Annotated in this window: 52 protein-coding genes and 1 riboswitch (1 of these 53 running past the window's edge); of the genes, 26 read left to right on the forward strand and 26 right to left on the reverse strand. The window is 70.0% G+C overall.

Annotation, left to right across the window (positions count from 1 at the left end):
- The first annotated feature begins 438 nt into the window (after positions 1–438).
- Together rfbB and GY24_RS05375 are read left to right on the forward strand one after the other, a co-directional pair.
- Positions 439–1,437 (forward strand): dTDP-glucose 4,6-dehydratase, encoded by a 999-nt coding sequence (gene rfbB / locus GY24_RS05370; protein ID WP_104474716.1) that lies wholly within the window; start codon positions 439–441, stop codon positions 1,435–1,437.
- A gap of 19 nt (positions 1,438–1,456) precedes the next feature.
- Positions 1,457–2,593 (forward strand): glycosyltransferase family 4 protein, encoded by a 1,137-nt coding sequence (locus GY24_RS05375; protein ID WP_104474717.1) that lies wholly within the window; start codon positions 1,457–1,459, stop codon positions 2,591–2,593.
- Positions 2,594–2,599: 6 nt separating this feature from the next.
- Here the strand turns inward: GY24_RS05375 and GY24_RS05380 are convergent, their stop codons facing one another.
- From GY24_RS05380 to GY24_RS05390, 3 genes are all read right to left on the reverse strand, one after another.
- On the reverse strand, positions 2,600–3,994 hold the full coding sequence (locus tag GY24_RS05380) for an LCP family protein (protein ID WP_233279210.1): 1,395 nt from the start codon (positions 3,992–3,994) through the stop codon (positions 2,600–2,602).
- Positions 3,991–4,458 carry a 5-(carboxyamino)imidazole ribonucleotide mutase gene (gene purE / locus GY24_RS05385; protein WP_104474763.1) on the reverse strand — a complete coding sequence of 156 codons (468 nt, stop codon included), beginning with the start codon at positions 4,456–4,458 and terminating at the stop codon, positions 3,991–3,993. Before purE ends, GY24_RS05380 begins: the two co-directional genes overlap by 4 nt.
- Positions 4,459–4,543: 85 nt before the next feature.
- On the reverse strand, positions 4,544–5,674 hold the full coding sequence (locus GY24_RS05390) for a 5-(carboxyamino)imidazole ribonucleotide synthase (RefSeq protein ID WP_193953504.1): 1,131 nt from the start codon (positions 5,672–5,674) through the stop codon (positions 4,544–4,546).
- Between the two features lie 186 nt (positions 5,675–5,860).
- Between GY24_RS05390 and GY24_RS05395 the strand changes: the two genes are divergently transcribed.
- Positions 5,861–6,337 (forward strand): GtrA family protein, encoded by a 477-nt coding sequence (locus GY24_RS05395; protein ID WP_104474719.1) that lies wholly within the window; start codon positions 5,861–5,863, stop codon positions 6,335–6,337.
- Here the strand turns inward: GY24_RS05395 and GY24_RS05400 are convergent, their stop codons facing one another.
- Together GY24_RS05400 and GY24_RS05405 are read right to left on the reverse strand one after the other, a co-directional pair.
- On the reverse strand, positions 6,338–6,934 hold the full coding sequence (locus GY24_RS05400; RefSeq protein WP_233279211.1) for a PH domain-containing protein: 597 nt from the start codon (positions 6,932–6,934) through the stop codon (positions 6,338–6,340).
- 7 nt (positions 6,935–6,941) lie between these two features.
- Positions 6,942–7,850 (reverse strand): biotin--[acetyl-CoA-carboxylase] ligase, encoded by a 909-nt coding sequence (locus GY24_RS05405; protein WP_104474720.1) that lies wholly within the window; start codon positions 7,848–7,850, stop codon positions 6,942–6,944.
- 181 nt (positions 7,851–8,031) lie between these two features.
- Here GY24_RS05405 and GY24_RS05410 point away from each other — a divergent pair, with 181 nt between their 5' ends.
- Positions 8,032–9,603 (forward strand): acyl-CoA carboxylase subunit beta, encoded by a 1,572-nt coding sequence (locus tag GY24_RS05410; RefSeq protein WP_231919413.1) that lies wholly within the window; start codon positions 8,032–8,034, stop codon positions 9,601–9,603.
- Positions 9,600–9,836: an acyl-CoA carboxylase epsilon subunit gene (locus GY24_RS05415; RefSeq protein WP_104474721.1), complete on the forward strand. Its 237-nt coding sequence runs from the start codon at positions 9,600–9,602 to the stop codon at positions 9,834–9,836. The genes GY24_RS05410 and GY24_RS05415 overlap by 4 nt, the downstream gene beginning before the upstream one ends.
- 418 nt (positions 9,837–10,254) lie before the next feature.
- Here GY24_RS05415 and GY24_RS05420 read toward each other — a convergent pair whose 3' ends face one another.
- The 4 genes from GY24_RS05420 to GY24_RS05435 are packed head-to-tail and all read right to left on the reverse strand — an operon-like array spanning position 10,255 to position 14,623.
- On the reverse strand, positions 10,255–11,274 hold the full coding sequence (locus GY24_RS05420) for a hypothetical protein (RefSeq protein ID WP_104474722.1): 1,020 nt from the start codon (positions 11,272–11,274) through the stop codon (positions 10,255–10,257).
- On the reverse strand, positions 11,271–12,530 hold the full coding sequence (locus GY24_RS05425; protein ID WP_104474723.1) for a sensor histidine kinase: 1,260 nt from the start codon (positions 12,528–12,530) through the stop codon (positions 11,271–11,273). Before GY24_RS05425 ends, GY24_RS05420 begins: the two co-directional genes overlap by 4 nt.
- Complete coding sequence (locus tag GY24_RS05430) at positions 12,517–13,197, reverse strand: response regulator transcription factor (protein ID WP_104474724.1); 681 nt, start codon at positions 13,195–13,197, stop codon at positions 12,517–12,519. The genes GY24_RS05425 and GY24_RS05430 overlap by 14 nt, the downstream gene beginning before the upstream one ends.
- Positions 13,198–13,210: 13 nt before the next feature.
- Positions 13,211–14,623, reverse strand: a complete 1,413-nt coding sequence (locus GY24_RS05435; RefSeq protein ID WP_112287890.1) for a class I SAM-dependent RNA methyltransferase — start codon at positions 14,621–14,623, stop codon at positions 13,211–13,213.
- A gap of 41 nt (positions 14,624–14,664) precedes the next feature.
- Here GY24_RS05435 and GY24_RS05440 point away from each other — a divergent pair, with 41 nt between their 5' ends.
- Together GY24_RS05440 and GY24_RS05445 are read left to right on the forward strand one after the other, a co-directional pair.
- Complete coding sequence (locus tag GY24_RS05440; protein WP_104474725.1) at positions 14,665–15,303, forward strand: Maf family protein; 639 nt, start codon at positions 14,665–14,667, stop codon at positions 15,301–15,303.
- Positions 15,304–15,399: 96 nt separating this feature from the next.
- Positions 15,400–17,160, forward strand: coding sequence for an acetyl/propionyl/methylcrotonyl-CoA carboxylase subunit alpha (locus GY24_RS05445; protein WP_104474726.1), 1,761 nt, complete (start codon positions 15,400–15,402; stop codon positions 17,158–17,160).
- Here the strand turns inward: GY24_RS05445 and GY24_RS05450 are convergent.
- Positions 17,157–18,476 (reverse strand): dihydrolipoyl dehydrogenase family protein, encoded by a 1,320-nt coding sequence (locus GY24_RS05450; protein ID WP_104474727.1) that lies wholly within the window; start codon positions 18,474–18,476, stop codon positions 17,157–17,159. The two genes, GY24_RS05445 and GY24_RS05450, sit on opposite strands and share 4 nt — an antisense overlap.
- A 117-nt stretch (positions 18,477–18,593) precedes the next feature.
- Here GY24_RS05450 and GY24_RS05455 point away from each other — a divergent pair, with 117 nt between their 5' ends.
- Positions 18,594–19,799, forward strand: coding sequence for an acyl-CoA dehydrogenase family protein (locus GY24_RS05455; protein WP_233279212.1), 1,206 nt, complete (start codon positions 18,594–18,596; stop codon positions 19,797–19,799).
- A gap of 24 nt (positions 19,800–19,823) precedes the next feature.
- Here GY24_RS05455 and GY24_RS05460 read toward each other — a convergent pair whose 3' ends face one another.
- Entirely contained in the window at positions 19,824–21,263 is a 1,440-nt protein-coding gene (locus tag GY24_RS05460) for an NAD(P)H-quinone dehydrogenase (RefSeq protein WP_104474729.1), read from the reverse strand.
- A gap of 93 nt (positions 21,264–21,356) precedes the next feature.
- On the opposite strand from GY24_RS05460, the gene GY24_RS05465 reads away from it, so the two are divergent.
- Together GY24_RS05465 and GY24_RS05470 are read left to right on the forward strand one after the other, a co-directional pair.
- Positions 21,357–22,184, forward strand: a complete 828-nt coding sequence (locus GY24_RS05465; RefSeq protein WP_104474730.1) for a purine-nucleoside phosphorylase — start codon at positions 21,357–21,359, stop codon at positions 22,182–22,184.
- Positions 22,184–23,893, forward strand: a complete 1,710-nt coding sequence (locus GY24_RS05470; RefSeq protein ID WP_104474731.1) for a phospho-sugar mutase — start codon at positions 22,184–22,186, stop codon at positions 23,891–23,893. The genes GY24_RS05465 and GY24_RS05470 overlap by 1 nt, the downstream gene beginning before the upstream one ends.
- A gap of 111 nt (positions 23,894–24,004) precedes the next feature.
- On the opposite strand, the gene GY24_RS05475 is transcribed toward GY24_RS05470, so the two are convergent.
- From GY24_RS05475 to GY24_RS05485, 3 genes are all read right to left on the reverse strand, one after another.
- A complete protein-coding gene (locus tag GY24_RS05475) occupies positions 24,005–24,277 on the reverse strand; it encodes a PTS sugar transporter subunit IIB (RefSeq protein WP_083363200.1) in 273 nt (90 codons plus the stop codon).
- Positions 24,274–24,720 carry a PTS sugar transporter subunit IIA gene (locus tag GY24_RS05480; RefSeq protein WP_083363199.1) on the reverse strand — a complete coding sequence of 149 codons (447 nt, stop codon included), beginning with the start codon at positions 24,718–24,720 and terminating at the stop codon, positions 24,274–24,276. Before GY24_RS05480 ends, GY24_RS05475 begins: the two co-directional genes overlap by 4 nt.
- Before the next feature lie 62 nt (positions 24,721–24,782).
- Positions 24,783–25,904: an adenosine deaminase gene (locus tag GY24_RS05485; RefSeq protein ID WP_233279213.1), complete on the reverse strand. Its 1,122-nt coding sequence runs from the start codon at positions 25,902–25,904 to the stop codon at positions 24,783–24,785.
- Between the two features lie 244 nt (positions 25,905–26,148).
- Here GY24_RS05485 and GY24_RS05490 point away from each other — a divergent pair, with 244 nt between their 5' ends.
- A complete protein-coding gene (locus GY24_RS05490; RefSeq protein WP_104474733.1) occupies positions 26,149–27,057 on the forward strand; it encodes a hypothetical protein in 909 nt (302 codons plus the stop codon).
- Positions 27,058–27,179: 122 nt separating this feature from the next.
- On the opposite strand, the gene GY24_RS05495 is transcribed toward GY24_RS05490, so the two are convergent.
- The 8 genes from GY24_RS05495 to GY24_RS05530 form a co-directional block, all read right to left on the reverse strand.
- Complete coding sequence (locus GY24_RS05495) at positions 27,180–28,481, reverse strand: thymidine phosphorylase (protein ID WP_083363196.1); 1,302 nt, start codon at positions 28,479–28,481, stop codon at positions 27,180–27,182.
- A complete protein-coding gene (locus tag GY24_RS05500; RefSeq protein ID WP_104474734.1) occupies positions 28,478–28,903 on the reverse strand; it encodes a cytidine deaminase in 426 nt (141 codons plus the stop codon). Before GY24_RS05500 ends, GY24_RS05495 begins: the two co-directional genes overlap by 4 nt.
- Before the next feature lie 25 nt (positions 28,904–28,928).
- Complete coding sequence (locus GY24_RS05505; protein WP_104474765.1) at positions 28,929–30,191, reverse strand: ABC transporter permease; 1,263 nt, start codon at positions 30,189–30,191, stop codon at positions 28,929–28,931.
- A gap of 20 nt (positions 30,192–30,211) precedes the next feature.
- The gene (locus GY24_RS05510; protein ID WP_104474735.1) at positions 30,212–31,480 is read right to left on the reverse strand and encodes an ABC transporter permease; all 1,269 of its coding nucleotides are present in this window, start codon (positions 31,478–31,480) and stop codon (positions 30,212–30,214) included.
- Positions 31,477–32,997, reverse strand: coding sequence for an ABC transporter ATP-binding protein (locus tag GY24_RS05515; protein ID WP_104474736.1), 1,521 nt, complete (start codon positions 32,995–32,997; stop codon positions 31,477–31,479). Before GY24_RS05515 ends, GY24_RS05510 begins: the two co-directional genes overlap by 4 nt.
- 192 nt (positions 32,998–33,189) lie before the next feature.
- On the reverse strand, positions 33,190–34,296 hold the full coding sequence (locus GY24_RS05520) for a BMP family lipoprotein (protein WP_083363192.1): 1,107 nt from the start codon (positions 34,294–34,296) through the stop codon (positions 33,190–33,192).
- A gap of 166 nt (positions 34,297–34,462) precedes the next feature.
- Positions 34,463–35,542 carry a BMP family lipoprotein gene (locus GY24_RS05525; protein WP_233279214.1) on the reverse strand — a complete coding sequence of 360 codons (1,080 nt, stop codon included), beginning with the start codon at positions 35,540–35,542 and terminating at the stop codon, positions 34,463–34,465.
- Positions 35,543–35,583: 41 nt separating this feature from the next.
- Positions 35,584–36,705, reverse strand: coding sequence for a mannose-1-phosphate guanylyltransferase (locus GY24_RS05530; protein ID WP_104474737.1), 1,122 nt, complete (start codon positions 36,703–36,705; stop codon positions 35,584–35,586).
- Positions 36,706–36,868: 163 nt separating this feature from the next.
- Here GY24_RS05530 and sdhC point away from each other — a divergent pair, with 163 nt between their 5' ends.
- The 9 genes from sdhC to GY24_RS05575 all read left to right on the forward strand — a co-directional run bounded on the left by sdhC (position 36,869) and on the right by GY24_RS05575 (position 45,291).
- Positions 36,869–37,294 (forward strand): succinate dehydrogenase, cytochrome b556 subunit, encoded by a 426-nt coding sequence (sdhC, locus tag GY24_RS05535; protein WP_083363189.1) that lies wholly within the window; start codon positions 36,869–36,871, stop codon positions 37,292–37,294.
- Positions 37,295–37,310: 16 nt separating this feature from the next.
- Complete coding sequence (locus tag GY24_RS05540) at positions 37,311–37,763, forward strand: succinate dehydrogenase hydrophobic membrane anchor subunit (RefSeq protein WP_083363188.1); 453 nt, start codon at positions 37,311–37,313, stop codon at positions 37,761–37,763.
- Between the two features lie 31 nt (positions 37,764–37,794).
- Positions 37,795–39,609, forward strand: a complete 1,815-nt coding sequence (gene sdhA, locus GY24_RS05545) for a succinate dehydrogenase flavoprotein subunit (RefSeq protein ID WP_104474738.1) — start codon at positions 37,795–37,797, stop codon at positions 39,607–39,609.
- A gap of 2 nt (positions 39,610–39,611) precedes the next feature.
- Positions 39,612–40,379, forward strand: a complete 768-nt coding sequence (locus tag GY24_RS05550; protein ID WP_055834340.1) for a succinate dehydrogenase iron-sulfur subunit — start codon at positions 39,612–39,614, stop codon at positions 40,377–40,379.
- Positions 40,380–40,456: 77 nt separating this feature from the next.
- The gene (locus GY24_RS05555; RefSeq protein ID WP_233279215.1) at positions 40,457–41,701 is read left to right on the forward strand and encodes a YihY/virulence factor BrkB family protein; all 1,245 of its coding nucleotides are present in this window, start codon (positions 40,457–40,459) and stop codon (positions 41,699–41,701) included.
- 327 nt (positions 41,702–42,028) lie between these two features.
- Positions 42,029–42,889 (forward strand): exodeoxyribonuclease III, encoded by an 861-nt coding sequence (locus GY24_RS05560; RefSeq protein ID WP_104474739.1) that lies wholly within the window; start codon positions 42,029–42,031, stop codon positions 42,887–42,889.
- Positions 42,890–42,944: 55 nt separating this feature from the next.
- The gene (gene trpS, locus GY24_RS05565) at positions 42,945–43,955 is read left to right on the forward strand and encodes a tryptophan--tRNA ligase (RefSeq protein WP_104474740.1); all 1,011 of its coding nucleotides are present in this window, start codon (positions 42,945–42,947) and stop codon (positions 43,953–43,955) included.
- An 8-nt stretch (positions 43,956–43,963) separates the two neighbouring features.
- Entirely contained in the window at positions 43,964–44,536 is a 573-nt protein-coding gene (locus tag GY24_RS05570; RefSeq protein WP_104474741.1) for a GNAT family N-acetyltransferase, read from the forward strand.
- Entirely contained in the window at positions 44,533–45,291 is a 759-nt protein-coding gene (locus GY24_RS05575; protein WP_104474742.1) for an HAD family hydrolase, read from the forward strand. The genes GY24_RS05570 and GY24_RS05575 overlap by 4 nt, the downstream gene beginning before the upstream one ends.
- Before the next feature lie 69 nt (positions 45,292–45,360).
- On the opposite strand, the gene glpK is transcribed toward GY24_RS05575, so the two are convergent.
- The 3 genes from glpK to GY24_RS05590 all read right to left on the reverse strand — a co-directional run bounded on the left by glpK (position 45,361) and on the right by GY24_RS05590 (position 49,625).
- Positions 45,361–46,875: a glycerol kinase GlpK gene (gene glpK, locus GY24_RS05580; protein ID WP_104474743.1), complete on the reverse strand. Its 1,515-nt coding sequence runs from the start codon at positions 46,873–46,875 to the stop codon at positions 45,361–45,363.
- A gap of 53 nt (positions 46,876–46,928) precedes the next feature.
- On the reverse strand, positions 46,929–47,654 hold the full coding sequence (locus GY24_RS05585; protein WP_233279217.1) for an MIP/aquaporin family protein: 726 nt from the start codon (positions 47,652–47,654) through the stop codon (positions 46,929–46,931).
- Between the two features lie 234 nt (positions 47,655–47,888).
- Positions 47,889–49,625, reverse strand: a complete 1,737-nt coding sequence (locus GY24_RS05590) for a glycerol-3-phosphate dehydrogenase/oxidase (RefSeq protein ID WP_104474768.1) — start codon at positions 49,623–49,625, stop codon at positions 47,889–47,891.
- Positions 49,626–49,800: 175 nt separating this feature from the next.
- Between GY24_RS05590 and GY24_RS05595 the strand changes: the two genes are divergently transcribed.
- The 5 genes from GY24_RS05595 (at position 49,801) to ribH (ending at position 54,877) form a co-directional block, all read left to right on the forward strand.
- Positions 49,801–50,769: a sugar-binding transcriptional regulator gene (locus GY24_RS05595; RefSeq protein WP_104474745.1), complete on the forward strand. Its 969-nt coding sequence runs from the start codon at positions 49,801–49,803 to the stop codon at positions 50,767–50,769.
- A gap of 444 nt (positions 50,770–51,213) precedes the next feature.
- Positions 51,214–51,347: riboswitch (FMN riboswitch) on the forward strand.
- Positions 51,348–51,446: 99 nt separating this feature from the next.
- Complete coding sequence (gene ribD, locus GY24_RS05600) at positions 51,447–52,472, forward strand: bifunctional diaminohydroxyphosphoribosylaminopyrimidine deaminase/5-amino-6-(5-phosphoribosylamino)uracil reductase RibD (protein ID WP_104474746.1); 1,026 nt, start codon at positions 51,447–51,449, stop codon at positions 52,470–52,472.
- Position 52,473: 1 nt separating this feature from the next.
- Positions 52,474–53,109, forward strand: a complete 636-nt coding sequence (locus tag GY24_RS05605) for a riboflavin synthase (RefSeq protein ID WP_104474747.1) — start codon at positions 52,474–52,476, stop codon at positions 53,107–53,109.
- Positions 53,106–54,398: a GTP cyclohydrolase II gene (gene ribA, locus GY24_RS05610; RefSeq protein WP_104474748.1), complete on the forward strand. Its 1,293-nt coding sequence runs from the start codon at positions 53,106–53,108 to the stop codon at positions 54,396–54,398. The genes GY24_RS05605 and ribA overlap by 4 nt, the downstream gene beginning before the upstream one ends.
- Positions 54,395–54,877, forward strand: coding sequence for a 6,7-dimethyl-8-ribityllumazine synthase (gene ribH / locus GY24_RS05615; protein WP_104474749.1), 483 nt, complete (start codon positions 54,395–54,397; stop codon positions 54,875–54,877). The genes ribA and ribH overlap by 4 nt, the downstream gene beginning before the upstream one ends.
- 83 nt (positions 54,878–54,960) lie before the next feature.
- Here the strand turns inward: ribH and GY24_RS05620 are convergent, their stop codons facing one another.
- Positions 54,961–55,416 carry a DUF2269 family protein gene (locus GY24_RS05620; protein ID WP_104474750.1) on the reverse strand — a complete coding sequence of 152 codons (456 nt, stop codon included), beginning with the start codon at positions 55,414–55,416 and terminating at the stop codon, positions 54,961–54,963.
- 232 nt (positions 55,417–55,648) lie between these two features.
- On the opposite strand from GY24_RS05620, the gene GY24_RS05625 reads away from it, so the two are divergent.
- A protein-coding gene (locus GY24_RS05625; RefSeq protein ID WP_104474751.1) for an MFS transporter crosses the window boundary here: on the forward strand, positions 55,649–56,768 show its 5' portion. The gene runs 239 nt beyond the window's last position; the window shows 1,120 of its 1,359 coding nt (coding positions 1–1,120); its start codon is at positions 55,649–55,651; the stop codon falls past the right edge of the window.

Here is a 56,768-nt window from a genome sequence, read left to right on the forward strand (position 1 = left end):
AGCCGTGTCAGGTTGTGGCTCCGGGGCTTCGCTCGTTCCTCGCTCAGCCGACGTGGGAAGAGGCGTCCAGCCGAAGTGGGAAGAGGCGTCCAGCCGACGTGGGAAGAGGCGTCCAGCCGACGTGGGGAGGGGCGCTCGGCCGACGTGGGGAGAGGCGCTCGGCCGACGTGGGGAGGGGCGCTCGGCCGAGGACGGACGAGCGCGAGGGCGGGTTGGCGAGGTCGGGTCGCCGGGTCTCGATACGGCGCTGGCGCGCCTACTCGACCAACGGAATGGTGCGGGCGGTGTTCCGCACGGCCGCCGGCCCGTGCTTGAGCATGCTCGATCGTGCGCTGCCTCGGGCCCGCGGGGGCGGGAAATCGGCGGCCGCGGCATCCGCGGCCACGCCCGGGGGCCGCTCACGGGAACCGCTCGGGCGGCTCTGGCTACAATGACGGGGTGTCTAGACTTCTTGTGACCGGCGGCGCCGGCTTTATTGGTTCGAACTTTGTGCACTACGTGTTGGACAACACCGAGCACAGCGTGACGGTGCTCGACAAGCTCACCTACGCCGGCAACCTCGCCTCGCTGGAGGGCCTCCCCGCCGACCGCTTCACCTTCGTCGAGGGTGACATCAGCGACGCAGCGCTCGTTGACAGCCTGTTCGCGGATGTCGACGCCGTCGTGCACTACGCGGCCGAGAGCCACAACGACAACTCCCTGGACGACCCGCGCCCGTTCCTGGACACCAACATCATCGGCACCTTCACGCTGCTCGAGGCCGCGCGCAAGCACAACGTGCGCTTCCACCACATCTCCACCGACGAGGTCTACGGCGACCTCGAGCTGGACGACCCGAACCGCTTCACCGAGACGACGCCGTACAACCCGTCGAGCCCGTACTCGTCGACCAAGGCCGGCAGCGACCTGCTGGTGCGCGCCTGGGTGCGCTCCTTCGGCGTTCAGGCCACGATCTCGAACTGCTCGAACAACTACGGCGCCTACCAGCACGTGGAGAAGTTCATCCCGCGCCAGATCACCAACGTGCTGCGCGGCGAGCGTCCCAAGCTCTACGGCAGCGGCGAGAACGTGCGCGACTGGATCCACGCCAACGACCACTCCTCCGCCGTGCTGACCATCCTCGACAAGGGTGTCATCGGCGAGACGTACCTGATCGGTGCCGACGGCGAGAAGAACAACAAGGAGGTCGTCGAGATGATCCTCGTCGGCCTCGGCCAGCCCGCCGACGCGTACGACCACGTCGTTGACCGCCCCGGCCACGACCTCCGCTACGCCATCGACTCGACGCGCCTGCGCACCGAGCTCGGCTGGGAGCCGCAGTTCTCCGACTTCGAGGCCGGCCTCGCCGACACCATCGCCTGGTACCGCGACAACGAGTCCTGGTGGGCGCCGCAGAAGGACGCCACCGAGGCCCGGTACAAAGCCCAGGGCCAGTAGGGCTCAGGCCGAGAACACCATGACAACCCTGCGCGTCGTCGTCGATCAGATCATCGCCCCGGCCCCCGGGCCGATTGGGCAGTACAGCGAGGAGATCACTCGCGCCCTGATCCAGTCGGCGCCGCGCGGCTGCGATGTCGAGGGAATCGTCTCCGCCGCGCAGCGGGAGAAGTACGAGCGACTCGAGGCGGCCCTTCCCGGGCTCCGCGGGCTCTACACGACGACGCTTCCGCGTCGGGAGCTCGCGGCAGCCTGGCAGCTGGGCATCACCGCCAGCAGCGGCAACGGCATGATCCACGCGCCAGGGCTGTTCGCTCCGCTCCGGCGCCACGACCGGGTGAACGACGGCGTGCAGGTCGCCGTCACCGTGCACGACCTGCTCGCCTGGACCCACCCCGAGTCGCTCTCCACCGCCACCGTCGCCTGGCACAAGGCCATGATGCGCCGCGCCCGCAAGCACGCCGACGCCATCGTCGTGCCCTCGCACGCCCTCGCCGCCCAGCTGATGGAGCGTTTCGAGCTTGGCGACCGCGTGCGGGTCATCCCCGGCGCCGCCCGTAGCGGCCTCGTGCTGCCGGCCGATGCCGAGCAGCGCGCCGCGGCGCTCGGCCTGCCGAAGCGCTTCATCCTGACCTCCGGCTCGCTCGAGCCGCGCAAGGGCGTTACCGCACTGATCGAGGGCCTCGGCCGCTCCGGCGGCCCCGCGCTCCCTCTGGTGGTGCTCGGTGCGCCCAGCTGGGGCGACGTCGAGCTGGATGCCGTCGCCGACGACGCCGGGCTGGCAGAGGGCCGCGTGCTCGCGCTCGACAAGCTCTCCCCCAGCGACCTGGCCGTCGTGCTCTCCCGGGCCGCCGTGTTCGTGGCGCCGAGCCGGGCCGAGGGCTTCTCCGCCTCGATCATCGAGGCATTCCAGTTCGGCGTGCCCGTCGTGCACTCAGACGCTGCCGCGCTCGTCGAGGTGGCCGGCGACGCCGGTGTCTCCGTCGAGTTGGCGGATGCCGCCGGCTACCCGGAGCGGCTGGCCGACGCCGTCGCGCTGGTGCTCGGCGACGACGCACTCGCCGAGCGGATGAGCGTCTCCGGGCGCGACCGCTCGCGGGCGTTCAGCTGGCGTGATGCCGCAGAGCGCGTCTGGCAGCTGCACGCCGACCTGTAGGCCGCGCTACTCCGCCGGCGCCGGCTCCTCGGTTGCCACCGGCGGGTAGACCGCCTCGTTGACGAGCTCTCGGATGTAGTCGAAGTCCGGGTCCAGCGGGTCGACGCCGTTGTCCGGCACCAGCTCCACGTTCACCATCGGCAGTTCCTTGGTCTTCATCGCGAGCTGGGTGAAGTAGCCGAGCATGCTCTGCGGGATGTCGGTGTTCACGACCTTGGTGCCGGCCTTCGCGATGTCCTCGAACTTGGAGAGCACATTCGCTGGGTTGAACTGCTTGAGCACGGCGTCCTGCAGCTGGCGCTGTCTGGCCATGCGGTCGTAGTCGGTGGTGTCGTGCCGGGAGCGCGCGTACCAGAGCGCAAGGTTGCCGTCCAGGTGCTGCTCCCCCGAGTAGATCCAATGAGCGACATCGGTGAACGTCTCGTCGGTGTAGATCGGGACGTCGCTCGGCACATCGATGGTGACCCCGCCGAGCGCGTCGATCAGGTCGGAGAAGCCCTGCATGTCCACCAGCGCGTAGTACTGGATGGTGAGGCCGGTGATGCCCTCGGCGGCGGAGCGCATGCCCTCGACGCCCGGCTCGCTGCCGTGCTTGGTCGCGTCCGGGTACATCTCGGGGCTCTTGAGGTCGACCTCGCTGTAGACCCAGTTCAGCTGGCATCCCTCCGGCTCGCCGACCTCGCAGCCGTCGATCGCGCCGTACCCCTCCGGGTACACGGCGGCCAGCGGCGATCCCTCCGGGAACGGGAAGTACTTCATGTCACGCGGCAGGCCGATCGTCACGGCCTGGCCGGTCTCGGCGTCGATGCTGACCACCGAGATGCTGTCCGGGCGGGTGCCCTCGCGGTCGGCGCCGGTGTCCGCGCCGAGCAGCAGGATGTTGTAGCGGCCGTCGACCGGGTCCTCGCTCGGGCCGGCGATGAAGACGGAGGAGAGGAAGCTGCTCGTGGTCGTCGCGATGTAGGCGCCGTAGGCGGCCGTGCCGGACAGCGCGAACATCAGCACCGTGGTCAGGCCGGCGATCCAGCCCCTGGCCGACGCCTTGGTGCGCACGAGCCGCACGAGCCGCAGCGTGTCGAGCGAGAGGATCAGCCAGACGACGGCGTAGAAGACGAGGAACGCGGCGGCCACCCAGAGGGTGATCGAGTTCGCGGCGACGCTGAGCAGCACGTTCGGGACGATCAGCCAGACGGCGAGGGCGAGCACGGCCAGCGTCCAGAGGGCGAGCGTGCAGCCCAGCCCGAAGCGGCCGAGCTTGCGGTTGCCCGCCAGCACCTGCGGGGCGCCGGGCACGAGGAAGTTGAGGGCGACGAGCCACCAGGCTCGCCGGGTCATGACGCTCGTCGACCCGGCATCCGGGAACCGAATCGGGCTCTGTGCGCTGTGCGTGTAGGTGCTCATAGGCGGGCCCGCAGCGCCTCGTTCTTCTGCTCAACGATCTCGGCGAGGTTCTCCGCGTAGCGCGCGAGGGCGTCGCTCAGGCTGTCGTCGGCTGTCGCCAGCACCTTCACCGCGATGAGTCCGGCGTTCTTGGCGCCGCCGATCGAGACCGTGGCGACCGGAACGCCGGCCGGCATCTGCACGATCGACAGCAGCGAGTCCATGCCGTCCAGCAGGCCAAGCGGCACGGGCACGCCCACGACGGGCAGGGTGGTGACGGATGCCAGCATGCCGGGCAGGTGCGCGGCGCCACCGGCGCCCGCGATGATGACCTTGAGACCGCGCTCGCGCGCCGACTTGCCGTAGGCGATCATCTTCTCCGGGGTGCGGTGCGCGGAGAGCACCTCGACCTCGAAGGGGACCCCGAACTCGCGGAGCAGCTCCGCGGCCGCCGACATGACGTTCCAGTCGGAGTCCGAGCCCATGACGACGCCGACGAGGGCACCGGTCACAGGGTCGTTGGCGGGGAGGGAGTTCGCGAGGTCTTCAGGCACCAGATAATGGTAGTGCTCAGTCCTGAAAGAAAGCCGCAGCGGCTCGCGCCTGGTAGCTCACGTCGTCGAGGTCGTCGCCGCCGACGTTCACGTGGCCGACCTTGCGGCCGGGCCGCGGGTCCTTGCCGTAGTTGTGCATCTTGGCGGTGGGGTGGGCGGCGAAGGCGTCGGCGTAGCGGTCGGCGAGGCTGCCGGATGCCGGCCCGCCGAGGATGTTGACCATGACCGTCCAGGGGTCGCGCGTGCCGGTGCCGCCGAGCGGCAGGTCGAGCACCGCCCGCAGGTGCTGCTCGAACTGGCTCGTGGTCGAGCCGTCCTGCGACCAGTGTCCGCTGTTGTGCGGGCGCATCGCCAGCTCGTTGACGAGCAGGCGCTCGTCGGTGGTCTCGAACAGCTCGACGGCGAAGACGCCGGTGACCCCGATGCCCTCTGCAACCGCCAGCGCGATCTCGGCGGCGACATCCGCCACCTTCCCGGCCGAGTGCGGGGCGGGCGCGATGACCTCGCTGCAGACGCCGTCCTGCTGCACCGTCTCGACGACGGGCCAGGCGGCGAGCTCGCCGGAGGGCCGCCGGGCGACGAGCTGGGCCAGCTCGCGCTTGAACTCGACGAGCTCCTCGACCAGCAGCGCCCCGCCGCGGCCGTCCTCGGCGAGCGCGAGGAACCAGTCGTCGGCCTCGTGGGCCGCGCGCACCACGCGCACGCCCTTGCCGTCGTAGCCGCCGCGCGGGGTCTTCACCACGGCGCGGCCGCCGTGCGACTCGAGGAACTCGCCGAGCTCTGCGGCGCTCTCGATCGCGGCCCAGTCGGGCACGGGCAGGCCGAGCTCGGAGAGCTTGGCGCGCATCAGCAGCTTGTCCTGGGCGTAGAGCAGCGCGTCGGGGCCCGGGCGCACGGGGGTGCCCTGCTCGAGGAGGGCGTGCAGGATCTCCTGCGGCACGTGCTCGTGGTCGAAGGTGATCACATCGACGGTCTCGGCGAATGCCAGCACCGTCGCGAGGTCGCGGTAGTCGCCGACGCCGCTGGCGGCCAGTTCGGCGGCCATGCCGTCCGCCTCGGCGAGCACGCGAATCTCGATGCCCAGATTCACCGCGGCGGGGATCATCATCCTGGCCAGCTGGCCGCCACCGATCACTCCAACAATCATGGGATCGCACTCTCCGTAAATCTGCAGGTGAATCGCGGATGCCGCGCAGCACGCTTCCAGCATCGCGCGAGCGCTGGGTCGTAAACTGCCCTGCGCGTCGTTCTTCTATCTTTGCGCATTCGAGACCGTCACAATTCAGCACGCACGATTTTCAGCCCGCTCAGATCAATCGACAGGATTCCGGTCATGGCCCAGCTGCCCGCCCGCGGGAAACGCGCCCGCTTCCAGGCCCTGATGGTGCAGGTGGCGAAGTTCGGTGCTGTCGGCGCCGTCGGGCTCGTCGTGGACGTCGCACTGTTCAACCTGCTGCGCACCACCGTGCTGAGCCCGGAGCTGGTGGCTTCCGGCCCCCTCATCGCCAAGTCCATCTCGACCACCGTCGCGATTCTCGTCAACTGGGTCGGCAACAGGCTGTGGACGTTCGGAAAGCAGCGCACCGGCCGCACCCTGCGCGAGGGGATCGAGTTCTTCGTGGTGAGCGCCGCGGGCATGGCGATCTCGGTCGGCTGCCTGTGGTTCTCCCGCGAGGTGCTCGGCTTCACCTCGCTGCTGGCCGACAACATCGCCTCGAACGTCGTCGGGCTGGCCCTCGGCGCGGCGTTCCGCTTCCTGCTGTACCGCTACTGGGTCTTCGCCCCGCGCCGGGCGGCCCTGGCCGACTAGCTAGCGCTCGCCCCAGGCCACGGTGTGGTCATCGCCGGCGGGCTGCCCGCCCGGCCGCCTGGCCGCGTTGGCACCCTGGTTGGCCTCCATCAGCTCGTGCAGCGTGCGCTGCACGAGGGAGGCGTTCGGCACGTCGCGCAGCACGATCGGCTGCTCCTGCCCTGTGTTGATGAGGATGTCGCCGGTGCGGAATGCGCTCTGCAGCCAGGAGCGGCGCACGCTGACGTCGTAGCCGCGGCTGTGCATCAGCTCCTGGCGCACGCGCACGAAGAAGCCGTGCCGCACGATCACGCGCCGGGTGGTGATGGTGTAGCGCCGGCTCAGCCAGGCCAGCAGGGGCACGACGAAGCCGATCAGCACGAGCAGCGCCGCGACGACGAGCACGGCTATGTTCTGCCATTCCTCTGGCATCCGCCCGCCGAGGTAGCCGGCGGCTCCAGCCACGACAAGCAGCAGGATCGTCGGCCAGAACAGCATCCTGCCGTGTCGCCGGAGGCGTGCGATGACGTGCTCGGCAGGGGCGGCGGACGGCGCTGTCCCGCCCGACGGCGGAATTCCGCCCGCCGCGGGCTGCGCCGCTCCACCGAGGTTCGTCATAAGCCCATTAATAGCGCAGATGTGTCACGTCGCCCGCTGCGACAGACGTCTCTTCGGCACTGGAGTGCTCGCGCACGCGCAGCCGGCCGTCATCCTCGATGGCCACCGCCGTGCCGAGCAGCTCGCCGCCGCCGGGCAGCTCCACCCGCACCGCCTGGCCGAGCGTGCCGCAGAGCGCGCTCACCTCGGCGTGCAGGCCGCTGGCCACGGCGTCGCCGCCCGCGGCGAGGAACCCGCGGTAGAGCGCGGCGAGCTCGCCGAGGTAGCCGGCGAGCACGGCATCCGGACTCACCCTCGACCCCGTCACTAGGGTGAGCGATGTGGAGGAGATGGTGGGCAGGTCGTGCTCGTCCAGCGAGACGTTCAGCCCCGCGCCGATCACGAGGCCGCCCGGCACGCCGCCCGCGGGGATCGGCAGCATCTCGCTGAGGATGCCGCTGACCTTGTAACCGGAGATCTGCACGTCGTTCGGCCACTTGAGCGTCACCGGGGGTGCGTCGGCGACGCTCTCCTCGCCCGCGATGGCCGCCTCCGCCGCCTTCTTCTCGTGCCCGGCGACGACCACGCGGCGCACGGCCCTGGTCATCGCCGCCCCCGCCAGCAGCGGGAACCAACCGTAGCTCCCGGCCGGCAGCGGCGAGCCGTCGGGCAGGGCGGGGCGCAGCAGCGCGGAGATCGCCAGCGACTTGCCGGTGGGCGCCAGCCAGCTGCGGCCGAGCCGGCCGCGCCCGCGGGTCTGGTTGTCGGTGACGATGACCGACAGGTCCGGCCACTCCGCGGCCTGCTCCCCGGTCGCGCGGGCGATCATCTCGTCGTTGGTCGAGCCGGTCTCGGCGAGCGCTGCGAAGCGCGCCACGGCGGCGGCACTCTGCGGGAACGCGGCTTCTGGCGGCAGGGACGATGCGGGAATGCTCATGAAACTCCTTGGCTGGCGGCACTTGCCATTGTGCCCGAGCCCAGCGGGCGCCGCACCGGACGACCGCGCCCGGCCACAACCACTTCGGGCAACTTTGTAGGGAATCGTCAAAGGAATGCGCCCCTCTGTGCAGGATAGAGTGAACCGCGTGACCGAGAACTCCAGCACCGCGGCCCCCGACATGTACACGACGGCGGGCAAGCTCGCCGACCTGAAGCAGCGCTACCACGAGGCCGTCACGGCCAGTGGGGACGCCGCGATCGCCAAGCAGCACGCCAAGGGCAAGATGACGGCGCGCGAGCGTATCGAGTCCCTGCTCGACCCGGGCTCCTTCGTCGAGCTCGACGAGTACGTGCGGCACCGCACGCACGCCTTCGGCATGGAGGCCAAGCGCCCGTACGGCGACGCCGTCGTGACCGGGCTCGGCACCATCCACGGCCGCCAGGTGGCCGTCTACTCGCAGGACTTCACCATCTTCGGCGGTTCACTCGGCGAGGTCGCCGGCGAGAAGATCATCAAGGTGATGGACCACGCGCTGAAGACGGGCGTGCCGATCATCGGCATCCTCGACTCCGGCGGAGCCCGCATCCAGGAGGGCGTCGTCGCGCTCGGCAAGTACGGCGAGATCTTCCGCCGCAACACACTGGCCTCCGGCGTCATCCCGCAGATCTCCATCATCATGGGCCCGGCCGCCGGCGGCGCCGTGTACTCCCCCGCCCTCACCGACTTCGTCATCATGGTCGACAAGACCAGCCAGATGTTCGTCACCGGCCCCGACGTCATCAAGACGGTCACCGGCGAGGACGTCGGCATGGAGGAGCTCGGCGGCGCGCTCACCCACAACAAGGTCTCTGGCGTCTCGCACTACCTGGCCAGCGACGAGCCGGACGCCCTCGACTACGCCCGCGCGCTGATCAGCTTCCTCCCGGACAACAACCTGGCCGAGCTGCCCGTGTACGAGAGCAAGGTCGAGCTTGAGATCACGGATGCCGACCGCAAGCTGAACACGATCATCCCCGACTCGCCGAACCAGCCCTATGACATGACCACGGTCATCGAGCACCTGGTCGACCACGGCGACTTCCTCGAGGTGCAGCCGCTGTTCGCCCCGAACATCCTCGTCGGCTTCGCCCGCATCGAGGGCCGCTCGGTCGGCGTCATCGCCAACCAGCCCAACGCCATGGCCGGCACCCTGAACATCGACGCCGGCGAGAAGGCCAGCCGCTTCGTGCGCTTCTGCGACGCGTTCTCGATCCCGATCCTCACCCTCGTCGACGTGCCCGGCTACCTGCCCGGCACCGACCAGGAGTGGACCGGCGTCATCCGCCGCGGCGCGAAGCTGCTCTACGCCTACGCGGAGGCGACCGTGCCGCTGGTGACCGTCATCACCCGCAAGGCCTACGGCGGCGCCTACATCGTGATGGGCTCCAAGCAGCTCGGTGCCGACATCAACCTGGCCTGGCCGACGGCGGAGATCGCCGTGATGGGCGGCCAGGGCGCCGTGAACATCCTCTACCGCCCGGAGCTCAAGCGCGCGGAGGAGGCTGGCGAGGACGTCGCCGCCGTGCGCACCAAGCTGGCCAACGAGTACACCTACAACGTGGCCAGCCCGTTCCTGGCAGCCGAGCGCGGCGAGCTGGACGGCGTGATCGAGCCGGCCGCGACCCGCATCGCCGTGGTCAAGGCGCTGCGGGCGCTGCGCACCAAGCGCGCCAGCCTGCCGCCCAAGAAGCACGGAAACATCCCGCTGTGAGCGACGAGCAGACGCCCCGCCTGGACCCGGCGAGCCTCCACTTCATCACCCGGCGCGTCTCGGCCTCCGAGCGCGCCGCGGTGGCCGTTGTGCTCGCCGCCCAGCTGGAGCAGGAGTCGGCGCAGCTCGGCGCGGCGCCCGGCCACGGCACCTCCGCCTGGCAGCGCTCGCAGCGGCCGCTGCGCACCCCCCTCGTGCCCGGCCTCGGGCGCTGGTCGCGCCCCGAGCTCTAACCGCACTTGTACCCCAATGTCCCCCTAAATGACGACTGGTGAGGGCATCCGACCTCCAGCAATATAGTTATTGCTAGGTGTCTCTCATTGAGTTACACCACCAATCACTCGCCGACTAGGGTAAGCAGGCGAGTGCTTTGGGGGCGAGTCAGGGTTGCATTCGGGTTGCCGCCCTGACTCGGATTCTCGAAAGGGAGTCGACCTTCGGGCCGACTCCCTTTCGGTTTCTACACCGGTGCGGAAGAAATCCTCACTTCACGCGTTCGCTGCTCGCAGGCCCCGCCTCGCAGCCTCGCCGCTCAGGTCATCCAGGCCGGGTCATCCAGGCCGGGTCATCCAGGCCGGGTCATCCAGGCCGGGTCATCCAGGCCGGGTCATCCAGGCCGGGTCCTCCAGGCCAGGTCCTCCGGCCCGCGTCTCACAGGCTGCGCGGGATCTCCAGCCACAGCTCGACCTCGTCGTCGAGCTCCTCGTGGCCGAGCGCGCTCGCGCTGCCGCCGTCGCTCAGGCGCAGGCCCACGACCGTCACGGCCGTCTCAGAGCCGTCGGAGACGGTCCTGGCGATGATCTTGTTGGCTGCGCTGCCGCCGATCGCGTCGGCCAGCGTGTCCAGCACGCGGCCGCGATCCCCGTCGCCCAGCTCATCGATGCCGCCCTCGTCGAGGAGGGTGACGATTGCGCCCTGCCCCCTGGCGGCGCGCACCGCTGCGCGCACTCGGTCGTTCAGCAGCATCCGGCCGCGGATCTCGTCGCGGATGGCCGCCTCGAGGTTGCGGCACTCCTGGCGCTGCTCGTCGTTGAGATCCCCGCCGACGTCCGAGATGCGGCGGAGCATCGGGGCGGCGATGCGGTTCGTCTGGGCGAGCCGGAAGCGCCGCTCGTAGAGATGGGCGTCCTGGGCGGCCTGCCACTCGGTCGCCTCCCGCTCGGCCCGCAGGAAGTGGTTCGCGTCGCGGCCGGCCTTGGCCAGCTGCAGGCCGAGCATGTGCGCGACGGCGACCCAGACGATGCTGCCGACGACGCCGATGCCGCCGAGCGCGCCCGGCCCGGCCCAGATCAGCGTGTGCAGGGCGAGGAAGCCGACGCCGGCCCAGGCCAGGGCGAGGCGCCGGCGGGCGGCCGCGATCGTCATCAGGGTGCCGACGGCCGCCACGTACCAGGTGGCGTAGCCGTTGTCCCGCCCCGGATCCAGCTGGCTCGCCACCAGCAGCGGCAGGGCGATGGCCGTCGCCAGGGTGAGACCGCCGAGCCAGAGCGGCATCCGGGTCGGGCTGCTCGGCCAGAGGGCGATCAGGGTGGCCACGGCGTAGAGCGCCATCGCCACGACGGAGGGCCACGGCGAGTCCGGCACCGAGAGGGCGTAGAGGCCGAGGATGACGTGGTAGCCGGAGAACAGGGCGCCGAGGGCGAGGATCAGCAGCCGGGGAATCGTGATCATGCCTGGCCGCCCTCGCTCGGTGCCGGCCAGGCCAGCACGATCGTCGTGCCGGCGCCGCGGGCGCTCTGCACCCGGGCCACGCCGCCGACGGAGGAGATGCGCTCGAGGATGGAGACGCGCACGCCGATCCGGGCGGCCGGCGTCGCGTCGACGTCGAAGCCGACGCCGCTGTCCGCGATCGCCAGGCGCACCATGCCGGAGGCGTCGACGTGCATCGTGAGCGAGCGGCGCACCGGGCGCCGCAGCGCTTGCTCGCTGCCGTTCCCGCCCGCGTGCTGCAGGCTGTTCACCAGCGCCTGCACGGCGGCCGAGTACAGGGCCTCAGCAGCCTGTGCCGGCAGCGTGTGGCCGAGCAGGGGGCCGACGCTCACGCTGACCGGCGCTGAGAAGCCGGCGACGGCGGCGCGCAACCGGCGCTCGAGGTGGGCGACGGGCACGGCGCGGTCGCTGCCGGGGAGCACGCTGCTCGCGGCATCCACCTTGGCGATCGCCTCCCTGGCCATCCGGGCCGCCAGCTCGCCGTCGGCATCGGTGCGGGCGTTCGCGGCGGAGAGCAGGGTGGTCAGCACGCTGTCGTGCACGATGGCGTCGACCTCGATGCGCTCCAGCTCCGTCGCGTGCTGCCGCACGGCGGTGGTGTAGCTGCTCAGGGCGGCGATCTGGGCGACGTCGACGGCGGATGCCGCCTGCCGCAGCATCGTGATGATGATGAGCACCACGAGCCCCAGCATGATCGCGTACAGCGCGTCCAGGGCGGCCAGCGCGGTGTCGGCGCTGCCGCCGGACGGCAGGGTGCGCAGCGCGCCGTAGACGACCGGGACGATCACCGTGTACGCGGCGGCCCAGACGACGGGGAAGGCGACGGCCGCGCAGGCCGTCGCCACGGTGCAGAGGAACCAGAGCCAGGAGGCCTGGGTGGCGAAGGGGGCGGTGTCGACCACCGTCAGCGGCCAGACCAGCAGCGCGCCGAGATAGGCGATGGCCACCCAGCTGGTGGCGAGCCGTACGAAGCGGTTGAACACGCTGGCGACGGCGACGAGGATGAGCCCGCCGAACACGGCCAGGTTGACGGCATCCGCCCACCCGCGGTCGAGGTCCGGCAGCTGCCGGAACATGATCGGCAGGCACTGCAGGCCGAAGACGATGCCGAAGATCCCGACGGCGCGCGCGGCGATGACCTCGATCTTGGCCGCACTGATCGCCCTGATCCCCGTGCCGCCGCGCGCGGGGGGCGCGACGGTGCTAGCCGCGACCATCCTCACCGTCCTGGTCGAGCCCCGGCAGGATCCCGTCCTCCACGGCGCGACGCAACAGGTCGACCTTGGTCGGCGCCGGGCGCCCGACCTCGACGTACTTCATGCGGATGCGGTCCAGGTACTCGCGCGCCGTGGAGTGGGCGATGCCCAGCTGCCCGGCGACGAGCTTGAGTGGCAGGCCGGAGGCGTAGAGGTGCAGAACGTCGCGCTCGCGCCGGCCCAGCTGCGCCTTCGCGAAGTCGCGGTCGGCGTCGATGGCCGTCGCCCATTCGAGGTTGTTGAGCACCTCGCCCCTGGCCACCGTGGCGATGGCCGCCATCACCGTGGTGGTCGGCGAGGACTTGGGGATGACGCCGGCGACGCCGGCGGCCAGGGCCTCGCGCACGCTGGCGACCCGGTCGGCGATGCTGTGCACCAGCACGGCCGCACCGGTGGCCTGGGCGAGTTTGACGTTGTCGGTGATCCGGGAGCCGTCGCCGAGCGAGAGATCGAGCACGACCACGTCGATCGGGCGCCCGTCGAGGCCGTCGATCAGCGCCTGCGCGGTGGCGGCGGTGAAGACGACGTCGTAGCCGGCGGCCGCGCAGGCCGCCGTGATGCCGAGCCGGACCGACTCGTGGTCGTCGACGATTGCGACGCGTGCGAGTGCCTGTTCAGTGGTCACCATCTGCTCTACCGCCCTAGTTGCTGGGGACGAGTCGGGCGACGGCCTCGACGTGGTGGGTGTTCGGGAACAGGTCGAAGGCGCGCAGCGAGGCCAGCTCGTAGCCGTGGCCGGCCAGCAGCCCGATGTCGCGAGCCAGCGCAACGGGGTCGCAGGCCACGTAGATCAGCTGGCGCGGGCGGAGGGCGGCCAACGAGTCGATCACGGCCCGGCCGGCGCCGGCGCGCGGCGGGTCGAGCACGACCGTCGCGGCCTGCAGGCGGGCGCGCTCTGCCGCGCTGGCGTCGCGGTTGACCCGGGCCAGGTAGCGGTCGACCCGGTCGGTGATGGCGGCGGCGCCGACCCACTCGGCCAGGTTCTCTGCCGCGTGGTCGGTGGCGACGGCGTCCGACTCGACGGTGGTGATGCGCACGGTCTCGCCGAAGCGGTCGCCGACGGCGGCGGCCAGGAGGCCGACCCCGCCGTAGAGGTCGAGGTTGGCGGCGCGCGGGTCGAACTCGGCCTCGTCGATGGTGGACTGCACGGCGCGGTACAGGGTGTCCGCCGCGTTGGCGTGCACCTGCCAGAAGCCGCCGGCGGAGAGGCCGAAGGTGCGCTCGTTGACGACCTCGTAGATGGTCTGGGTGGCCGGCTGCGCCGGGCGGCCCTTCGCGTCGCGCTCGACGACGACGAGGCGGGTCGCGTCGGCGCTCGGTGCGATGACGTCGACGTAGGCGGCGCCGGGGAAGCGCTGGGTCAGCGGGGCGTGCTCGGCGACGCTGGCGGTGGCCAGCGGCAGGGAGGTGACGGGCACGACGGTGTGCGAGCGGGCCGCGTACGGGCCGACCCGGCCCTGTTCTTCGACCTGCAGGCGCACCCGGGTGCGCCAGCCGGTGCCGTCCTGCTCCGCGCCGGCCGGCGCGTCGCTGGCGGGGGCGATGGCCTCGACGCTCAGGCCGTCGGTGACGTCGGCGCCGAGCTTGGCGAAGCGCTGCAGCGAGTCGGCGAGCACGGCGGCCTTGAGGCTGCGCTGGGCGGCCAGCTCAATGTGGCCGAACTCGGCACCGCCCGCGCGCACGGCGGGGTCGCGGCTGAGCGCCGCCTCGGCCCAGATGTGCTCGCGGCGCTCGGGCGCGGCGTCCAGGACCTCGAGGGTCTCTGCACGCCAGAAGCTGGCGTGGCCGTCATCCGTGATGCGTGCGCGTACCTTCTCGCCCGGGAGGGTGTCGCTGACGAAGATGACCCGGCCCTCGTGGCGGGCGACGAAGACACCGCCGTGGGCTACGTTGGTGACGTCGAGCTCGACCTCCGTGCCGACGGCCGGACCGGCGGGCTTGGCGGCCCGGGCCCGCGGCGCCTGTGCGGCTTGCGGCTGTGCTCGTTTGCTCCCGCGTGCTGGTGCGGCCTTGGCCGGTCGTGCGGATCCTGCAGAACGTGCTCGATTACCCATGCATTGATCGTCCCACACCGCGGGCAAATGAAAGGCACTGAATGCGTCTCTACCTCGCCTCGACATCCCCCGCCCGCCTCGCCACGCTGCGGGCGGCCGGCATCGAGCCGCTCACCCACTCCCCCGGGGTCGACGAGGAGGCGCTCGTCGCCCGGGTCGAGGCCGAGCAGGGCCCGCTCGCCGCCCCGGACATGGTGCAGCTGCTGGCTCAGGCCAAGGCGGAGGCGATCGTCGGCGCGCAGGTCGCGGGAGGGCCCATCGACGGGCTGATCCTCGGCGGCGACTCCGCCTTCCTCTTCGACGGGCAGATCTTCGGCAAGCCGCACGAGCCGGCCGTGGCCAGGGAGCGCTGGCTCCGCCAGCGCGGGCGCGCCGGCGAACTCTGGAGCGGGCACTGGCTGATCGATCACCGCGGCGGCCGGGTGCGCGGCGCGGTCGGCCGGGCCGACATGGCCACCGTCACCTTCGCCGAGCCGGATGACGCAGAGGTCGACGCCTACATCGCCACCGGCGAGCCGCTCTCTGTGGCCGGCGCCTTCACCATCGACAGCCTGGGCGGGCCCTTCATCCGCCGGGTGGACGGCGACCCGAGCACCGTCGTCGGCCTCTCCCTCTCGACGCTGCGCGAGCTGGTGCGGGAGCTGGGCGTGGACTGGCCGAGCCTCTGGAACCGGCGCTGAGCACGAGCAGACTTGTCGACATCCGCAGCTCTTCTGGGGCATGTTTGTCGATACCAACCAAAGCCCGGCCTGCGCGGGGCAATAAGCTAGGGAACTATGCCTCGTATAACCAAGGTCCTTGTCGCTAACCGGGGCGAGATCGCCGTTCGCGTGATGCGGGCCGCTCGCGACCACGGAATTCTCTCTGTCGCCGTCTACGCCGACCAGGACCGCGACGCCCAGCACGCGCGCCTCGCCGACGAGGCCTACGGCCTGGACGGCAGCACCAGCGCCGAGACGTACCTCGTCATCGACAAGCTGCTCTCCATCGCGCGCCGCTCCGGAGCCGACGCCGTGCACCCCGGCTACGGCTTCCTCGCCGAGAACGCTGACTTCGCCCGCGCCGTCATGGCCGCCGGGCTCACCTGGATCGGGCCGAGCCCCGAGGCCATCGAGAAGCTGGGCGACAAGGTGTCCGCCCGCCACGTGGCAGAGAAGGTCGGCGCGCCGCTGGCCCCCGGCACCCTGAACCCCGTCGCCGACGCCGCAGAGGTGCTCGCCTTCGTCGACGTGCACGGCCTGCCCGTCGCCATCAAGGCCGCCTTCGGCGGCGGTGGCCGCGGACTCAAGGTCGCCCGCGAGCGCGACGAGGTCGCCGAGCTGTTCGAGTCCGCGACCCGTGAGGCCATCGCCGCCTTCGGCCGCGGCGAGTGCTTCGTCGAGAAGTACCTCGACCAGCCCCGCCACGTCGAGACCCAGTGCCTGGCCGACGCGCACGGCAACGTCGTCGTCGTCTCGACCCGTGACTGCTCGCTGCAGCGCCGCCACCAGAAGCTCGTCGAGGAGGCGCCGGCACCGTTCCTCACCGAGGAACAGAACACCGAGCTCTACCGCGCGTCCAAGGCCATCCTCAAGGAGGTCGGCTACGTCGGCGCCGGCACCTGCGAGTTCCTCATCGGCAAGGACGGCACCGTCTCCTTCCTCGAGGTGAACACCCGCCTGCAGGTGGAGCACCCCGTCTCCGAGGAGATCACCGGCATCGACCTGGTCCGCGAGCAGTTCCGGCTGGCCGAGGGCGGCGTGCTCGACTACGAGGACCCGACCCCGCGCGGCCACTCCTTCGAGTTCCGCATCAACGGCGAGGACGCCGGCCGCAACTTCATGCCGGCCCCCGGCCCGATCCACGTCTTCAAGCCCGCCGGCGGCCCCGGCGTGCGCGTCGACAGCGGCGTCCAGGCCGGCGATGTCATCTCCGGCTCCTTCGACTCGCTGCTGGCCAAGCTCATCGTCACCGGCGCCACCCGCGAGGAGGCGCTGGAGCGCTCGCGCCGCGCCCTCGACGAGTTCGAGGTCGCCGGCCTGCCGACCGTGCTGCCCTTCCACCGGGCGATCGTGAGCGACCCGGCCTTCGCCCCGGAGAACGGCGAGCCGTTCAGCATCTACACCCGCTGGATCGAGACCGAGTTCGTCAACGAGATCGAGCCGTGGAGCGGAACCGGCGAGGAGGCCGCCGCCCCGCAGGAGCGCCACAGTGTCGTCGTCGAGGTCGACGGACGCCGCATCGAGGTCACCGTGCCGACCCGCCTGCTGCCCGGCTCCGCCGAGCTCACCGCTGGCCCCGCGCCGCGCCGCCGCGCCTCCGCATCCGTCAACACCTCCACCGGCGACAGCGTCAACGCGCCCATGCAGGCGACGATCGTCAAGATCGCCGTCGCCGAGGGCGACAAGGTCGTCAAGGGCGACCTCATCGTCGTGCTCGAGGCCATGAAGATGGAGCAGCCGATCACCGCGCACCGCGACGGCACCGTCGGCCCGGTCAACGCCGCGGTCGGCTCCACGGTGTCCTCCGGGCACCTGCTGCTGAGCATCGTCGACTAGGGCGAGACCCCCGCGAAGGCGGTTGCCAGCCCCTCCGCCATCGTGGGGTGGGCGAAGATCGCGTCGCGCAGCAGGGTGTACGGCGCGCCGGCGAGCATCGCCGTCTGGATCACGGACACCACCTCCGCGGCGTCGACGCCGACGAGGGTGGCGCCCAGGATCCGCTCGCTGTCACGGTCGATGACGATCTTCCAGAAGCCCTCGGTCTGCCTGAGCGTGCGCGAACGCGGCACGGCCAGCACGGGCTGGCTGGCGACGACCACGGCATGCCCCGCCTCGCGCGCCTCCGCCTCGCTGAGCCCGACGCTGGCGATCTCCGGCTCGACGAACACCACCGACGGGATCAGCCGGCCGCGGGTGCTGGCGTGGCCGCCGTCCAGGTTGTGCTGCACAACACGGAAGTCGTCGTAGCTGACATGGGTGAACTGCGGATGCCCGGCCACATCGCCCACCGCCCAGACCGCGTCCGCGCTCGTCCTGAGCTCGTCGTCCACGACGATGAAGCCCCTCCCGTCCCGTTCGACACCCGCCCGCTCCAGCTCGAGCTCGTCCGTGACCGGCTCCCGGCCGACGGCGACGAGAACGGCGTCGGCCGGCAGCTCCCGCTCGATCGCCTCCGACACCTCCGGGTCCTCCCGGGCGAGCAGCCGCGGCCCGCGCACGATCATCGTGACGGCGCTGCCGAAGCGCGCGAACATCTGCGCGAACTCGCAGCCGACGTATCCACCGCCGACGACGACGAGGCGCTCCGGGATCCCCTCCAGCCGCAGCATGTCCTCGCTCGTCATCAGCTGCTCGCGGGCGAGGCCGGGAATCGACGGGATTCGCGGGCGGGTGCCGGTGTTCAGCACGACCCGCCGGCCGCGAATGGTGCGGGTGCCGCCGGCATCCGTGGCCACCTGGACGGTGCGCGGCCCGGTGAAGCGCGCCGTGCCGAGGATGAAGTCCATGCCGCTCCCGGCGAAGAGCGTGCGGTGCATGTCGACCATGTCGGCGACGACGCCCTCCTTGTGCGCGCGCAGCAGGGCCAGGTCGACGGCGGCCGATGGGCTGCGGATGCCGAGCCTCTCGGCCCGCGCGAACAGCGCCAGCGTGCGGGAGCTGGTCACGAGCGTCTTCGTCGGGATGCAGGCGATGTTGATGCAGCTGCCGCCGATCAGGCCGCGCTCCACCAGGGCGACCCGCTCGCCGGCCTTCGCCCTGGCCACCGCCAACGTCTTCCCCGCCTTGCCGCCGCCCACGACGAGGAGGTCGACGTCCTCCGGTGCTGATTCCGCCGGGGCTGACTCCTCCGGCGCTGAACCGATCTCGGGCATCGTGCTCCTCCGCTCGTCCTGCGCCAGACTACGCCTCTCGACATGGCGGCCCCTCCGCGCGAGACTGGGAGTTCCGCGCGACGCCGCACCGGGTGCCGCCTGACCGGGAGGGCCCACGTGATCCAGGACTACGACGTCTCCGAGCCGCTTGACACCGACTTCTACCGGGTGTTCGCCGACATCCCCGAGGCAGACCGAGCCGCCTGGCGGACGGCCCGCCAGTTCGTCGAGGAGATCTGGCCGACGGTCAACGAGGCGTGGGAGAACGCGGACTACCCGCTCGAGCGGGTGCGCAGGATGGGCGAGCTCGGGCTGTTGAACGACGGCGTCGCCGGCGAGGGCCTGCGCACGCTCTCGCCGCTGGCCGCCGGCCTCGTCACCATGGAGGTGTCCCGCGGCGACGGCTCGCTCGGCACCATCATCGCCATCCAAGGCGGGCTCGCGCTCCGCACGATCGCCCTGCACGGCAGCGCGGAGCAGAAGGCGCGCTGGCTGGTCCCGGTCGAGCGGGCGGAGGTCCTCGCCGCGTTCGCGCTGACTGAGCCGCTGCACGGCTCCGACTCGGTGGCGCTTGAGACGACGGCGGTGCCGGATGCCGACGGCTGGGTGATCAACGGCACCAAGAAGTGGATCGGCCACGCCCTGGGCGGCGCCGTCACGATCGTCTGGGCCCGGGTGCCGAGCGACGACCCCGCGCACCGCGGCGGAGCCGTGCGCGGCTTCCTCGTGCCGCAGGACACCCCCGGCTACAGCGCGGAGGTGCTCACCGGCAAGATGGCGCTGCGCTCCGTGCACCAGACCCGGGTCACCCTCGAGAACGTGCGGGTGCCGGCCGACGCCGTGCTGCCAGGGACGCAGAGCTTCGCCGACACGGCGAGGGTGCTCTACGCCACCCGGCTCGGCGTCGCCTGGTCGGCGCTCGGCCACGCCGTCGCCTGCTACGAGGCCGCGCTCAACTACTCGCAGCAGCGGGTGCAGTTCGGCCGCCCGCTGGCCCAGTCCCAGCTGGTGCAGGAGCGGCTGGCCCAGATGCTCTCCGACGTCACCTCGATGCAGCTGCACTGCCGGCACCTGGCCGAGCTCGACGCGCGCGGCGAGCTCGACCCGGTGATGGCGTCCATGGCGAAGTACACCTGCACGCGCAAGGCGCGGGTGGTGGCCTCCATCGCCCGCGACATGCTCGGCGCCAACGGGGTGCTGCTGGAGAACCACGTCATCCGGCACCTCATCGACATGGAGGCTGTGCACACCTACGAGGGCACCGAGAGCATCCAGGCCCTGCTGATCGGCCGCCGGGTCACCGGCGAGAGCGCGTTCCGGTAAGGCGCGGGCGTCGGCGGCCCGTCGCTAGCTGTGCACGATGTGCATGGCGCGGGCGGCATCCGAGATGCTGCCGCTCAGCGACGGGTACACCGGGAAGGCGTCGGCGATCTGGTCGACCGTGAGGCGGTTCTCCACGGCGAGCGCCAGCGGGAAGATCAACTCGCTGGCCTTCGGGGCGACGATGACGCCGCCGATGACCGTTCCGGTGCCGCGGCTGGCGAAGAGCTTCACGAAGCCCTCCTTGATGCCCATCATCTTGGCGCGCGGGTTCGAGGCGAGCGGCAGCTTGTAGATCTCGCCGCGGCGGATGCCCTCCTCGATCTGCTTCTGCGTCCAGCCGACGGTGGCGATCTCCGGCTGCGTGAAGATGTTCGAGGTGATGTTCTGCAGCTCGGGCGGGCTGACGGCGTCGCCCATGGCGTGGAAGACGGCGGTGCGGCCCTGCATGGAGGCCACGGAGGCCAGCGGCATGAAGGTGGTGCAGTCGCCGGCGGCGTAGATGTTCGGCATCGAGGTGCGCGCCACCCGGTTCACCCGGATGTGGCCGGACTCGTCCAGCTGCACGCCGGCCTCCTCCAGGCCGATGCCCGCCGTGTTCGGGATGGCGCCGACGGCCATCAGGCAGTGGCTGCCCTCGACGGTGCTGCCGTCGGAGAGGGTGGCGATGACGCCGGTCTCCGTGCGCACGACGGAGTCGGCGCGGGACTTGTTCAGCACGCGCATGCCGTTGCGCTTGAACGCGTTCTCGATGACGTGGGCGGCGTCGGCGTCCTCGCCGGGCAGCACCTGGTCGCGGCTGGAGATGAGCGTCACCTTGGCGCCGAGGGCGCGGTAGGCGGAGGCGAACTCCGCGCCGGTCACGCCGGAGCCGACGACGATGAGGTGCTCCGGCACCGTCTGCAGGTCGTAGAGCTGGGTCCAGGTGAGGATGCGCTCGCCGTCCGGAACGGCGGAGGCGAGCACGCGCGGGCTCGCGCCGACGGAGACGACGATGGTGTCGGCCTCGATGCGCTCGAAGTCGGTGCCGGCATCACCCTGGGCGGTGGAGACGATGAGCGCGCCGGAGCCGTCCAGGCGCCCCTCGCCCTGCACCAGGCGCACGCCGGCGCGCAGCAGGTTGGCCTTCATGTCCTCCGACTGCTGCCGGGCGAGGCTGAGCAGGCGCTTGTTGACGGCGGCCAGGTTGATGGCGACCTCGGGGCGCACGGGGGCACCGTCGCCGCCGCGGACGAAGAACTGCACGCCGAGGTCGGCGGCCTCCTTGATCGAGTTCGAGGCCTCCGCCGTCGCGATCAGCGACTTGGACGGCACGACGTCGGTGAGCACGGCGGCCCCACCGACCCCGACCCGCTCGACGAGCGTGACCTCGGCTCCCAGCTGCGCTCCGGCGAGCGCCGCTTCATAACCACCGGGCCCTCCACCGAGTACAGCGATTCTGTGGGTGCGTTCGAACTCGTAGGCCATTGCTCTATTCTCTCCCAGTCGCGCGCACAGCCACAAACGCGCGCATCCGAGCACGGCCTGTGGCGCGGCGGCATCCGTCATTAGAGTTGACCCATGTCTGAAATGAACCCCCTTGACCTGCCCGACGCCGACCCGTTCGAAATCGCCCGTCAGGCCGCAGAGCAGATCGCCGAGAAGACCGGTGTCGAGCGCCACGACATCGCCCTGACGCTGGGAAGCGGCTGGGGCAAGGCCGCCGAGCTGCTCGGCGAGACCACGGCGACCATTCCCGCCCAGGAGATCATCGGCTTCAGCAAGCCGGCCCTCGAGGGCCACGTCGGCACGCTGCGCTCCGTGCTGCTGCCGACCGGCAAGCGCGCCCTCGTCATCGGCGCCCGCACCCACTACTACGAGGACCACGGCGTGCGCCGGGTCGTGCACAGCGTGCGCACCGCCGCAGCCGCCGGCGTGAAGACGATGATCCTCACCAACGGTGCCGGCGGCATCAAGGAGACGTGGACGCCCGGCACCCCGGTGCTGATCAGCGACCACATCAACCTGACGGCCGACTCCCCGCTGGAGGGCGCCACCTTCGTCGACCTGACCGACCTGTACTCGACCCGCCTGCGCGAGCTGGCCCGCTCGATCGACTCCACCCTGGACGAGGGCGTGTACTGCCAGTTCCGCGGCCCGCACTACGAGACGCCGGCCGAGGTGCAGATGGCGAAGATCATCGGCGGCCACATCGTCGGCATGTCCACCGCGCTGGAGGCCATCGCCGCCCGCCAGTCCGGCATGGAGGTGCTGGGCATGTCGCTCATCACCAACCTGGCCGCCGGCATCCAGAAGACCCCGCTCAGCCACGCCGAGGTGATCGAGGCCGGCCAGCTGGCCGAGCCCGTCATCTCCGCGCTGCTGGCCCGCATCGTGGCGGCGATCTGATGAGCGCGGATGCCGCGCTGCTCGCCTCCGCCCGGGCGTGGATCGCCCAGGACCCGGACGAGGAGACCCGCGCCGAGCTGCAGGGCCTGATCGACGCGGCATCCGCCGGCGACCCCGACGCGCTGGCCGCGCTGCACGACCGCTTCGACGAGCGCCTCGCGTTCGGCACGGCCGGCCTCCGCGGTGAGATCGCCGCCGGCCCCAACCGGATGAACCGGGTGCTCGTCTCCCAGGCCGCCGCCGGCCTCGCCGCCTACCTGCTCGAGACGGCCGAGCCCGGCACCACCCCCTCGGTGGTGATCGGCTACGACGGCCGCAAGAACTCGGCGATCTTCGCCAGGGACACGGCCGAGCTCATGGCCGGCGCCGGGGTGCGCGCCATCCTGCTCCCCCGCCTGCTGCCGACCCCGCTGGTCGCCTTCGCGGTGCGCCACCTCGACGTGAGCGCCGGCGTGATGGTCACGGCCTCGCACAACCCGCCGAACGACAACGGTTACAAGGTGTACCTCGGCGGCGCCAACAACGGCTCGCAGATCGTCTCCCCCGTCGACGGCGCCATCGCCGACCACATCCTCCGCGTCGCCGCGGAGGCCGACGTGCTCGCGCTGCCCCGCGCGGCGTTCGAGACGGCCGAGGAGGGCGTCGTCGACGCCTACGTGGCCGCGACGGCCGCCGTGGCATCCGCGGCGCCGGAGAGCGGACGGGCCGAGCTCTCCGTGGTCTACACCGCCATGCACGGCGTCGGCTGGGAGACCACGCGGAGCGTCCTCGCGGCGGCCGGCTTCGCCCTGCCGCACCCGGTCGCCGCGCAGATCGAGCCGGACCCCGCCTTCCCGACCGTGGCCTTCCCCAACCCGGAGGAACCCGGCGCGATGGACCTCGCGGTCGAGACCGCCGCGGCCCTGGGCGCCGAACTGATCATCGCCAACGACCCGGACGCCGACCGCCTCGCGGTCGCCATCCCCTCGGCGACGGATGCCAGCGGCTACCGCCGGCTGAGCGGCAACGAGCTGGGCGCCCTGCTCGGCTGGCGGGCCGCCCGCCTGGCCGCCGAGGCACCGGGGGACGGCGGCCCGACGGGCACGCTCGCCTGCTCGATCGTCTCCTCCCCCGCCCTGCAGGCCGTCGCCGCCCACTACGGGCTCGACTTCGCGAACACCCTGACCGGCTTCAAGTGGGTCTCCCGCGCCCCCGGCCTGATCTTCGGCTTCGAGGAGGCGTTGGGCTACCTGGTGAACCCGGAGACGGTGCGCGACAAGGACGGCATCTCCGCCGCGATCGCGCTGCTCGACCTCGCCACCCAGCTGAAGGCTGCAGGCAGCTCCCTCGCCGCGCACCTGGAGGAGTTCACGGCGACGTTCGGCGCGTACGCGTCCAGCCAGATCTCGGTGCGCGTCACCGACCTCTCCCGCATCGCCGAGGTGATGCAGGCGCTCCGAGCCGACCCGCCCGTCGAGATCGGCGGCATCCGGGTGAGGCAGATCGACGATCTCGCCGAGGGATTCGGGGCGCTGCCGCCGAGTGACGTGCTGCGCATCTGGCTCCAGGACGGATCGCGGGTGATGGTGCGCCCGAGCGGCACCGAGCCCAAGCTCAAGGTCTACATCGACGCCTCCTCGACGGACGGCTCGGTTGTCGAGCGCGAGGCGGCCGCCGCGGCCGCCGTCGCGGCCCTGGAGACCGGGATGCGCGCTCTCGTCGACGCGTAGCAACACACGCACCGAGAGAACAGACACAGAGAACAGACACAGAGAAGGGGCAGGGCGCCGTGGCGCCCTGCCCCTTCTCTGTGTGTGTTTCTCTGTCGCCTGACTTCCGCGCTAGCCGAGCGCCGTCTCCAGCTTTGCCGTGATCTCCTCGAGGTCGAAGTAGTTGTTGATCACGACGACGTCGGCGTTCGTCTTGCCGATGTGGGCGACGAGCTCCGGCGAGGTGAGGATCACCTGGGCGTCCGCCGCCTGGGCGGCGACGCCGGCGACATCCGAGGCGGTGACGTCGGCCTCGATGTCGAGCCGGCCGAGGGCCCGCTCGGCGTTCACCTTGAGGATGCCGGAGGTGCCGATGCCCGCCCCGCAGATCGCGACGATCTTCACTCGGTCACGCCGAGCAGCGCACGCACGGTGTCGGCATCGGGCGCCGCGGCCAGCGCGGGGATGACCGTCTCATCGTTGAACACGTTCGCCAGCGCGGCGATCGAGTGCACGTGTTCGTCCGAGCTCTTCACCGCGAGGCCGACGACCACGCTGACCGGGTCGTTGTGCGGGTGCCCGAAGGAGACGGGCTCGGCGAGCGTGACCACGCTGAGCCCCTCCCGCAGCACATCCGGGCCGGGCCGGGCGTGCGCGAGGGCGAGCCCTGGCGCGATCACGATGTAGGCACCGAACTCGTCAATCACCTGCACCATGCGCCCCGTGTACCCGGGGCTCGTGGCGCCGGAGCGCGTCAGCGCGGCCCCGCACAGTTCAACGGCTGCGCGCCAATCGGCGGCGCTGACGGCGATGTCGATGGCCGAGTCGGGCAGGGGCGGGAGAGTCATCGGTGTCTTTCTCGTGGTGGGGCGGGGTGGTGTGGTGCGTGCCGGGTGCCGGATGCCGAGGCTCAGGCCTCGGCGAAGCCGTCGGAGATCGCCTCGGCGAGCTCCTCCCGGTCCTCCAGCGGCAGGAACGCCGCCGCGGCGGCGTTCAGCTGGAACTTCTCGAAGTCGTCCAGGTCGTAGCCGAAAGCGTCGCTCAGCAGGCCGAGCTCGTTGCTCAGGCTCGTGTTGCTCATCAGGCGGTTGTCGGTGTTCACCGTCACCTGGAAGCCGAGCTGGTAGAGCAGGTCGAAGGGGTGGTCGATCAGCTCGTCGCCCCACGCGGCGATAGCGCCGGTCTGCAGGTTCGAGGAGGGGCTGAGCTCGAGGGGGATCTGGCGGTCGCGCACCCACCGGGCGACGGGCCCGAGGGTGACGTAGCTGTTGTCGTCGTCCTCGCGCTCGATCGTGACGTCCTCGGCGAGGCGCACGCCGTGACCGAGGCGCAGGGCCCGGCCGTCGAACAGCGCGCCGCGGATGCTGTCCACACCGTCGGCCTCGCCGGCGTGCACCGTCACCGGGAAGAACTCCTGGGCCAGGTAGTCGAAGGCGGCCTTGTGGTTGCCGGCCGGGAAGCCGAGCTCTGCGCCGGCGATGTCGAACCCGACGACGCCGCGCTCGCGGTGGCGCACGGCCAGCTCGGCGATCTCGAGGCCGCGGTCGGCGTGGCGCATGGCGGTGACGAGCTGGCCGATGCGGATCTCGCGTCCGGCGGAGTACACGTCGTCGATGCCGGCGTCGATGCCGCGCTGCACGGCTTCGACGACCTCGTCGAGGCTGAGGCCGCGGGCCAGGTGCTGCTCGGGCGCCCAGCGCACCTCGCCGTAGATGACGCCGTCGGCGCCGAGGTCCTGCACGAACTCGCGTGCGACCCGCTCGAGGCCCTCCGTGGTCTGCATGACGCTGGTGGTGACGTCGAAGGTCTTCAGGTAGTCCACGAGCGAGCCGGAGTTGGCCTGATTCGCGAACCAGGCGCCGAGTTCTGCGGCATCCGTCGTGGGGATATCGAGGCCGATCACGTCGGCGAGCTCGATGATCGTCTGCGGCCGCAGGCCACCGTCGAGGTGGTCGTGCAGGGAGATCTTGGGCAGCGCGTCGATGCTGACGCCGCCACCGGGCAGAAGGTGCTCATTCGAAGAGGTGTTCACCCTTACAAATCTAGTGGCCGCACGGGCCCGATGTCTCGGCAGATTCGCAGGGGCCACGACTAGCCGCGCGCGGCCTCCCCGATCCCCAGTTGCCGCGTCTCGCCCATTGCGCCGCGCGCCACCGGCGACACGCGGCAACCGGGTGTGGAATCGGGGCGGAATCGGGGGCGGGCCCGGGTGCGGCGAGCAGGCCCCTGTGGACAATTTTGACGGGGCGGTGCGGTCTTCTGGCACGATGCCTGCCATGACCCGCCCCAGCCCACTGCAACCACCCTTCGCCGGCGCGCAGCCATTCAGCTATGCCGCGGCGCGCGCGGCAGGCGTCTCCGACAAGCGGATGCGGGCCGCCGATCTCGAGGCGCCGTTCCGCGGCGTGCGCGCTCGCTCCGGTTCGCTCACGAGCGTGGGCGCGCTCTGCACCGCCTACGCGGTGCATCTGGCGCCTGGCGCGTACTTCAGCCACGCGACGGCGGCGATCCTGCACGGCCTGCCCCTGCCGTTCCGGGTGACGGGTGACGCCCGCCTGCACGTGTCGGTGCTGCATCCGGCCCGGGCACCGAGAGGCGCCGGCATCGTCGGCCACACGGTCAAGGTCGGCAGACCGCGCATCGTGCAGCTGCATGGGCTGCCCGTGCTCTCTGCAGCGCAGGCCTGGTGCCAGCTCGGTGCGGTGCTCGGCGTCGAGGAGCTGGTCGAGGCCGGAGACCGACTGCTCGGCCGACCCCATCCGCTCTGCACCGCCCTCGACATCGAGGCCGGCGTGCGCGCCGTCGGCACTCGCCGCGGATTCCGGCACGTGCACGCGGCGTACCCGGCATTGCGCGCCCGCGTCGAATCGCCGCGGGAGACACGGCTGCGGCGGGCGGTCGTGGCGGCAGGGCTGCCGGAGCCCGAGGTCAACGTGTGGATCCTCGACCGCGCTGGGCGGCGGATCGCGCTCGGCGACCTCGTGTTCCGCGCATACAAGGTGTTGCTCGAGTACGACGGCGAGCAGCACCGACAGCTCGACGAACAATACGCGCGCGACGTGCAGCGCCTGAACGATGTGGCAGCCGAGGGCTGGTTGCACATCCGGCAGAACAAGCACATGACGCTCGCCGAGGCGGTGGCCCGCACCCGCCGGGCCCTGATCGACCGCGGCTGGCGCCCCTGATCCGCCGCCCCGAGCACCCGCCCCGGGCGCCCACCCCTGGCGCCCAGTTGCCACGAACTGCCGCCGTGCGGGCGCCGCACGGGCGATTCGCGGCAACTGGGTAGGGGTGGGGGGGGAGGGGGCTAGCGGCCGATGCGCTCCGCGATCAGCGGGCCGCCGTCCAGCACGGGCTCGCCGGGGTCGCCGATGCGCCAGGCGCCCTCGACGGCCTCGAGCGCCCGAGCGAAGCGCTCCGGCTCGTCGGCGCTGAGCGTGAACAGCGGCTGGCCCGCGCGGATCTCGTCGCCCGGCTTGGCGTGCAGGTCGATGCCGGCCGCGTGCTGCACCGGGTCCTGCTTGCGGGCGCGGCCGGCGCCGAGGCGCCAGGCGCCGATGCCGAACGGCAGCGCCTGCTGCTCGACCAGCACGCCGTCGCGGTCAGCGACGACCGTGTGCGTCTCGCGGGCGACCGGCAGCGCGGCATCCGGGTCGCCGCCTTGGGCGCGGATGACGTCGCGCCACTTGTCCATGGCGCGGCCGTCCTGGAGCGCCGCGGCCACGTCGACGTCGGTGATGCCGACGAGCGCCAGCATCTCCTCGGCCAGTGCGACGGTCAGCTCGACGACGTCGCGCGGGCCGCCGCCGGCCAGCACCTCGACCGACTCGCGGACCTCGTTGGCGTTGCCGATGGCCAGGCCGAGCGGCACGTTCATGTTGGTGAGCAGGGCGGAGGTCGCGACGCCGGCGTCCTCACCGAGGGCGACCATCGTCTGCGCCAGCTCGCGGGAGCGCTCGATGTCCTTGAGGAAGGCGCCGGAGCCGAACTTCACGTCGAGTACGAGGGCGCCGGTGCCCTCTGCGATCTTCTTCGACATGATCGAGGAGGCGATCAGCGGGATCGCCTCGACGGTGCCGGTGATGTCGCGGAGCGAGTACAGCTTGCCGTCGGCCGGGGCCAGCCCGCTGCCTGCGGCGCTGATGACGCCGCCGTGCTGCTGCAGCTGGGCGAACATCTCCTCGTTCGTGAGGTTCGCGCGCCACCCCGGGATCGACTCGAGCTTGTCCAGCGTCCCGCCGGTGTGGCCGAGGCCGCGGCCGGAGAGCTGCGGGACGGCCGCGCCGAAGACGGCGACGAGCGGCATCAGGGGCAGGGTGATCTTGTCGCCGACGCCTCCGGTGGAGTGCTTGTCGGTGGTCGGCTTGCCGAGCTCGGCGAAGCTCATCCGCTCGCCGCTGGCGATCATCGCCATGGTCAGGTCGCGGATCTCGCTGCGCGACATCCCGTTCAGGAAGATCGCCATGGCCATGGCGGCCATCTGCTCGTCGCCGACGTAGCCGCGGGTGAACGCGTCGATCAGCCAGTCGATCTGGGCGGTGGAGAGGGTGCCCTTGTCGCGCTTGGTGTGGATGAGGTCGACGGCGTCGAATGCCTCGATGGTGCTCATGATGCTCCTTCTGCGAATGCGACGAGGGTGCGCGGCCCGAAGGCGTCGGGCAGGACCTCGTCGATCGTCTTGATTCCTGAAACGGTCTGCAGCAGCATGCCAGGCGCCGAGTGCTCGAACAGGAGCTGGCGGCAGCGGCCGCAGGGCATGAGCGCGTTGCCGTTGCCGTCCACACAGGTGAAGGCGACCAGGTGCCCTCCGCCCGTCATGTGCAGCGAGGACACGAGCGCGCACTCCGCGCACAGGGTGAGCCCATACGAGGCGTTCTCGACGTTGCACCCGCTGATCACGCGGCCGTCGCTGACCAGCGCGGCCACGCCGACGGGGAACTTCGAGTAGGGCACATAGGCCTTCGCCATCGCGTCGAGGGCCGCGGCGTGCAAGCCGTCCCAGTCGATGTTCTCGGATGTCACGGCGTTCACGTCGATCTCCTGACTCGGTGCTGCACTACTTGATGTACGGTTTGCCGTCGGCGGCGGGGGCCCTCGAGACGCCGACCAGGCCGGCCACCGCGAAGATGGTGACGACGTAGGGCAGCATCAGCATGAATTCGCTCGGCACCGGCGAGCCGATGATCCCGAGCACGTTCTGCAGGTTGGTGGCGAAGCCGAACAGCAGCGCGGCGAGGGTGGCCTTGATCGGGTCCCACTGGCCGAAGATCACGGCGGCGAGGGCGATGAAGCCGGCGCCGGCCGTCATCTCCTTGTTGAAGGCGCCGACGGAGCCGAGGGTGAAGAAGGATCCACCGATGCCGGCGATCGCTCCGGCCAGGGCCACGTTCCAGAAGCGGGTGGCGTTCACCTTGATGCCGACGGTGTCCGCGGCCTTCGGGTGCTCTCCGACGGCGCGCAGCCGCAGGCCCCACTTGGTCTTGTACAGCGCGTAGGCCACGGCGGCGACGGCGATGTACATGACGTAGACGATGACCGTCTGCTTGAACAGCACCGGCCCGATGATCGGGATGTCGCTGAGCAGCGGGATCTCCAGCCGCGGGAAGCGCGGCGGGGTGTTCAGCATGGCGGCGTTCGGCGCGAGCACCTGCGAGAACAGGAAGCTGGTGAGGCCGGTGACGAGCACGTTGAGCACGACACCGACGATCACCTGGTCGACCAGGTACTTGATCGCGAAGACGGCGAGCACCATGCCGACCAGCACACCGGCGACGAGCGCGGCCAGCACGCCGAGCACGAGCGATCCCGTGCTCGTCGCGACGACGGCCGAGGTGAACGCGCCGGCCAGCAGCTGGCCCTCGATGGCGATGTTGACGACGCCGCCGCGCTCGGAAATGACGCCGCCGAGTGCACCGAAGATGAGCGGAACGGCGAGGCTGACCGAGCCGAACAGCAGGCCGGTCACCGGGAGCGATGAGCCGGCTGCCGCCCAGGCGAGGAAGCCGATCATGAACAGCAGCGCGAACAGCACTGTGAGCCAGATCGACACCTTGCGCCGCGAGATGACGGCGAGGGCGGATGCCGCGGTGATCAGCACGAGGGCGAGGAAGACCACCCAGCCGGTCGTCGCGGAGTTCACCACGACCTCGGGCAGCTGCACGGCGTCGCGCTCGGTCGAGAGCCGGAAGGTGGTCTCGCCCGGCCGCGCGTTCAGCACGAACATGAGGAAGGCGATCACCGTGAAGATGCCGAAGGCGATGGGGGCCTTCCAGCTCTTGATCACGGCGGTGTCGAGCGCGATCGGCTCGGAGGACGGCATGACGACGGCGGGTGAGGTGCTCACTTCGCTGCCACCTCCTTGGTGACGATCGGGCGCTGTCTACGGGGGGTGGAGTCCGGCGACGGCAGGCGGAAGATCGCACGCACCAGCGGCGGGGCGGCGATGAAGAGCACGATGAGCGCCTGCACGACGACGATGATCTCGACGGGGATGCCCTCGGCGGCCTGCATCGAGAAGCCGCCGGCCTTGAACGCGCCGAACAGCAGGCCGGCCGCGAAGATGCCCCACGGGCGGGAACGGCCGAGCAGGGCGACTGTGATCGCCTCGAAGCCGATGCCGGCGTCGATTCCGGCGCTGAAGCCGGTGGTGACCGTGCCGAGCACCTGGCTGACACCGGCGAGGCCGGCGAGGCCACCGGCGAGCAGCATGGCGTAGACGTACATGTTCTTGACGTTAATGCCGGCCACGCGCGCGGCGTTCGGGTTCTCACCGACGGCGCGGAACTTGAACCCGAGGTTCGAGCGGCCGAGCAGCCACCACACGAAGATCGTCGCGCCGATGACGAGGATGAAGCCGATGTGCAGGTTGTAACGCGGCCCGAGCAGCGACGGGAAGATGGCCGTCTCCAACATCGGAGCCGTCTTCGGGTTGGTCGAGCCTGGCGCCTGCAGCAGGCCCTGGGTGCGGAGCGCGTAGGAGATCAGGTAGAAGGCGATGTAGTTGAGCATGATCGTGACGATCACCTCGTGGGCGCCGGTGCGTGCCTTCAGCAGACCGACGATGCCGCCCCAGAGCGCACCGCCGAGGACGCCGGCGAGCAGCGCGACGATCATGTGCAGGCCCCACGGCAGCTCGACCGCGAAGCCCACCCAGCCGGCGCAGGCCGCGGCGATGAGCATCTGGCCCTTGGCACCGATGTTGAACAGTCCGACGCGGAATGCGAGGCCGACACCGAGGCCGGCGGCGATCAGCGGTGTGGCGAAGACGAGCGTCTCGGTCAGCGGCTTGATGCCGTCCAGGAAGCCGTCGCGCCGGAAGTTGTAGATCGAGCCCTGGAACAGTGCGGAGTACGCACCGGAGACCGACTGCCAGATGGCGCCGAGCATGTCGCCGGGGCGGGCGAAGAAGTACCCGGCGGTCTCCTGCACCCGCTCATCGGTGAAGGCGATCATGATCGCGCCGACGAGCAGCGCGAGCAGGACGGCCAGCACGGAGATGATCGCGTTGCCGGTGGCGATCTCGCGGAAGGCCTTCTGCCAGCGGGACGGCTCCGTGCCCGGCACGGTGTCGGGCTGGGTCAGCCCCGGCGGTGTCTGAGAGGCACTCATGCCGCTGCTCCTTCGTTGCTCGGCGTTTCGCCGGCCATCATGAGACCCAGCACGTCGCGCGGGGTGTCGCCTGGGACAATTCCAATGACCTTGCCGCGGTACATCACGAGGATGCGGTCGGCAAGGGCGGTGACCTCGTCGAGCTCGGTGGAGACGACGATCACGGGCACGCCGGAGTCGCGGGTCTCGACGATGCGCTTGTGCACGAACTCGATGGAGCCGACGTCGATGCCGCGGGTGGGCTGGGCGGCGACGAAGAGCCGCAGCTCGCGGCTGAGCTCGCGGGCCAGCACGACCTTCTGCTGGTTGCCGCCGGAGAGGCGGCCGACCTTGGTGTCGATGCCCTGGGAGCGCACGTCGAACTCGGCGGACTTCTCGGTGGCGAACTCGGCCAGGTAGGCCCGCTGCAGGTTGGCGCCCTTGACGAAGGGCGCGCCGTCCGCGCGGTCGAGCATGAGGTTCTCCGCAATGGTGAACTCGCCGACGAGGCCGTCCTCCGTGCGGTCCTCCGGCACGAAGCCGACGCCGGAGTCGAGGATCTTGCGCACGCTGAGCGTGGAGATCTCCTTGCCGTCCAGCGTGATGCTGCCGGTGACCCGGGGCTGGAGGCCGACGATGGCCTCGCTGAGCTCGGTCTGGCCATTGCCCTGCACGCCGGCGATGGCGAGGATCTCACCGCGCTGCACCTCGAAGCTGACGTCGTTGACGACGATCTGGCCGAGGGGGTCGATGACGGAGAGGTGGGTGACGATGAAGGCCGGGCCGCGCAGGTCGGCCGGGCCCTTCTGCACGGTGAGCTCGACGGCGCGGCCGACCATGAGGGAGGCGAGCTCCGCGTTGGTCGCGGTGGGCGATGCCTCGCCGACGACCTTGCCGAGCCGGATGACGGTGATGCGGTCGGCGACCTCGCGGACCTCGCGCAGCTTGTGGGTGATGAAGACGATCGAGGTGCCGGAGTCGCGCAGCTGGCGCATGATGACCATCAACTCGTCGGTCTCCTGCGGGGTGAGCACTGCGGTGGGCTCATCGAAGACGAGCACCTTGGCGTTGCGGGAGAGCGCCTTGATGATCTCGACGCGCTGCTGCACGCCGACGGGCAGGTCGCCGACGAGGGCGTCCGGGTCGACGTGGAAGCCGAACCGAGCGGAGATCTCCTTGACCTTGGCGCGGGCCGCCGGCAGGTCGAGCCGTCCGCCGAATTTGGTCGACTCGTTGCCGAGCATGACGTTCTCGGCGACGGTGAACACGGGGATGAGCATGAAGTGCTGGTGCACCATGCCGATTCCCGCGGCCATGGCGTCGCCGGGCCCGGCGAAGTGCTGCACGACGTCGTCGAGCAGGATCTCGCCCTCCTCGGCCTGATACAGGCCGTAGAGCACGTTCATGAGCGTCGACTTGCCGGCACCGTTCTCGCCCAGAAGGCAGTGGATCTCGCCGGCCTCGACAGTGAGGTCTATGTGGTCGTTGGCGACCAGGGCACCGAATCTTTTCGTAATGCCGCGAAGTTCGAGCTTCATGTTCCCGATTCTATTGAGTGCCTGCGCAGAAGTGGGGGCTGTGCACGGAAGTTGGCAGCATCCGACCCGTTTGCTCATAAGTTGCGAAGCCCCGCCTTCTGAGCGAGAGGTGCGGGGGCTTAACGCCGCACGGGGAGGCCAGCTCTCGCTGGTCTCCCCGTGTGACGCAGTGCTCTGTGTTGCAGCGGCTACTTAGCCAGCGAGGTACGACGTGACGGGGATCGAGCCGTCGATGATGCCGGCCTTGATCTCGTCGAGCTCGCCCTGGAGGGAGGGGTTGACCTTGCTCTCGAAGTCGTGGAAGGAGGCCAGGCCCACACCCTCGTTCTCGAGCGTGCCGACGAACGGCGTGGCGTCGAACTCGCCGTTGCCCGCTGCGAGGATGGCGTCGTAGGTTCCGACGTCGATCGCCTTGCGGATCGAGGTGAGGAGGAGGTCGCCGACCGACGGGTCGGTCTCGAACACATCGGCGTCGACGCCGATGAGTGCGATCTCCTTGCCGGAGTCGCGGATGGCGGCAGCGGCGCTCTGGTAGATCGGGCCACCGACGGGCAGCAGCACGTCGACGTTCTGGTCGATCAGGCCCTGGGCGATCTGGCGGGCGCCGTCGTTGGCCTCGAAGCCACCGGTGAAGGAGCCGTCCTGAGCGGCGGTGTCCCAACCGAGGACCTTGACGTCCTTGCCCTTGGCGGTGTTGTAGTACTGAACGCCCTGTGCGAAGCCGTCCATGAAGATGGAGACGGTCGGGAAGTTCATGCCACCGAAGGTGCCGACGACGCCGGTCTTCGAGAAGTCAGCTGCCGCGTAGCCGGCCAGGAACGCGGCCTGGGCGGTGTCGAAGATGATCGGCTTGATGTTGGGCTGGTCGGTCTTGCCGTCGAAGTCCTGGTCGACGACGTCGTCGATGCTGACGTACTCGATGTCGGGGTTCGCTGCGGCGGACTCTCCGGCGGCGGCCGCGAGGGCGAAGCCAACGGTGACGATCGTGTTGCAGCCCTGGTCAACGAGGTTGGTCAGGTTCGGGGCGTAGTCGGTCTCAGCGTCGGACTGGACCTTCTTGTACTCGACACCGAGCTCGTCCGCTGCCTTGACCATGCCCTCGTAGCCGAGCTGGTTGAAGGACTTGTCGTCGAATCCGCCCGCGTCGGAGACCATGCAGGGGAGGTAGTCAAGCGCGCCGTCGGCGCCGCCCGTGGATCCTCCGCCGCTCTCGGGTGCGGATGCACAACCCGAAAGCAGGGCGGCAACGCCAAAAATAGCAAGACCGGACAGGCCAGCCTTACGAGTCGTGATAGTCAAGGTGACCTCCAAGGTGCTGCCCCGACGGAGTCCGGGGCCTCTGTGCAAGTCACGTTACCGAATATTTCCCTGCTCTTTTGAGCAAAGTCGGCCTGCGGCTCAATGGTTATGAAATCGCGATCCTCTGCTCATATGAGCAGAGGATCGCGAGGCGCCGCCCGCCGGTCTAGCGCGGCGTGCTCGGCGAGGTGACGACGATGCTGCCGTCGATGATTCCCTGGCGGATGCCCTCGATCTCGGCGGAGAGCTCGGGCGAAACCAGCGACGCGCGCTCGTGGAACGGGGCGATCTCGACGCCGCCGTTCTCCAGCGTGCCGACGAAGGGGGTGTTCTCGAATGTGCCGTTCAGGTCGTCGCCGACGATGGCCGCGACGGCGTCCTGCGTGTTCTTCAGCACGCTGGTGAGAACGACGGGGCGGAAGGCGGCCGGCAGGGTCTCGTAGCCGTCGTTGTCGACCCAGATGATCGAGACGCCGGTGGTCTCGCTCGCGGCGGCCGCAGCGCCCTCGCCGACCTGGCCGGCCACGGGCAGGATCACGTCGGCGCCCTGGTCGATGAAGCCCTGGGTCAGCGTCTTGCCCTTGGCGACGTCCTCGAAGTCTCCGGTGAAGTTGCCGTCCTGCTTCGCCTTGTCCCAGCCGAGCGCGCGCACGCTGGTGCCGTGCACCTCGTTGTACTTCGCGACGCCGTCGACGAAGCCGTCCATGAACAGGGTGACGGGCGGCTGGTTGCCGCCGCCGAAGGTCGCGACGATTCCCGTCTCGGTGACGCCGGCCGCGAGGTAGCCGGCCAGGAACGCGGCCTGGGCCGTGTCGAAGACGATCGGCTTGATGTTCGGGGCCTCGACCTGCTCGTCGACGATGGCGAAGTGCACATCGGGGTTGGCCTCGGCCGCGGCGGTCGTCGCGTCGGCGAGCTCCCAGCCCACGGTGAGCACGAACTGGCATCCGGTGCCGACCGCCTGCTCGACGTTCGGGCGCAGGTCGGTCTCGGAGGTCGACACCAGCGCGGCGACGTCGATGTCGTACTGGGTGCTGGCCTGCTGCAGGCCCTCCCAGCTGGACTGGTTGAAGGAGCGGTCTTCGAGGCCGCCCGAGTTCGTGACCATGCGCGCGCAGTAGTCGGAGGCGGTGCTCTCGCCGCCGGCTTCCGGCGCCGAGGCGCAGCCGGCGAGGAGGAGCGCGGCGCTGGCGAGCAGGGCGGCGGGGGCAATGGCGCGGCGGATGCCGCGGGTTGGACTATTCACGTTCGACTCCTGGTGCACGGGGTGGGCGGTTACGGGCTGGGTTAGAGGACGTCGGTGCGGCCGGAGAGCTTCAGGGCGTCGACGACGGCCTTCACCTTCTGGGCGTTGGCGCTCGTCGTCACGAGGAGAGCGTCGGCGGTGTCCACGACGACGATGTCCTCGACGCCGATCAGCGCGATCGTGCGGCCGCCCTCGGAGATGACGATTCCGCTGGAGGAGTCGGCGAGCACCCGGGCGTTCTCGCCGAGGATGGCGAGGTCCCTCTTGCGGCCGCCGGAGTGCAGTTTGGCGATCGACGCGAAGTCGCCGACGTCGTCCCAGTCGAAGAGGCCGGGGATGACGGCGAGGCGGCCGGCCGCGGCCGCCGGCTCGGCGACGGCGTAGTCGATCGCGATCTTCTTGAGCTTCGGCCAGATGCGGTCGACGGCCGGGCCGCGGGTGGCCGGGTCGTCCCAGGCGGCGGCGAGCTCGAGCAGGCCGGCGAGCAGCTCGGGCTCCGAGCGCCCGATCTCCTCGAGGATCCGGTCGGCGCGGGCGATGAACATGCCGGCGTTCCAGAGGTAGTGGCCGCTGGCCAGGTAGCGCTTCGCGGTGGCCTGGTCAGGCTTCTCCACGAAGGACTCGACGGTGAGGGCGCTCGGTGCGCCGGGCACGTCGAGCTTGCCGCCGGAGTGGATGTAGCCAAAGCCGATGGCCGGCTCCGTCGGGCGGATGCCGACGGTCACGATGTAGCCGGCATCCGCGACCTCGACAGCCTCGGCGACGGCCCGGCGGAAGATGTCGTCGCGGTGGATGACGTGGTCGGCGGCGAAGGAGCCGATGATGACGCCGGGCTCGCGCAGCTCCAGGATCGCGGCGGCCAGCCCGATCGCGGCGGCCGACTCGCGCGGCTCGCTCTCGAGCACGACATTGTGGTCGGCCAGTTCTGGCAGCTGCTCCTCCACCGCCTTGCGGTGGGCGCGGCCGGTGACGACCATGATCCGCTGATCCCCGGTCAGGGGGGCGAGCCGGTTCCAGGTGTCGCGCAGCAGGGTCTGGCCGGAACCGGTCAGGTCGTGCAGGAACTTGGGGGCGTCGGCGCGGGAGAGCGGCCACAGCCGGGAGCCGATGCCTCCGGCGGGGATCACGCTGTAGAAACGGTCGAGCGCAGTTGACGTAGTCACGCAGTCAGCCTAGGCCAGCCGAGGGCCCAGACGACGGCGACGGCCACCGAGTAAGGCATACCTAACCAGAAAAACGCTGAGAGTGAGGAATAGTATGGGTTCACATGCTCATCGAGCAATCCGGGCCAGTGACTGGCCACACTTCAGCCAGGGAGGGTTGTTCATGCCACAGCAAACGGCAGGAACCCTGACAGCAGCCAAGAAGTCCACTACCTCACCTCGCCCCGCCGGTACCCTGTACCGCGGCCGCGAGGGCATGTGGTCGTGGGTCCTGCACCGAATCACCGGTGTCGCGATCTTCTTCTTCCTGCTCGTCCACATTCTTGATACCGCACTCATCCGCGTCAGCCCGGAGGCGTACAACGTCGTCATCGGCACGTACCAGACGCCGTTGATGGGCCTCGGCGAGGTCGCCCTCGTCGGTGCGATCGTGTTCCACGCCTACAACGGCATCCGGATCATCCTGATCGACTTCTGGGCCGGCGGCGTGAAGTACCAGAAGCTGATGTTCTACATCGTCATCGCGCTCTGGGTGATCACCATGCTCGGCTTCACGCCGCGCCACCTGATCAACGTCTTCAGCCACTAGGAAAGGGGAGCACATCATGACTGCAACAACCATCGAAGCCCCCCGCTCCCCCTCTCGCCCGGTGAAGCGCCGCGGCGTGAACTGGGAGAAGTGGGGCTGGATCTACATGCGTGCCTCCGGCATCGTGCTGATCGTGCTGATCTTCGGCCACCTGTTCTTCAACCTCATGCTGGGCGACGGCATCTCGGCGATCGACTTCGGCTTCGTCGGCGGCAAGCTGGCCGACCCGTTCTGGCAGTGGTGGGATGTCGCGATGCTCTGGCTCGCGCTGATCCACGGCGGCAACGGCATGCGCACCCTGATCAACGACTACGCAACGCTGCCGATGACCCGCGGCGTGCTCAAGTCGGCGGTCCTCGCCGCCGTCGTCGTGCTCATCGTGCTCGGCACCCTCGTCGTCTTCACCTTCGACCCCTGCCCCCCTGGACAGCCGGCCGACCTGCTGCCTGCGCTCTGCGCGGCCCGCTAATACCTAATCACCACAAAGTACGGATGCCACTGTGACCCAGTCCTCATCGTTCGACAGCGCCGACCACACCATCGTTGACGGCGTGCACTACCACCAGTTCGATGTCGTGATCGTCGGTGCCGGCGGCGCCGGCATGCGCGCGGCCATCGAGGCCGGACCGCACGCCAAGACGGCCGTGATCTCCAAGCTGTACCCGACGCGCTCGCACACCGGTGCGGCGCAGGGTGGCATGGCCGCAGCGCTCGCCAACGTCGAGGAAGACAACTGGGAGTGGCACACGTTCGACACCATCAAGGGCGGCGACTACCTCGTCGACCAGGATGCGGCGGAGATCCTGGCCAAGGAGGCCATCGACGCGGTCCTCGACCTCGAGAACATGGGCCTGCCCTTCAACCGCACGCCGGAGGGCAAGATCGACCAGCGCCGCTTCGGCGGCCACACCCGCGACCACGGCAAGGCACCGGTTCGCCGCGCCTGCTACGCCGCCGACCGCACCGGCCACATGATCCTGCAGACGCTGTACCAGAACTGCGTCAAGCACGGCATCAACTTCTTCAACGAGTACTACGTGCTCGACCTGGTCATGACGAACGTCGACGGCGTCGACCAGCCCTCCGGCGTTGTCGCCTATGACCTCTCCACCGGCGAGCTGCACGTCTTCCAGGCGAAGGCGATCATCTTCGCGACGGGCGGCTTCGGCAAGATCTACAAGACGACGTCCAACGCGCACACCCTCACCGGTGACGGCGTCGGCATCATCTGGCGCAAGGGCCTGCCGCTCGAGGACATGGAGTTCTTCCAGTTCCACCCGACCGGCCTGGCCGGCCTCGGCATCCTCCTGACCGAGGGCGCCCGCGGCGAGGGAGCGATCCTCCGCAACGCCTCCGGTGAGCGCTTCATGGAGCGCTACGCCCCCACCATCAAGGACCTCGCCCCGCGCGACATCGTCGCCCGCTGCATGGTCCAGGAGGTGGCAGAGGGCCGCGGCGCCGGCCCGAACAAGGACTACGTCTACCTCGACTGCACCCACCTGGGCGCCGAGGTCCTCGAGACCAAGCTGCCGGACATCACCGAGTTCGCCCGCACCTACCTCGGTGTCGACCCGGTCACCGAGCCCGTACCCGTGATGCCGACCGCGCACTACGCCATGGGCGGCATCCCGACCAACGTCAACGCCGAGGTGCTGCGCGACAACACCACCGTCGTCCCCGGCCTCTACGCCGCCGGCGAGTGCGCCTGCGTGTCGGTGCACGGCTCCAACCGCCTCGGCACCAACTCGCTGCTGGACATCAACGTGTTCGGCAAGCGTGCGGGCAACAACGCCGTCGAGTACGTCAAGACGGCCGAGTTCACCCCGCTGCCCAAGGACCCGGCCGCCGCTGTGCGCGGCCTGATCGACGGCATCCGCAACTCGACCGGCACCGAGCGCGTCTCCGTGCTCCGCAAGGAGCTGCAGGACATGATGGACGCCAAGGCGCAGGTGTTCCGCACCGACGAGTCGCTGGCCGAGGTCACGCAGACCATCCACACCCTGCGCGAGCGCTACAAGAACGTCGCCGTGCAGGACAAGGGCCGTCGCTTCAACACCGACCTGCTCGAGGCCGTCGAGCTCGGCTTCCTGCTCGACCTCGCCGAGGTCGTCGTCTACTCCGCGCGCAACCGCAAGGAGAGCCGCGGCGGGCACATGCGCGACGACTACCCCAACCGCGACGACGAGACGTACATGAAGCACACCATGGCGTACCTCTCTGGCGACCCCCACTCGGCGGATGCCGCCGACCACATCCGTCTGGACTGGAAGCCCGTCACCGTCACGCGCTACCAGCCCATGGAAAGGAAGTACTAATCGTGAGCACCACGACGATTGCCGCCGACCGCCCGGGCAACGCTGACCCGGCGATCACCCCGTTCACGGTCACGTTCCTGATCCGTCGCTTCGACCCCGAGGTGGACGAGGAGCCGCGCTGGCAGGACTTCGACGTCGAGATGTACGCGACCGACCGCGTGCTCGACGCCCTGCACAAGATCAAGTGGGAGCAGGACGGTTCCCTGACCTTCCGCCGCTCCTGCGCACACGGCATCTGCGGCTCGGACGCCATGCGCATCAACGGCCGCAACCGCCTGGCCTGCAAGACGCTGATCAAGGACCTCGACATCTCGAAGCCGATCTACGTCGAGGCCATCAAGGGCCTGCCGCTGGAGAAGGACCTCATCGTCGACATGGAGCCGTTCTTCGCGTCGTTCCGCGAGGTCCAGCCCTTCCTCATCGCGAACAAGGCGCCGGAGGGCGGCAAGGAGCGCATCCAGACCGTCGCCCAGCGCGAGCGTTTCGATGACACCACCAAGTGCATCCTCTGCGCCGCGTGCACCTCGAGCTGCCCGGTGTTCTGGACGGACGGCCAGTACTTCGGCCCCGCCGCCATCGTCAACGCGCACCGCTTCATCTTCGACTCCCGTGACGAGGACGCCAAGGTGCGCCTCGACATCCTGAACGACAAGGAAGGCGTGTGGCGCTGCCGCACCACCTTCAACTGCTCCGAGGCATGCCCGCGCGGCATCCAGGTGACCCAGGCCATCGCCGAGGTCAAGCAGGCCATCATGCGCGGCAAGCCGTAACTGGCAACCGGCCGCAACGCGAAGAGCCCCCGTCACTGCGACGGGGGCTCTTCGCGTTGCGGCGCTAATGTGGCACTGTGAGTCAGACACCGGAGAACGGCAGCGAGCACAAGGTTCGCGAGGCGTTGGACGCATTCGGCGAGCCGATCCGCGAGCGCTTCGGGGAGCCGGTGCAGCGCGTCACCGCGCTCACCCAGAAGACACTTGCCCTGTTCCCGGTGCGGGTCTGGCGGCACTTCCTGGCACGCAACGGCTTCCTGCTGGCGGCGGGGATGAGCTACCAGGCACTGTTCGCCGCCTTCGCCGCCGTCTACGTCGTCTTCTCTGTCGCCGGGCTCTGGTTGGCCTCTCACCCCTCGACGCTGCGGGCGCTCGAGGACCTGATCAACACCTACATCCCCGGACTCATCGGGCAGGACGGCCAGACGGGGGCGATCAGCTCCAGCGAGCTCACCGGACTCGCATCCGGCTCCACCTTCCTCCTCAGCTCGACCGGCGTGATCGCCGCCGCCGGTTTGATCTGGACCGCAATCGGCTGGGTCACCTATTCCCGCATCAGCGTGCGCACGGTTTTCGGCCTGGCCAAGGACACCCGCTCCTATGTCCTGCTGAAGGCGCGCGACCTCGTGGCCGCGCTCGCCTTCGGCTTCACGCTGCTGCTGGCCTCGACGATCACGGTGATCAGCACGGCGGCCCTGTCCTGGCTGTTCCAGGTGTTCGGCCTGCCGGTCGACTCGTTCTGGTACAACCTCGCGGGCAGCTCGCTGGGGCTCTTCCTCGTGCTGCTCATCAACGCGGGCGTGCTCGCGGCGATGTTCCGCTTCCTCTCCGGTGCAGCTGTTGAGTGGCGCAGGCTCTGGGGCGGTTCCCTCCTCGGCAGTATCGCGCTCACCGTGATGCAGGTGCTCGGGAGCACGTTGCTCGGCAGCGTCACCAAGAACCCGCTGCTGGCCACCTTTGCCGTCTTCGTCGGACTCCTGCTGTGGTTCCGACTCACCAGCATCGTGACGCTCGTCTCCGCCGCCTGGATCGCCGTGGCCGCGGGAGACCGCGGGGAGTCGCTGCGCAAGGTGACCAACGAGCAGCTGGCGCTCGAGCGGCGGGAGCGCGAGTTGCAGGCCATCCGCCTGGCCGCCGAGGTGGAGCTGCGCAACGCCCGCGCCGCACACGAGGCCGCCAACTGGTACCGCCGCCCGGCAACGGCCTTCCGGCTGCGCCAGGCCACGGACCGCTACAACGAACTGACGGACAACGCGGCTGTCGCGAAGCCGGATGCCGGCTCATCCGGGACGCCCACCGGCTCCAACCCCACGAAGCAGTAGACGGCGCCGCCCCGGCGCTCGGCTGCCCGCTCCCCCGTCGGTTCCGCGCTCGCGTCGTCCGTCGGGAGGCAAAAGGAGGCTTGGGAGGACGAAAATGTCGACAAGCTGCCTCCCGAGCGAACTTTCGCCTCCGGACGGCGCTTGGCACCGTGTCGGGTTGGCTCCGGGGCTTCGCTCGTTCCTCGCTCAGCCGACCTGCAGTGTGAGCGGGCCTGCGAGTGCAGGCGCCGAGGAGGACCGGCGCGAACAAGAGCGGGCACGCGAACCAATGGTGCGGGGTGGAGGCGTCGCCAGCGACGGGTCAGTCCGACAATCTAGACTGAGTGCATGTCATCCGCGTCCGCGCCACTGCGTATTGCCTCTGTCAACGTGAACGGCGTGCGCGCCGCCTTCCGCAACGGCATGGGCCCGTGGCTCGCCGACCGCGACGTGGACATCCTCGCCCTGCAAGAGGTCCGTGCCGAGACCAGCCACCTGACCGAGCTGCTCGGCGATGAGTGGGACATCCTGCACGACGCCGCCACGGCCAAGGGCCGTGCCGGCGTCGCCCTCGCCAGCCGGCGCGGTACGGACAAGCACCGCGGTGCCGAGATCCACCGCGTCGAGCTCGGCGCGGTCGACTTCGACAGCGCCGGCCGCTGGCTTGAGGCCGACTACCGCGTCGGCGACAAGATCATCACCGTGGTGAGCACCTACGTGCACTCGGGCGAGGTCGGCACCCCCAAGCAGGTCGAGAAGTACAAGTTCCTCGACGCCATGCAGGAGCGGCTCCCCCAGCTCGAGGCCCACTCCCCGTACGCACTCGTCTTGGGCGACCTGAACGTGGGCCACCGCACCCTGGACATCAAGAACTGGAAGGGCAACGTGAAGAAGGCCGGCTTCCTGCCAGAGGAGCGCGCGTACTTCGACCGTTTCATCGGCGCGGAGGGCGACCCGGACTACAACAACGGCGCCGGCCTCGGCTGGGTCGACGTCGGCCGCAAGTGGGCCGGCGAGGTCGAGGGCCCGTACAGCTGGTGGTCCAACCGCGGCCAGGCCTTCGACAACGACACCGGATGGCGCATCGACTACCACCTGGCCTCCCCCGCCCTGGCTGCCACCGTCGTGAACTACACGATCGACCGGGCCGCGTCCTACGACGAGCGATGGTCCGACCACGCCCCCGTCGTCGTCGACTACGCGATCTAGCCCCCATTTCTTCGTCGGATGCCCGGCATCCGCGATCCTCGTTTGAAAGAGTGACATGACCTCTCTGCCCCGCCTCTACTCGGGCATGCAGCCCTCGGCTGATTCCCTGCACGCCGGCAACTACATCGGCGCCCTGCTGCAGTGGAAGGAGCTGCAGTCCAGCCACGACGCCCTGTTCTCCGTCGTCGATATGCACGCCATCACCGTGCCGCAGGACCCGGCCGAGCTGCGCGAGAAGACCCGCCGCACCGCCGCGCAGTACATCGCCGCCGGCATCGACCCGTCCAGCTCCACGCTGTACGTGCAGTCGCACGTACCGGCGCACGCCGAGCTGGCCTGGGTGCTCAACACCATCACCGGCTTCGGCGAGGCCGGCCGGATGACCCAGTTCAAGGACAAGTCCAAGAAGCAGGGCGCCGACGCCACCTCGGTCGGCCTCTTCACCTACCCGGTGCTGATGGCGGCCGACATCCTGCTCTACCAGACGGAGGTCGTGCCGGTCGGCGACGACCAGAAACAGCACGTCGAGCTCACCCGCGACCTCGCCACCCGCTTCAACGCGCGCTTCGGCGAGACCTTCACGGTGCCGGAGCCCGTCATCCAGAAGGAGACGGCGCGCATCTACGACCTGCAGAACCCGGGCTCGAAGATGTCGAAGTCGGGCGAGTCACCCGCCGGCATCCTCTGGCTGATGGACGAGCCGGGCGCGATCAAGAAGAAGATCATGCGCGCGGTCACCGATGACGACGGCGTGGTGCGCTTCGACCGGGCGGAGAAGCCGGGCGTCTCCAACCTGATGACGATGTTCCAGGTGCTCTCCGGCCGCTCGCTGGCCGAGATCGAGGACGCCTTCGCCGGCCGCGGCTACGGCGACTTCAAGAAGGAGCTCGTCGAGCTCGTCGTCTCCGAGTTCTCGCCGATCCGCGAGCGCGCCACCGCGCTGCTCGACGACCCGGCCGAGCTGGACCGCCTGCTGGCCGGCAACGCCGACCGCGCGTCGGCGATCGCCGACGCCACGCTGGACACCGTCTACGACCGCATCGGCTTCCTCCGCCGGGCACGCTAGGAGCGCACATGGACATCGTCGCACTGCGCACGGAACGGCTCGTGCTCGACCAGCTGCAGGAGGGCGATGTCGATGCGATCACCGCCTACTGCCAAGACCCGCTGTTCGAGCGCTACCTGACCGTGCCGTGGCCATACCTCCGCGAGCACGCCGCCGGCTTCGTGCACGAGCTCGCGCCGGCCTGGTGGTCGAGCGGCGCCGAGGCCACGTGGGCGCTGCGCCGGGAGGAGGGCGGCCCGTTGCTGGGCGTCCTCTCCTTCCGGATGCCGAAGCACGACGTCGGCTTCTGGATCGGCGCGGAGCACCGCGGCTTCGGCTACATGCCGGAGGCCGTCTCGCGCGTCGCCGACTGGGCGTTCGACGAGGCCGTGCCCGGGCTGCAGGCCGTCGGCTGGGAGTGCATCGCCGGCAACGTCGCCTCCGCGCGGGTCGCCCGCAAGGCCGGATTCCGCTTCACGCACACGGCGCCCTCCAGCGTCCCCGACCGCGACGACGCCCACCCGGAGAGCTGGTACGGCACGCTCGGCCGCGGCATCCGCTCCATCCACGAGGGCTGGCCGACCGGGGTCGTGCAGCCATGAGCCTGCCGCCCAGCGTGATCCTGTTCGACCTGGACGACACCCTGTTCGCCCACCGCAACGCGGTGTCCCGCGGCATCGTCGCGCACATCGAGAACATCGGCGGCTTCGAGGGCGTGCACCAGCCGGATGCCGTCTCGCTCTGGCACGCGCTGGAGGAGCAGCACTACCACTCCTACCTCGAGGGCACGCTCGACTTCGAGGGGCAGCGCCGCGCGCGCGCCCGCGACTTCGCGGCCGCGCACGGCGTGCACCTCGAAGACGACGCCTCCGGCCTCTGGTTCGACGACTACTTCGAGCACTACATCGCCGCGTGGACCCTGCACGAGGACGCCCTGCCGTGCCTCGATGCCCTCGAGGCGGCCCTGCCCGGCGTGCGCTTCGGCATCATCACCAACGGCGACCCCGCCTTCCAGAGACGCAAGCTCGACCGGGTGGGGCTGACGGCCAGGATGGACCTCGAGGAGCACCCGGAGAGGCTCATCGCCTCCGGCGCGCTCGGCTTCGCCAAGCCCGACCCGCGCATCTTCGCGGCCGCCTGCGCGGCGTTCGACGCGGAGCCCGGGCAGACCGTGTACGTCGGCGACCGGCTGCGCACTGACGCGATCGGGGCCGCCGCCGCCGGGCTCACCGGGGTGTGGCTGAACCGCGCGGGCGAGGTCACCCCCGAGCCCTCAGATGCCGCGGAGGCCGCCGCCCTCGGCGTGCTCGAGATCGCCGGGCTCGACGAGCTCGTGGGCGCGCTGGTGCCCCGCTAGCCGACAGCGCTGAACGCAGAAGCCCCCGCACTCCGAGGAGTGCGGGGGCTTCGTGGTTTCGCGGGGGTGTTACTTCACGTCCTCGTCGACCCAGTCGAGGGTCTTGGTGACGGCCTTCTTCCAGTTGCGGTAGAGGCGGTCGCGCTCGGCGGAGTCCATGTTCGGCTCCCAGCGCTTGTCCTCCTGCCAGTTCTTGGAGAGGTCGTCGAGACCGCTCCAGAACCCGACGGCCAGGCCGGCCGCGTAGGCCGCGCCGAGCGCGGTCGTCTCGGCGACGACGGGGCGCACGACCGGAACGTTCAGGATGTCGGCCTGGAACTGCAGCAGAGTGTTGTTCGCCGTCGCACCGCCGTCGACCTTGAGCTCGGTCAGCGGGACGCCGGAGTTGGCGTTGACCGCGTCGATGACCTCGCGGGTCTGGAACGCGATCGCCTCGAGCGCGGCACGGGCGATGTGGCCCTTGTTCACGTAGCGGGTGAGGCCGACGAGGGCGCCACGGGCGTCGGCGCGCCAGTGCGGCGCGAACAGGCCGGAGAACGCGGGCACGAAGTAGGCCCCGCCGTTGTCCTCGACCGTGTTCGCCAGCGCCTCGATGTCGGAGGCCGACTCGATGATGCCGAGGTTGTCGCGCATCCACTGCACGAGCGAGCCGGTGACCGCGATGGAGCCCTCCAGCGCGTAGTGCACCGGTGCGTCGCCGAGCTTGTAGCCGACGGTCGTGAGCAGGCCGTTCTCCGAGTGAACGATCTCCTCCCCCGTGTTGAAGATGAGGAAGTTGCCCGTGCCGTAGGTGTTCTTCGCCTCGCCGGTCTGGAATGCGGCCTGGCCGAACGTTGCCGCCTGCTGGTCTCCGAGGATTCCGGCAATGGGGGTTTCGCGCAACAGCGAGTGCTCGGACGCGTGGCCGTAGATCTCGGAGGACGAGCGGATGTCGGGCAGCATCGACTTCGGAACATCGAACGCCGCGAGGATCTCGTCGTCCCACTGCAGGGTCTCGAGGTCCATGAAGAGGGTGCGGCTGGCGTTGGTGACGTCGGTGGCGTGCACGCCGCCGTTGACACCGCCGGTGAGGTTCCACAGCACCCAGGTGTCGGTGGTGCCGAAGAGCAGCTCGCCGGCATCCGCCGCCTCGCGGGCCCCGGGCACGTTCTCCAGGATCCAGACGATCTTGGTGCCGGAGAAGTAGGTCGCCAGCGGCAGGCCGACGGTCTTCTTGAAGCGCTCGACACCCTCGGCGCCCGCGAGGCGGTCGACGATGTCCTGCGTGCGGGTGTCCTGCCAGACGATGGCGTTGTAGACGGGCTCGCCGGTGTTCTTGTTCCAGACGACGGCGGTCTCGCGCTGGTTGGTGATGCCGATCGAGGCCACGTCGTGGCGGGTGAGGTTCGCCTTGCCGAGAGCCTGGCCGATCACCTCGCGCACGTTCGCCCAGATCTCCAGCGGGTTGTGCTCGACCCAGCCGGCCTGCGTCATGATCTGTTCGTGCTCGAGCTGGCCGGTCGAGATGATCGACCCGGCCTTGTCGAAGATGATTGCGCGCGAGCTCGTGGTGCCCTGGTCAATCGCGAGTACGTAGTCAGCCATGCTGATAACTCCTTTGCTATCGAATGAGATGAGTGAGGTTCGGATGCCGCTGGCTAGCCGAGGATCGGCAGCAGAGCGGTGGACGCGAGGCCGGCGAGCACGCCGCCGATGATCGGGCCGACGACGGGCACCCAGGAGTAGCTCCAGTCGGAGCCGCCCTTGCCCTTGATCGGCAGGAAGAAGTGCGCGATGCGCGGTCCGAGGTCACGGGCCGGGTTGATGGCGTAGCCAGTCGGGCCACCGAGGGAGGCACCGATACCGATAACCAGCAGGGCAACGGGCAGGGCGCCGAGGGCGGCCAGGCCGCCGCCGTCGCCGTTGCGGCCGAAGCCGATGACGACGAAGACGAGCACGAAGGTGCCGATGATCTCGGTGACGAGGTTCCAGCCGTAGGAGCGGATGGCGGGGCCGGTGGAGAAGACGCCGAGCTTGGTCGCGGCATCCGGCTCAGCGTCGAAGTGCTGCTTGTAGCCGAGCCACATCACGACGGCACCGATGATCGCACCGATGAGCTGGGCGGCGATGTAGGCCAGCACCGAGACGACGGACACCGCGACGGTGGTGCCCATGGCGGCGTTGCCGAACTCCTCCGCGCCGCTGGCGACGAGGCCGAGCGTGACGGCGGGGTTCAGGTGTGCACCTGACGCATACGAGACGATGACACCGGCGAAGACCGCGAGGCCCCAGCCGATGTTGATCATCAGGGTGCCGCCGCCAAAGCCCTTGGTCTTGGCGAGGATGACGTTTGCGACGACGCCTCCACCGAGCAGCACGAGCATGGCGGTACCGACCAGCTCCGAGAGGAACACAATTCCGAGGTTGTCCACGTTGACCTTCCGATATTTCTTTCGTCATCCACGCCGGTGAGATCCGGGCGAACTGTGGCGGATTCGAGGAATCCGCTTAGAACCGTATCCGGCGCTCAGACGCCAAAACAGCCAGAACGAGTGCACATCCGTGCATTCTCTGACTGTTCAGACGTCGTTCGCCCGGGCGCCGACGAGGGCGTTCGCTCAGGCGTTGGTGAGCTGCCCGGACTCCAGCTGCACCCCGTGCACCTCGGCCAGGTCCGCGCGGGTGGAGGCGATTTCCACGGCGGTGCGGGCCTCGCTCCAGCCGAGCACCTCGGCCATGATTCCGGCCAGTTCCTCGAGGAGGCTGGTGCTCAGGGCGCCGACGAAGGCGAGGCTGGTGCGGCGCAGCACGAGGTCCTGCAGGTGCACGGGCTGCTCGGTGGCGACGAGGTAGGCGATCTCGCGGCGCGAGTAGTCTGCGGCGCCGGTCAGCGGGGCGTCCTGCGTCTCCTCGTCGGCGAGCAGCTCGGCGATCAGCGGCTCGGCTCGCGTGCCGTAGCGGGCGAGCAGCTGGGCTGCACGCTCACGGCCGAGCTCCTCGCCGTGGCTGGTGAGCCACACCTGGCGGGCGGCATCCGTCTGTGGGAAGCCCTTGCCGCCACCGATGGCCAGGCCCTCGGTGCTCTGGGTGCGGGGCTGGCCGATGAGGCCCAGGATGTCGGTGCTCAGGTGCTCGGCGAGGGCGCGGAAGGTGGTCCACTTGCCACCGACCAGGCTGAGCAGCGTGCTGCCGGGCAGCTCGGTGAGCTCGCTCTTCTCGATGCGGTAGTCGCGGGAGACGAAGCCGGGCGCCTCGTCGTCGTGGCGGGGCAGCGGGCGCACGCCGGAGAAGCGGAACACGATGTCGGAACGGTCGACGGCGATGTCTGGGAAAACGTGCGCGATGAGTTCGAAGAAGTAGTCGACCTCGTCCTCTGTGCAGCGGATCGGCTTCGTCATGTCGTGCTCGAGGTCGGTGGTGCCGACGAGAACGCGGCCCTTGAGCGGGTAGATCAGCACGATGCGGCCGTCCTCGTGCTCGAAGAAGATCTCGCGGCCGTCGGTGGCCTCCAGCAGCGCCGGGTTGTCCAGGACGATGTGCGAGCCCTTGGTGCCGCCCATGAAGGTGCTCGGGCGGCCGAGCGCGCTGTTCGTGAGGTCGGTCCAGGGACCGGTGGTGTTCACGATGACGTCGGCGGTCATGGTGAAGACCTCGCCGGTCACGGTGTCGCGCAGGTGCACGCCGTCCTCGTCCATGCCGACGGCCTCCACGTAGTTGGCGGCGCGGGCGAGCGGGCCGGCGGCGAGGCCGTCGTGCAGCACGTCGAGGGCCAGGCGCTCCGGGTCGTGCATGGAGGCGTCGTAGTAGGTGGCCGTGTACTTGAGCGCGGGGTTGAGCGCCGGCAGCTGGCGCAGCGACTCGGTGCGCCCGCGGAACTCGTGGCGGGGCACGCTGCCGCCGTCGCGGGAGAAGGAGTCGTAGAGGCTGAGGCCGACCTTGATCAGCAGGGCGCCGCGCTCGGTGGGCTTGCCGGAGCGGTGGGTCAGGAAGCGCAGCGGGGCGGAGAGGATTCCGGAGAAGGTGGAGAAGATCGGCACCGTGGTCTTCAGCGGCTTCACGTAGTGCGGGGCGATCTTGATGAGGCTGTTGCGCTCCTCGACCGACTCCTTGACGAGGCGGAACTCGCCGTTCTCGAGGTACCGGACGCCGCCGTGGATCATGTGCGAGGACGCGCTGGACGCGCCGGAGACGTAGTCGCCGCGCTCGACGATGGTGACGTCGACGCCCTGCAGGGCGAGGTCGCGGAAGGTGGCAATGCCGTTGATGCCTGCACCGATGATGAGCACGCTGCTGTGCGGCTTCTGCTGCAGCGCAGCGACGGTTTCGCGGGTGTCGTTGTTCTGGAATGCCGACATCTCGTTCTCTCGCTTCCCGACGGCCGTTCGCTCGTCGTCGTTCCTCAGTTCAGGGAACACCCGCTGTTTGCGTCTTCGCCACCGCGTGTGTATGAATACATCTTGAACACATACGCACAATCTTTCAAAGCTCGTGCACATATGTGCAGGGCTAGCTGAGAGAGACAGGACCGTGATGAACGAGCTCGACGAGACATCCGAGAGCGGCAAGACCGGCGACGCGCTGCGCGCCGCTCACCTCTACTACATGCAAGACCTGACGATGGATGCCATCGCCCACGAGCTGCACACCTCGCGTTCCTCGGTCTCCCGGCTGCTCAGCCACGCCAGGGCCAGCGGGCTGGTCGACATCCAGATCCGATCGCCGCGGGACATGCCGGGCCGGATCGAGGAGGCCGTTCTCGAGCGCCACGGGGTGCGCGCGCACATCGTCCCGGTGCCGGAGAACGCCAGCGACGTGGACCGCCTGGAGCGCGTCGCGCTCTCGGCTGCACGAATTCTCGGCCAATTCTTCGATTCCAACATGTCGCTCGGCATCGCCTGGGGCTCGACGATGGGTGCGCTCAGCCGCCACCTCATCCCCAAGCAGACCCACAACTCGCAGATCGTGCAGTTGAACGGCGCGGGGAACATGCGTACCACCGGCATCCTCTACGCCTCCGAGATCCTGCGCCGCTTCGGCGATGCCTACGGCGCGCACGTGCAGCAGTTCCCCGTCCCGGCGTTCTTCGACGACCCGGGGACGAAGCAGGCGATGTGGCGGGAGCGCTCCACCGAGCGGGTGCTGCAGATGCAGGAGAACATGGATGTCGCGCTCTTCGGCATCGGCTCCCCCTTCGCCGAGGTGCCGAGCCACGTCTACGCCGGCGGCTACCTCGAGCCGGAGGACTTCCAGTCCCTCAGCCGAGACGGCGCGGTCGGCGACGTCGCGACGGTGTTCTACCGCGCGGACGGCTCCACCGACGGCATCGCCCTGAACGAGCGCGGCACCGGGCCGAGCTTCGACCTGCTGCGGGCGACACCGCGCCGCGTCTGCGTGGTCGCCGGGCTGTCCAAGCTGCCGAGCCTGCGCGGCGCGATCAGGGCCGAGCTCATCACCGACCTGATCATCGACGAGTCGACCGCCCGCGCCCTGCTCGAGTAGGCCGCAGCTGGCTTCGGTCGCTGGCGCTCCCTCGAGCCACCGGGAGGGACGCTCCAGCCCTCCCCACGTCGGCTGGAGGGGGCCGCGCCGCGAGGAACGAGCAGCGCAGCCCCCGAAGCCCCGGAGCCGACCCACGCGGGGCGTGCCCGGAGTGTGGCTTCGGTCGCAAGCTCCCTCGAGCCAGCGGGAGAGACGCACCACCCTCCCGCTGGTCGAGTAGGCCCGCCAGGGCCGTATCGAGACCCGGGCGACCAGGTCTCGATACGCTCGTTCCTCGCTACTCGACCAACGGGACGGGCCGACGCCCCTCCCCACGCACAGATCACCACAGTTGGCTTCGGTCGCAAGCTGCCTCGAGCCAGAGGGAGAGGGCGGGAGCGACGGGACGCGGCGTTGCGGGAATAGATTGCGGCCGGGCGCGTTGGCCTAGACTCAGAAGCAAGAAACGTGCTCCGGGGTCGGTGAGAATCCGAACCGGCGGTGAAAGTCCGCGAGCCGTGCCCTCCGCGAGGAGGGGACGGTTGAGCCGGTGAAATTCCGGCACCGACGGTTAAAGTCCGGATGGGAGGATGCACGCGTCGATTGTTTGTGGTGATCAGGGTTTCCCTGCTCACTCGGCCGTCGGCGAACCTCGAGCACGCTCGCGACCCCCGGAGTACCTGAGTACAAGGACTGCCATGGGATCCCGCGCACACATCGAAGACGTTCTGCGCCGCGCCTTCGCGCTGGCCGCCAACGGTCCCGCCCGCGGGCTGAACCCGCAGGTCGGCTGCGTGCTGCTGGCCGACGACGGCACCGTGCTGGCCGAGGGCTGGCACCGGGGCGCCGGCACCGCGCACGCCGAGGTCGCCGCACTGGCCGAGCTGCCCGCGGGAGCCGCGCGCGGCGCGACCGCCGTCGTCACCCTCGAACCCTGCAACCACCAGGGCCGCACCGGCCCCTGCGCCGAGGCCTTGATCGAGGCCGGCGTCGCCCGCGTCGTCTACTCCGTCGACGACCCGGGCGAGTCGTCCTCCGGCGGTGCCGCACGGCTCCGCGCCGCCGGCATCGACGTCGAGGGCGGCGTGCTCCGCGCCGAGGGCGAGGCGCTGCTCGGCGACTGGCTGCAGGCCGCCCGCCTTGGCCGCCCGGTCGTCACCGTCAAGTGGGCGTCCAGCCTGGACGGCCGCGCCGCCGCGGCCGACGGCAGCAGCCAGTGGATCACCGGGCCCGCCGCCCGCCTCGACGTGCACCGCCGCCGCGCCGCCGCCGACGCGATCGCCGTCGGCACCGGCACCGTGTTGGCCGACGACCCCTCGCTCACCGCCCGCGACGCCGACGGCGGCCTGCTCCCCAGCCAGCCCGTGCCCGTCGTCTTCGGTCAGCGCGAGACGCCGGCGGATGCCGCGCTCCGCCGCCACCCGCACGAGCCCGTCTTCGCCGACGGCAGCGACCTGCCCGCCCAGCTGGCCGACCTGCACGGCCGCGGCATCCGCTCGCTCTTCGTCGAGGGCGGGCCGACACTGGCCAGCGCGTTCATCGCGGCCGGCCTCGCCGACGAACTGCTCGTCTACCTTGCCCCCGTGCTGCTCGGCGGCCCGAAACTCGCCCTCGGCGAGCTCGGCATCGCCTCCATCGCCGAGGCGCTCCGCCTCGAGCTGGCCAGCGTTGAACAACTGGGCGACGACATCCTCGTCGTGGCCCGACCCGTGAAAGGACACTGAGGTGTTTACAGGAATCATCGAGGAGCTCGGCCGCATCGAGCGGATCGAGCGCACGAGCGATGCGGCGCGCATCACGGTGCGCGGGCCGCTCGTCGTCAGCGACGCCGGGCACGGCGACTCCATCGCCGTCAGCGGGGTCTGCCTGACAGTCGTGGGCAGCGACGCCGACTCCTTCACCGTAGACGTGATGGCGCAGACGCTGGCCATGAGCACCTTGGGCGGCGCCGTGCAGGGCACGGCCGTCAACCTCGAGCGCGCGGCCGCGGTCGACGGCCGCCTCGGCGGGCACATCGTGCAGGGCCACATCGACGGCACCGCCACGGTGCTGGCGATCACGCCGGGCAGCGCCTGGCGGGTCGTGCGGTTCAGCCTGGACGCCGAGCACGCCCCCCTCGTCGTCGACAAGGGCTCGATCGCCGTCGACGGCGTCTCGCTCACCGTGAGCAATGTCAGCCCGGCCGAGGAGGCCGAGCAGTGGTTCGAGGTGTCGCTGATCCCCGAGACGCTCACCGCGACGACCCTCGGCCAGCGCGTCGTCGGCGACACGGTCAACATCGAGACCGACATCCTCGCCCGCCACGTTGCACGAATGTTCGCACTTCAGAATGCCGCTACCCCAGTGAGGAGCAACTCATGAGCCTGTCCACCATGCCCGAGGTACTCGAGGCGCTGCGCGCGGGCCGGCCGGTGATCGTCGCCGACGACGAGGGCCGCGAGAACGAGGGCGACGCCATCCTCGCCGCCGAGCTGGCCAGCCAGGAGTGGATCGCCTGGATGGTGCGCAACACCAGCGGCTTCCTCTGCGCCCCGATGCCGGCGGAGTACGCAGACCGGCTCGGCCTGCCGCTCATGGTCGTCGACAACGAGGACGCGCGGAACACCGCATACACGATCACCGTCGATGCCGCCGAGCGGGTGACCACCGGCATCAGCGCCGCCGACCGCGCGCGCACCCTGCGGGTGCTCGCTGACCCGCTCTCCCTGCCGGCCAACCTGATCCGGCCCGGCCACGTGCTGCCGCTGCGCGCCGTCGCCGGCGGCGTGCGCGAGCGCGCCGGGCACACCGAGGCCGCCGTCGACCTGATGAAGCTGGCCGGGCTGGCCCCGGTGGGCGTCATCGGGGAGATCGTCGCGGATGACGGCGAGATGATGCGCCTGCCCGGGCTGCTCGCCCTCGGTGAGCGCGACGGCCTGCCCGTCACCACTGTCGCGGCGATCGCCGAGTGGCTGCACGCGCAGCACGAGGTGGAGGCCGGCGCCCCGGCATCCGTGGTCGAGAACGCCCGCGTGGCCTTCGAGGTCGAGACGACGGTGCCGACCAGGCACGGCCCGTTCCAGGTGCGCGCGTACCGCGACCGGGTCAGCGGTGCAGACCACGTCGCGATCACCGCCGGCGTGCTGGGCGACTCCCCCCTCGTGCGGGTGCACTCCGAGTGCCTGACCGGCGAGGCCTTCGGCTCGCTCAAGTGCGAGTGCGGCCCGCAGCTGGACGCCGCGCTGGAGACCGTGCAGCGCGACGGCGGCATCGTCATCTACCTGCGCGGGCATGAGGGACGCGGCATCGGCCTGATCAACAAGCTGCGCGCCTACCGCCTGCAGGAGGACGGGCTCGACACCCTCGACGCCAACCTCGCCCTCGGCCTGCCGGCCGACTCCCGTGACTACGGCGCCGCGGCGGCAATCCTCGACGACATGGGCGTCGGCTCCGTGCGCCTGCTCACCAACAACCCGGAGAAGGTGCGCCAGCTCGAGCTGCACGGCGTGCGGGTGAGCGAGCAGGTGCCGCTGGTCGTCGGCGTCGGCGCTTACAACGAGGGCTACCTCGACACCAAGCGCACCCGGATGGGGCACTCCATCGACAACGGCCAGCTGGCAGATGCCACTGCCGAAACACTCCTCAACACACTGGAAGGGCACGCATCATGAGCGGAGCAGGATCACCAACGGCGGCACTCACCCCGAATCTCGACGCGACGGGGATGCGGGTCGTCATCGTCGCCGGGCACTGGCACGAGATCATCACCGACGGGCTGATCGCCGGCTCGGTGCGGGTGCTCGAGGCATCCGGCGCACACTACGAGATCGTGCGGGTGCCGGGCAGTTTCGAGCTGCCCGTGGTCTGCAAGGCAGCCCTGGAGGCGGGGGCGGACGCCGTCGTCGCGCTCGGCGTCATCATCCGCGGCGGCACCCCGCACTTCGAGTACGTCTCGGCGGCCGCCACCGACGGCCTCACCCGGGTCGCCCTGGACACCGGCAAGCCGGTCGGCTTCGGCGTGCTCACCCTGGACGACGAGCAGCAGGGCATCGACCGCGCCGGCCTGCCCGGCTCCACGGAGGACAAGGGCGAGGAGGCCGCGACCGCGGCCATCGCCACGGCGCTCACGCTCCGCGCGCTGCGCGCTTAAACGCAGAAACCCGCTGGTCGGGCCTGCCGGACCCCGGAAGGGGTTTCGACAAGCTCAACCGGCGGGTTCAGCGGAAACGCTCGCTACGGCTTCCAGACCATCAGCACGACCACGGCGACGAGCAGCAGCGATGCGACGCCGCTGCCGGCGGCGATGGCCGGGTAGCGGGACGGCGCGGCGGCGGCCGAGGGGTTGGCCGCGTCCACGGCGCCGAGTGCCTCGGCGGCCTTGCGCATGGTCGGGACGACGACGAAGAGGCTGAGGCCGAGCGCGACGATGTAGAGGATGATCGACCACAGCACCCACGGGGTGGTGACGGAGAGGTTGTACTTCTCGTCCGCCATGCCCATCACGCCGAAGCCGAAGACGACGACCAGCAGCGAGAGCAGGCTGAACAGGTTGGTGGACTTCGCCAGCACGGCGACCTGGGAGGCGTTGCCGGCGCGGACCGCGCGCATGGCAGTCATGGGCAGGATGGCCATCGGGCCGACGATGAACACGGCGGTGACGACGTGCAAGATGCTGAACAGGGTTTCCATACCCCCAGCCTATCCAGCAGCGCGCCTGCCGCATCAGTCTTTCGATGGGGATCCGGCGGCCAACGCCCGGCCCCCTGTTCATGAGTCGTTCTCGACTCCGCGTAAGCTTGAGCAGTTGCCACAAGCAGCAAGCTCTCCCCCACCGCAGTTCGTGACGCCAGATCGACGCCCGTACAGGCGGCCAATCATTTTCGCGCACCCTCGAGTGCGTCGCATCGGAGTTCTTTCTCGCATGTCTGCATCACCCGCGGTCGCCCAGACCGCACCCGCCAACCCCCGCAGCCGAGTCGTTCTGGCCAGCCTCATCGGCACCACGATCGAGTTCTACGACTTCTACGTCTACGCCACGGCAGCCGTCCTCGTCTTCCCGCACCTCTTCTTCCCCACCGGTGACGCCACCACTGCCCTGCTGCAGTCCTTCGCGGTGTTCGGCGCCGCCATGGTGGCCCGCCCACTCGGGGCGATCCTGTTCGGCCACCTCGGCGACAAGCACGGCCGCAAGGCGACCCTGGTGGGCGCGCTGCTCACCATGGGCATCGCGACGTTCCTGATCGGTCTGCTGCCCACCTACGCCATGGTCGGCTGGCTCGCCCCGCTGCTGCTCGTCGTGCTGCGCATCGCGCAGGGCTTCGCGCTCGGCGGCGAATGGTCCGGTGCGGCGCTCGTCGCCACCGAGAACGCCCCCAAGGGCAAGCGCGCGTGGTACGGCACCTTCCCGCAGCTGGGCGCCCCGATCGGCTTCATCATTGCCAACGGCCTGTTCCTGATCATCGCCGCGGTGCTCCCCTCCGACGACCCGTCGATGCCGTCGCAGGCGTTCCTCGAGTGGGGCTGGCGTATCCCGTTCCTGTTCTCGGTCGTCATGGTCATCGTCGGCCTCTGGGTGCGCCTGCGCCTGGTCGAGAGCGCCGCCTTCTCCAAGGCATCCGCCACCGGCAAGCTCACCAAGACGCCGCTCGTCACCGTGTTCAAGCTGCACTGGCGCGAGCTCCTCCTCGGCACCTTCTTCATGCTCGCCACCTACGTGCTGTTCTACCTGATGACGACGTTCTCGCTCAGCTACGGGCGCTCGCCGCTGAACCCGGAGGACCCCTCGGTTCAGCCCGGCCTCGGCTACTCCTACAACACCTTCGTGCTCATGCTCATCGCCGGCGTGCTCTTCTTCGGCGTCTTCACGCTCGTCTCCGGGCCGCTCGCCGACAAGTGGGGCCGCCGCAAGACGCTGATCTGGGTGACGCTCGGCATCATCGTGTTCGGCATGCTCTGGGTTCCGCTGCTCGGTGCGGGCTTCGCCGGCGTCATGATCTGGCTGATCGTCGGCTTCTCGCTGATGGGGCTCACCTTCGGTCCGA

The sequence above is a fragment of the Microterricola pindariensis genome, assembly GCF_002936985.1.
GTDB classification, from domain to species: Bacteria; Actinomycetota; Actinomycetes; order Actinomycetales; family Microbacteriaceae; genus Microterricola; species Microterricola pindariensis.

Coding starts and splice junctions, on each gene's coding strand:
- GY24_RS05515 (WP_104474736.1), bottom strand. CDS start 32,997: ATGAAGCTCGAACTTCGCGGCATTACGAAAAGATTCGGTGCCCTGGTC.
- purE (WP_104474763.1), bottom strand. CDS start 4,458: ATGGGCTCGGACTCCGACTGGAACGTCATGTCGGCGGCCGCGGAGCTG.
- GY24_RS05410 (WP_231919413.1), top strand. CDS start 8,032: ATGTACACGACGGCGGGCAAGCTCGCCGACCTGAAGCAGCGCTACCAC.
- GY24_RS05380 (WP_233279210.1), bottom strand. CDS start 3,994: ATGAGCACCTACACGCACAGCGCACAGAGCCCGATTCGGTTCCCGGAT.
- GY24_RS05480 (WP_083363199.1), bottom strand. CDS start 24,720: ATGACTCTCCCGCCCCTGCCCGACTCGGCCATCGACATCGCCGTCAGC.
- GY24_RS05430 (WP_104474724.1), bottom strand. CDS start 13,197: ATGGTGACCACTGAACAGGCACTCGCACGCGTCGCAATCGTCGACGAC.
- glpK (WP_104474743.1), bottom strand. CDS start 46,875: ATGGCTGACTACGTACTCGCGATTGACCAGGGCACCACGAGCTCGCGC.
- sdhC (WP_083363189.1), top strand. CDS start 36,869: ATGCCACAGCAAACGGCAGGAACCCTGACAGCAGCCAAGAAGTCCACT.
- GY24_RS05375 (WP_104474717.1), top strand. CDS start 1,457: ATGACAACCCTGCGCGTCGTCGTCGATCAGATCATCGCCCCGGCCCCC.
- ribH (WP_104474749.1), top strand. CDS start 54,395: ATGAGCGGAGCAGGATCACCAACGGCGGCACTCACCCCGAATCTCGAC.
- GY24_RS05490 (WP_104474733.1), top strand. CDS start 26,149: ATGACCCGCCCCAGCCCACTGCAACCACCCTTCGCCGGCGCGCAGCCA.
- GY24_RS05620 (WP_104474750.1), bottom strand. CDS start 55,416: ATGGAAACCCTGTTCAGCATCTTGCACGTCGTCACCGCCGTGTTCATC.
- GY24_RS05425 (WP_104474723.1), bottom strand. CDS start 12,530: ATGGTCGCGGCTAGCACCGTCGCGCCCCCCGCGCGCGGCGGCACGGGG.
- GY24_RS05575 (WP_104474742.1), top strand. CDS start 44,533: ATGAGCCTGCCGCCCAGCGTGATCCTGTTCGACCTGGACGACACCCTG.
- ribA (WP_104474748.1), top strand. CDS start 53,106: ATGAGCCTGTCCACCATGCCCGAGGTACTCGAGGCGCTGCGCGCGGGC.
- GY24_RS05595 (WP_104474745.1), top strand. CDS start 49,801: ATGAACGAGCTCGACGAGACATCCGAGAGCGGCAAGACCGGCGACGCG.
- GY24_RS05440 (WP_104474725.1), top strand. CDS start 14,665: ATGCGTCTCTACCTCGCCTCGACATCCCCCGCCCGCCTCGCCACGCTG.
- GY24_RS05460 (WP_104474729.1), bottom strand. CDS start 21,263: ATGGCCTACGAGTTCGAACGCACCCACAGAATCGCTGTACTCGGTGGA.
- GY24_RS05570 (WP_104474741.1), top strand. CDS start 43,964: ATGGACATCGTCGCACTGCGCACGGAACGGCTCGTGCTCGACCAGCTG.
- GY24_RS05470 (WP_104474731.1), top strand. CDS start 22,184: ATGAGCGCGGATGCCGCGCTGCTCGCCTCCGCCCGGGCGTGGATCGCC.
- GY24_RS05395 (WP_104474719.1), top strand. CDS start 5,861: ATGGCCCAGCTGCCCGCCCGCGGGAAACGCGCCCGCTTCCAGGCCCTG.
- GY24_RS05450 (WP_104474727.1), bottom strand. CDS start 18,476: ATGCCCGAGATCGGTTCAGCGCCGGAGGAGTCAGCCCCGGCGGAATCA.
- trpS (WP_104474740.1), top strand. CDS start 42,945: ATGACCTCTCTGCCCCGCCTCTACTCGGGCATGCAGCCCTCGGCTGAT.
- GY24_RS05390 (WP_193953504.1), bottom strand. CDS start 5,674: ATGATTGTTGGAGTGATCGGTGGCGGCCAGCTGGCCAGGATGATGATC.
- ribD (WP_104474746.1), top strand. CDS start 51,447: ATGGGATCCCGCGCACACATCGAAGACGTTCTGCGCCGCGCCTTCGCG.
- GY24_RS05435 (WP_112287890.1), bottom strand. CDS start 14,623: ATGGGTAATCGAGCACGTTCTGCAGGATCCGCACGACCGGCCAAGGCC.
- GY24_RS05585 (WP_233279217.1), bottom strand. CDS start 47,654: ATGCTCGTGCTGCTCGGTGGAGGCGTCGTCGCAAACGTCATCCTCGCC.
- GY24_RS05495 (WP_083363196.1), bottom strand. CDS start 28,481: ATGAGCACCATCGAGGCATTCGACGCCGTCGACCTCATCCACACCAAG.
- GY24_RS05405 (WP_104474720.1), bottom strand. CDS start 7,850: ATGAGCATTCCCGCATCGTCCCTGCCGCCAGAAGCCGCGTTCCCGCAG.
- GY24_RS05505 (WP_104474765.1), bottom strand. CDS start 30,191: ATGCCGTCCTCCGAGCCGATCGCGCTCGACACCGCCGTGATCAAGAGC.
- GY24_RS05590 (WP_104474768.1), bottom strand. CDS start 49,625: ATGTCGGCATTCCAGAACAACGACACCCGCGAAACCGTCGCTGCGCTG.
- GY24_RS05540 (WP_083363188.1), top strand. CDS start 37,311: ATGACTGCAACAACCATCGAAGCCCCCCGCTCCCCCTCTCGCCCGGTG.
- GY24_RS05400 (WP_233279211.1), bottom strand. CDS start 6,934: ATGACGAACCTCGGTGGAGCGGCGCAGCCCGCGGCGGGCGGAATTCCG.
- GY24_RS05420 (WP_104474722.1), bottom strand. CDS start 11,274: ATGATCACGATTCCCCGGCTGCTGATCCTCGCCCTCGGCGCCCTGTTC.
- GY24_RS05510 (WP_104474735.1), bottom strand. CDS start 31,480: ATGAGTGCCTCTCAGACACCGCCGGGGCTGACCCAGCCCGACACCGTG.
- GY24_RS05560 (WP_104474739.1), top strand. CDS start 42,029: ATGTCATCCGCGTCCGCGCCACTGCGTATTGCCTCTGTCAACGTGAAC.
- GY24_RS05445 (WP_104474726.1), top strand. CDS start 15,400: ATGCCTCGTATAACCAAGGTCCTTGTCGCTAACCGGGGCGAGATCGCC.
- GY24_RS05465 (WP_104474730.1), top strand. CDS start 21,357: ATGTCTGAAATGAACCCCCTTGACCTGCCCGACGCCGACCCGTTCGAA.